We start from the raw sequence: 56,011 nt of genomic DNA on the forward strand, positions 1-56,011 counted from the left end.
CAACAGGTCTACGCCGACCGGCTCAAGACCTGGGCCGACTGGCGGGATCTCTCGCTGGAGGCTCACGGCAAGTTCGATCCAAAGGCCGGTGCATCCTCCGCCTGAACTTTCGAGATCTGAGACGCGTGGGAATATCCTGGATCGTCATGATGGGAACTAACTGAAGGAAGACCGATCATTACTGCCAAACTCAATTCCGCCGTCGTAGCGCCGGTGCTGATGAAGCTGCGGTAACACCTTCGGCAACGAAAGGCAGCGGTCGGAAGAAGAAGGAACGAGAATTGAACAGCCACGCGATTGATGCTGCGACGAAGGCTTTCGTAGCCTACCGCGATCTTCTATTCACCGTCGCATACGAAATGCTCGGATCGGCATCCGACGCTGAAGACGTCCTTCAAGAAACCTGGCTGAGGTGGGTCAAGGTTGATTTGGCACAGGTACGCGACCAGCGCGCCTATCTTTTTCGAATTACGACACGGCAGGCGCTGAACCGGCTCCGCACACTGAAGCGCCGCAAGGAGGAGTATGTCGGCCCGTGGCTACCCGAGCCGTTAATCACTGCGCCAGACATGGCCGAGGACCTTGAGCTCGCCGAGAGTGTATCGATGGCGCTCATGATCGTTCTCGAGACGCTGTCACCGATCGAGCGCGCCGTCTTCGTTCTTCGTGGGGCCTTTGATGTTAGCTATGACGAGATCGCCGCCATCGTCGACAAGAACCCCACGGCCGTCCGTCAAATAGCGCATCGCGCCCGCCAGCACGTCAACTCGCGACGTCCTCGCCAGGTAGTCTCCCCGGGAGAGACGCGGAGGGTACTGGAGTTGTTTCGCCGCGCACTCGAATCCGGGAATCCGCAGGACCTCATCGATGTGCTCGCGCCCGACATCGTCTTTGTGAGCGACGGCGGCGGCGTAAAGCAGGCTGCGCTGCGGCCGATCATCGGGGCAGAGAGGATCATCCGGGTGCTCCTCCACGGTCTCCCAAAAATCGAAGGTGCGCTCGCTGGCGAACCCACAGTAGTCAACGGCAACCCGGCACTGATCATGCGCCTTGATGGGAAGATCGACGGCATCCTCGCCGTCCGGGTCGAGGACGCGCGCATCACCGGCCTTTACTACGTCCGAAACCCGGAGAAGCTGACCCGGATCGAATCCGAAACGCTGCTGACCCTCGGATGAGCGGCGGCCCCGAACTGGCCATTGCGATCAAGGGTCGCGGCGGCCCAATGCAGTGGAACGCCGCGGAAGCTTTCGCAAGGCGGCGGACTTTCGCGCCCTCGAGCAGTCTAATCTCAGCCGCAGAGTCAGACCTCTGGAGGAGCAACTCGGGATCGCGTTGTTCGAGCGAACCAATGGCATCCTCAGCACGAAAACCGAATTGCTACCTCGGAGAGGCGTGCCCAGCAACCTATCCCAGCCGCTGGTCGCGTGCGTCCTCGGTCTCTTCGATGGCAGCCTTCTGCGCAGCCTTGTCGACCTCCTTGCGGCTGGAGATTTCCTTGGCGCGCCGGCCCGAGACCTGATGCCCCGCGTCTGACGGCATCATGAAGAAGACGATCGCCGAGGACGCAGAGATCAGCGCGACGACGATGAAGGCTGGCCCGAAGTCGGCCGCCGTCAGCTCGCCACCCTTGCGCATCAAAACTGTCAGCTCGACCGAGAATGCGCCGACGGCTACACCGGCCGAGATGGCGAGTTGCTGCGTGACGCTGACAAGCGTCGTGGCCCGGCTCATGCGCGCCATGTCCACTTCGGCATAGCCGATGGTATTGATCGCGGTGAACTGCAGCGAGCGGAAGAAACCGCCGATGATCAGCAGGACCAAGATCAGCGAAAGCGGCGTGTCCGGCGTGAACAGCGCACAGACCGCGAGAAATCCCGCGCTGACCAGCGCATCGGTCACCATGATGTTGCGAAAGCCGAAGGTGGCGATCATGCGGGCCGCCAGCCCCTTCATGAACAATGCGCCGACTGCCGAGCCGAACGTGATGAGGCCGGACTGGAATGGCGACAGGCCGAAGCCGACCTGCAGCAACAGCGGCAACAGAAACGGCAGCGCGCCGATACCGAGGCGGAACAGAAAGCCGCCCATGATGGCGGCGCGCATCGTCTTCAAGCGCAGCAGGCTGAAATCCAGCACGGGGAAGGGCACGCGCTTGTAGTGCAGGATATAGAGCGTTATCGAGATCGCGCCGCAGACGATGAAGCCGATCACGACCGGCCACGGCAGGACATTCAGACCGGCGACCGACAGTCCGAAGGCGATGCCGCCGAGGCCGATGCCGGCGAGGAAGAAGCCCTTGAAGTCGAACGGCTGAATATCGTCACTCTTGATCGGGTCGATATAGCGCTGCGCCATATAGATGCCGATGATGCCGATCGGGATGTTGATCAGGAAGATATAGTGCCAGGAGAAATATGTGGTGATGAAGCCGCCGAGCGCCGGACCGACCACGGGGCCGATCAACGCGGGCGCGGTTACCCAGGCCATCGCCGAAACGAGCTCGCGTTTTTCGATCGAACGAAGCAGCACCAGGCGCCCAACCGGCGTCATCATCGCCCCGCCGATTCCCTCGATGGTGCGCGCCAGCACGAAATGATGGATGCTCTGCGCCAGCGCACAGCCGATCGAGCCGAGCATGAAGACGACGATGGCGCTGGTGAACACCCGACGGGCGCCGAAGCGATCCGCAACCCAGCCGCTCGCCGGGATGAAGACGGCGAGGGCCAGAAGATACGAGGTGATTGCGAGCTTCAGCGTCAGCGGGCTGGTGCCGATGTCGGCGGCGATGGCAGGAAGCGACGTTGCGATGACCGTTGCGTCCATGTTCTCCATGAACAGAGCCGCGGCGACGATTAAGGGAATGATTCTTTCTTTTCGCATCGAGGTCATGAAATGATTGACCGCACCGACCTCGCTGCACGCGCGTCGGATTTCTTGGTCAAGTCAGTATGAAGCGTCGCGGGGCGAATGGCTCGGCCGGGCTGTCGTAGTTGGTCCATGCGGACCTGTCACCGGCGCGTGATGCAGGCCTGCCATCCCAGGAAAAACCCCGTCAAACATGGATAATTTCGCGCGCGATGCCCTATGCACGGCGTGACTGCCGTGCTAACCACCAGCGCCAATCCAAACGAACGGTTCTCGATTCGGTCGCGGCCCCCGCAGACCGGGTGGAGAGCTATCATCGTTTCGCAGGCAGGTGCGGAACCGGAGGATGTGGCGATGAACAGTGTTGAAGGCTGGCGTAAGGGCATTCGCGAAGCATTCACTTTCGACGATGTCTTGTTGAAGCCTGGACTTTCGGAAATCCTCCCTTCGGAGGCGGACGTCCGATCCCGCTTGACGCGCGCTGTTCCCTTAAACATCCCTGTCATCGCGTCCGCCATGGATACCGTCACCGAGGCGCGCATGGCGATCGCCATGGCCCAGGCCGGAGGCATCGGCGTCATCCATCGCAATTTCGACATCGACGGGCAGGCGGCGCAGGTCCGCCAGGTCAAGAAGTACGAATCCGGCATGGTGGTGAACCCGCTCACCATCGGGCCCGATGAAAAGCTCGTCGATGCGTTGAATTTGATGAAAGATCACGGCATCTCCGGCATTCCGGTCGTTGTCGGTGCCACAGGCGGCAAGCCGGGCAAGCTCGTCGGCATCCTGACCAACCGCGACGTGCGCTTCGCCACCGATCCCGAGCAGAAGGTCTCGGAACTGATGACGAAGGACAACCTCGTCACGGTGCGCGAGAGCGTCGGCCAGAGCGAAGCAAAACGGCTGCTTCATCACCATCGGATCGAGAAGCTGCTGGTCGTCGACGACCAGTATCGCTGCGTCGGCCTGATTACGGTGAAGGACATCGAAAAGGCCGTCGCTTATCCGAACGCCAGCAAGGACGAGCAGGGCCGCCTGCGGGTGGCTGCGGCGACCACTGTCGGCGACAACGGCTTCGAACGCACGGAAAGGCTGATCGATGCTGGCGTCGATGTCGTCGTGGTGGACACGGCGCATGGGCACTCCTCGCGCGTGCTGGAGGCGGTGAACCGCATCAAGCGGCTGTCGAACGCGGTCCAGGTGGTCGCCGGCAACGTCGCGACGACCGAAGGCACGCAGGCGCTGATCGATTCGGGGGCGGATGCGATCAAGGTCGGCATCGGCCCCGGCTCGATCTGTACGACGCGCGTCGTCGCCGGCGTCGGCGTGCCGCAACTCACAGCGATCATGGACGCGGTGGAAGCCGCCAAGAAGGGCGGCATTCCGGTGATCGCGGATGGCGGCATCAAGTATTCCGGCGACCTCGCCAAGGCGCTGGCGGCAGGTGCCGATGTGGTGATGGTCGGTTCGCTGCTTGCGGGCAGCGACGAGACGCCGGGTGAAGTCTTCCTGTGGCAGGGCCGTTCCTACAAGGCCTATCGCGGGATGGGTTCGGTCGGCGCAATGGCCCGCGGTTCGGCGGACCGCTACTTCCAGCAGGACATCAAGGACACGTTGAAGCTCGTGCCCGAAGGCATCGAAGGACAGGTGCCCTACAAAGGGCCGGTCGCCAATGTCGTGCACCAGCTTGTCGGCGGCTTGCGCGCCGCGATGGGTTATGTCGGCGCCAAGAACCTCGATGAATTTCACGAGAAGGCCGAGTTCGTCCGCATCACCGGCGCGGGATTGCGCGAGAGCCACGTGCATGACGTGACGATTACCCGCGAGGCCCCGAACTACCCGGGCGGGGCATAGAGGTCTGCGAGTGAAGTTGCGAAGCGCTGTAGCCCGCATGAGCGAAGCGATATGCGGGAACGGCTTCGCAGACCACTAATGTTGTCCCGCATGTCGCTACGCTCATGCGGGCTACAATTCCTCGCAACCGTCGTACTGGATTCGCTCCGCTCGCAATGACGCCAGACCGCTTGCCATTGCGACCGGCGCGATAGATGATCGCCGCGCAACGAGACGCGCGCGGTTTCAAGCGTGCCGGGATTTCGGGAGCGGCAGGACGGGTGGCGGCGCTAGAACAGAACGACGAGCCGGAACAGGCCGCCCCCGAGCAGGGTTATCGCAACACCATCATCTCCGGCGCCTGCCTGAGCATCGCCTGGTTCGGCGACAGCGTCATCTACATCACCTTGCCGCTCTACGCGGCCTCGTTCGGCCTCGATGCGGTGCTGGTCGGCGTTTTGCTCTCGTGCAACCGAGTCGTGCGCATTCTCGGCTACGGCTGGGTCGCGCCACTGGCGCGACGCTTCGGCGCCAATATGCTGACTGCGGCTGCATGCACCGCCGCGGCGCTGACGACGATTGGCTACGGCGTTGCGACAAGCTTTGCCGTATTCTTCGTGGTTCGCTGCATATGGGGCGGCGCGTGGGGTATCCTCAACCTGACGATGACGGCCTATGCGTATGGTGACGGGCGCGGAGCCGGCAAACGTATCGGCGTGGCGCGGGCGGCCAGCATTGTCGGGCCAATGCTGGCGCTTGTTGCGGTCGGGCCGCTCTGTGTCGCGATCGGCCCGCACCAGATGTTCGTCCTGTACGGGGTGCTGAGCCTGATCGCGATTCCGATCGCCTTCATGCTGCCGCCGATGCGGGCGGAGCCGAAGGGCGATGCCGGGCCTGAGAAACGCTGGCGGCCGACGCCGCTGAATATCCTTTTCTTCGGCCTTGCCTTTGCCGCCGACGGCGTGTTGGGCACGACGATCTCCGTGCTGCTCTCGGGATTCATGCCGACGTCGCAGGCGATCATCGGCGCCGGGCTGATCATGGCCCTTCGGCAACTGCTCGGCATCTCGCTGGCCTTCATCAGCGGCCCGATCACCGACCGGCTTGGCGCACACCGCCTGCTGCTACCCTGCACGCTGTCCGTCATCGTCGGGCTTTTGATCGTCGCGGCCGGCTTCATCTACGTCGGCGCGATCCTGATCATCTTCTCGCGCGGCCTCCTGCAGACGGTCGGCCCGGTGCTCGCGGCCGAGAAATCCTCCGATCGCATCGCGGCGCTTGCGTCCTACGCGACCTGGACCGATGTCGGTCTCGCCGGCGGAGCGTTTCTCGGCACAGTCGGTGTTGCGTCACTCGGCTCGACGCCCACATACTCGCTGATGGCGGCCGCGCTCATCCTCGCCACCGCCTGGCAATTTTTCGATTCCAGAAAAGCTTCGTCGGCAATCAAGTAGAAGAGGAAATCGCCCATGGCCACCGCACAACGCATCGTCCTTGCCTCCCGCCCGGTCGGCGAACCGAAGCCTGAGAACTTTCGCCTCGAGGACGTCCCGGTGCCGTCGCCGGGACCCGGGCAGGTGCTGCTGCGGACGATCTGGCTCTCGCTTGATCCCTATATGCGCGGGCGCATGAGCGATGCGCCATCCTACGCGCAGCCGGTGCAGATCGACCAGGTGATGGAGGGCGGGACGGTCAGCGAGGTCGCAGCCTCCAATCACCCGGATTTCAAGGCGGGCGAGGTGGTGTTGAGCCGCGCCGGCTGGCAGACGCATTTCATTTCGGACGGCAAGGGCCTGCGCAAGGTCGACGCCAAAGCCGCGCCGACGTCGACGGCGCTGGGTGTGCTGGGCATGCCCGGCATGACCGCGTACACGGGCTTGCTCGACATCGGCAAGCCGCAGCCCGGCGAGACGGTCGTGGTCGCCGCGGCATCAGGGGCTGTCGGCTCTGCCGTGGGGCAGATTGCGAAGATCAAAGGCGCTCGCGCGATCGGCATCGCTGGCGGCGCTGAGAAGTGCAAGTACGTCAAGGATGTGCTCGGCTTCGATGATTGTCTCGATCACCGCGATCCCGACATGGCCGCCAAGCTCAAGGCCGCGTGCCCGAAGGGCATCGACGTGTATTTCGAGAACGTCGGCGGCAAGGTGTTCGAGGCCGTACTGCCGCTCCTGAATCCGTTTGCACGGATTCCGGTTTGCGGCCTGATCGCGCAATACAACGCCTTCGAGGAAGAGAAGGGCGGCAAGGCCATGTCGTTCCTGATGCGCAACGTGCTGACCAAGCGGCTGGCCATCCGCGGCTTCATCGTCAGCGATTTTGCGTCACGCTATGGCGATTTCATCACCGACATGACGAAATGGTTCGGCGAGGGAAAGTTGAAGTATCGCGAAACGGTCGAGGACGGGCTCGCCAATGCGCCGCGGGCGTTCATGGGCATGCTGCGCGGCGAAAATTTCGGCAAGCAACTGGTGCGCGTCGGACCGGACAAGGGGTGAGGACGGACGTTGATCCGTAATCGGATCAAGCCAAATCGCTACCGTCATGCCCTGTCATCGGCTCCGCGCGGCGCAGCCGATGACAGGGCTCCGGCGGGCATCCAGTAAGCCGCAGCTCTTGCGATTTGAGCACTGACGCTCCGGGACCGGGTCCCCAGGACAACAAGATTTGCGAGCTGCAAATCCAGATTCCGCTTAGAGCCAGCCGGTCGGATCTTCGATCGGACGGCCGTCGATAGCGCGAACCATGCCGCGGATGACGCGGAAGATCTGCCAGACGGCGAGGACGGCGAGGATCAGAAAGCCGACCCCGACGATCGTCAAAAGCCCGCCGATGACGAGGCCGACCAGGCTGATCCAGAACGTGCGGATCGCCGATGTCATGTGCGTATCGAATCCGGTCCCGACGAGCTGGCCGCGCTTCGTGTAGGCGATAACCAGACCGACCACCATGGTGATGAAAGCCGTGAAGTAGGAGGCGATATAAAGGCCCCAGACGATCATCGCCCAGGTCCTCGGATCGGTGCCGTTTTCGGTCGGCTGCATCGACATCGCGCGCTGTCCCTCACTGCAACAGGTGAAGCCTAGCGTTGGCTGCGCGGGGTGTCCACGACGTTCTATCGAGGTCGCTGATGGATTGTCAGATGACGCGATAGCGGATCGCAAAATTGTCGTCGTGCATCGAGCGTTCGTCGCTGCTCTTGGTGTTGGCAATGACGTCGGACGGATGCCAGGGGCCAAATTCGGTCGAGCGATCGGGCTTTGCAGCGAGCTCGATCGTGAATTGCCGCTGCGGCTGGCCCGGCATGCTGAGCACGAGGACTCGTCGGCCGGTGTGGACGTTGATCGGCACGGTGCCTTTCAGGGTCGCGCGGCCGTCGGTGACCGCTGACCACGCACCCCCGCGCAGTTGCGCCATTGTCTGATTGACGTCCGTGTGCAATTCGACCTGCGCTTCGCGTTTCGACGAGCCTGCCGCGATCACGCGCGGGAGGCGGATCTCGAACTCGATCGCGCGAGCGCCGACCGCCAGTCCAAGATGCTCCATGGCGCTAAGCCGCAGGCTCGAGCCGGCGGCGGCGAGGATGAGGACGGCGAGGCTTATTCCGATCACCACGCTGTTGCGCTGGCCCTGGCGCATCGACCGGATTCGGCCGGAGACGCGCAAGGCGATGGCGATCACGAGCAGGGCGCCGGCAGAACCTGCAACAAGAGGATAGATCATGATGATCTCAAACCGGCGGCAAGTGGCCGAAGATTGGGTCGGGCGACTTCCGTTGGTCTGCCCGTCTGCGGCAAGGTTCAAGGTCGCTGCGTCACAGTTCATTTCATCTTGAAATACGGGACGGAGGGAACTTTCCACGGCGAAAACGAGTGCCGCGGCTTGCCGGCAACGGGGCCTGGTCGTCCTTTGGCCGATAGTCGTGCCCGACGGTGTGGATCTCTGTTTGCTTTCGGAATCCTTCGCGTCTACTGAGCGTGCATGACGCCTGCCGCCCGCCTTTCTGCCGCGATGGAAGTGATCGCCGCGATCGATACACAACGCATTCCGGCCACGAACGCGTTGAAGGATTGGGGTGTGGCGCATCGCTTCGCGGGGTCCGGCGATCGCGCGGCGATCTCCGGCCTTGTTTACGATGTGCTGCGGCGGCGCTCGTCATCCGCCTGGCTGATGGACGACGATTCACCCCGCGCGCGCGTGCTGGGGATGCTGAAGCTCGAGCGCGGCTTCGACGTGGAACGGATCAGCAGGCTCTGCGACGGTGCCCGCTTTGCGCCGGCGCCGCTGAGCGACGATGAGCGCGCGGCTCTTGCCTCGCGCACGCTTGATGGCGCGCCTGCTCATGTCGCGGGCGATTTTCCCGAGTGGCTCGACGACGCGTTTGCGAAAGTCTTCGGCGACAACCGCATCCCTGAGACTAGCGCAATGGCGCGCCGCGCGCCGCTCGACCTGCGCGTCAACACGTTGAAAAGCGATCGGGACAAGGTGAGGGCGTCGTTGCGTCACCTCGGCGCACAACCGACCCCCTGGTCGCCGTTCGGTTTGCGTATCGAACTGGATGCCGATGCACGCAGTCCCGGCATTCAGGCGGAGCCCGATTTCATCAAGGGGGCGGTCGAGATTCAGGACGAGGGGTCGCAGCTTGCGGCGCTCTTCACCGCCGCGAAGTCCGGCGAGCAGGTGATCGATCTATGCGCCGGAGCCGGCGGCAAGACGTTGGCGCTGGCGGCCATGATGGGCGGTCGCGGCCGCCTGATCGCGACGGACCGCGACAAGCGTCAGCTCGCGCCCATCCACGAGCGGCTATCCCGCGCCGGCGTTCACAATGCCGATGTCCGGACGCCGAAGGATGGCGACCCGCTCGCGGGCCTGGATGGCAGTTCGGATCTTGTCGTCATTGATGCGCCTTGCACCGGCACCGGAACCTGGCGGCGCAATCCGGATGCGAAATGGCGCATGCGGCCCGGCGCGCTCGAGCAGCGCGTGAAAGATCAGATCGAAGTGCTCGATCGCGCCGCCCGGCTTGTCAAGCCAGGCGGCCGCGTTGCCTACATCACCTGTTCTGTGCTGCCGCAGGAAAACGGGGAGCAGATTCGGCACTTCATTTCCCGCCATCCGGATTTCGAAATCGTGAATGCGACAGATTTCACCGCTCCGTTGGGCGAGCGCGCAATTGCATTTCGCGATGCGGCGTTGCTCTCAAGTGAGGGTGTGTTGCTTACGCCACAGCGGACGAAAACCGACGGGTTTTTTGTGTCCGTCTTGAAAAGACCGCATTAGCGGGGCGCTCCTAGACGCTAATGTTGCATGCGGCGACGTTGTGTTGTCTCCGCTATGAAAGGAATACGACGTTGAACTTGAAGACGCCGAACTTGAAGACCTTGAAAAAGGCTCTGCTTCTGACCTTCCTCGCGAGCTCGGCTGCGACAGGCGCCTTCGCGCAGACCAACACGCGCGAAGCCGGAGAACGCGCATGCGGTCGCGACGCTTCGCGGTTCTGCAAGGCGGTGATCAATGAAAGCGACATGACCGTGCTGGCTTGTCTGCAGAAGAACCGGACCAAGCTTTCGGGAGCCTGCCAGAAGGTGTTGCGCGACAACGGTGTCTGGGAGCCTGGAAAATAGGTCAGTATTATTGACATATGCCGGTTGCCGCGTCAGAATTGCGGATAGTCGGTAGTCGGGCCCGTGCAACTGTTGCCGCGGCGCACCGATGCGTTTAATTGCTGTCCATGACACCAGCCAATGCAAGCTTTGAGTCGGCGCCGCCTCCGGTGGCGGCGCATGACAAGATTCTTATCATCGATTTCGGCAGCCAGGTAACGCAGCTGATTGCGCGGCGTGTGCGCGAGGAGGGCGTTTATTCCGAGATCGTGCCGTTCCAGAAGGCTGAAACCGCCTTCCGGGAGATGAAGCCGAAGGCGGTGATCCTGTCCGGAGGTCCCGAGTCGGTGCACGAGACCGGCTCGCCCCGGGCGCCGCAACTTATTTTCGAGGCCGGCGTGCCGGTGCTCGGCATCTGCTACGGACAGATGACCATGGCCGCGCAGCTCGGCGGCATGGTCGAAGGCGGGCATCACCGCGAATTCGGCCGGGCCGATCTTGAGGTCAAGGCGAAGAGCAAGCTGTTCGAGACCGATTGGAAGGTCGGCGAGCGGCATCAGGTCTGGATGAGCCACGGCGATCGCATCACCCAGATGCCGCCGGGTTTCGAGGTGGCCGGCGTCTCGCAGAACGCGCCGTTCGCGATCATCCAGGACGAAACCCGCAAATACTACGGGCTGATGTTCCATCCGGAGGTGGTGCACACGCCCGACGGCGCGAAGCTGATCCGCAATTTCGTCCGCAAGGTTGCAGGCCTGAAAGGCGACTGGACCATGCGCGCTTTCCGCGACGAGGCGATCGAGAAGATCCGCGCGCAGGTCGGCAAGGCTAGGGTGATCTGCGGATTGTCGGGCGGGGTGGATTCTGCGGTCGCTGCGGTGCTGATCCACGAGGCGATCGGCGATCAGCTGACCTGCGTGTTTGTCGATCACGGCCTGCTGCGGCTCGCCGAAGCTGAGACGGTCGTGAACCTGTTCCGCAATCACTACAACATCCCGCTGGTTCACGTTGATGCGTCGAAGCAATTCTTGGGCGAGCTCGCCGGCGTCACCGACCCGGAGCAGAAGCGCAAGACCATCGGCAGGCTGTTCATCGACGTCTTCGAGGCGGAAGCGAAGAAGATCGGCGGCGCGGAGTTTCTCGCGCAGGGCACGCTCTATCCGGACGTGATCGAGAGCGTGTCGTTCACTGGCGGACCGTCAGTGACGATCAAGTCGCATCACAATGTCGGCGGCTTGCCGGCCCGCATGAACATGAAGCTGGTCGAGCCCTTACGCGAACTGTTCAAGGACGAGGTGCGCGTGCTGGGCCGCGAGCTCGGCCTTCCCGACGCATTCGTCGGTCGCCATCCGTTTCCTGGACCGGGCCTTGCGATCCGCTGCCCCAGCGACATCACGCCGGAAAAGCTCGACATCCTGCGCAAGGCTGACGCGATCTACATCGAGGAGATTCGTCGCGCCGGCCTCTACGACACGATCTGGCAGGCGTTCGCCGTGCTACTGCCGGTGAAGACCGTCGGCGTGATGGGTGACGGCCGCACCTACGATTACGTCGTCGGCCTGCGCGCCGTGACATCGACCGACGGCATGACCGCAGACTTCTATCCTTTCGACATGAAGTTCTTAGGGACAACCGCCACCCGCATCATCAACGAAGTGAAAGGCGTCAACCGCGTCGTCTACGACGTGACAAGCAAGCCGCCGGGCACGATCGAGTGGGAGTGACGGGGGAGTCGAAAAGGACGGGTATCGGATAGTAGAGGATAGAGGCGGCGATAGTCTTTGAAGGTCGCCGACACCCGATCAAGCAGATTGCTTGCTGCCACCTACCGTTCCGAGATCAACATCACGCCATACGCTGCAATAAATCGTAGAAGGCCGTCAGCCAAAACGCGGCCGAAGCAGCAGCTCGTCCGAGGGATCACGCATTTCGCAGAGCCTCCGCCAGGAAATCCGTGAACACACGGGCCGCGCGTTTCGGCGTTCTTCCGAGGTATAGACGGCGCTCAGTTCGCGATGTCGCGCCCAACCTACGATTACTTCAGGAAGTCGCGGATATTTTCGGCAATCTGTGTGGCATGCGTCTCTATTGCAAAGTGGCCAGTATCGAAGAAGCGGACCACGGCATGGGGAATGTCGCGCTTGAATGCCTCGGCGCCCGGCCGCAGGAAGAACGGATCGTTCTTGCCCCACACCGCTAAAAGCGGAGGTTTGTGGGTGCGGAAGTATTTCTGGAATGACGGATACAGCGCGACGTTGCTCTTATAGTCGCCCAAGAGGTCGAGTTGCACTTCATCCGCACCAGGACGGGCCAAATAAAAGTCGTCGAGGTTCGGACCATCCGGTGATACCACCGTCTTGTCAGGTACGCCGTGCGTGTATTGCCAGTGGGTCATCTCCGGCGTGAGGAAGGCGCGCAGCGCTTGTCGGTTCGCCTGTGACGGGTCCTGCCAGTAGGCCCGGATCGGAGTCCAGCCGTCACTGAGACCCTCCTCGTAGGCGTTGCCGTTCTGCGAAATGATGGCGGTTATCCGCTTGGGATGGCGGACAGCGAGCCGGAAACCCGTCGGCGCGCCGTAGTCGAAGACATACACCGCAAACCGGTCGAAGCCGATGACCTCGGTAAAGCGGTCGATCACGTCGGCGATGTTGTCGAATGTGTATTTGAACTTTTCCCGCGGCGGCATGTCGGATTGACCGAAACCAGGAAGGTCCGGAGCGACCATATGAAATCTGTCGGCGAGCAGCGCTCGGGAAGCCGTGCAGCAACAGCAGCTTCGGGCCATTGGTTGTTCCCGCTTGGCGATAAAAGACCTTGAGACCGTCAACATTGGCCCAGCGGTATCTGACGTCCGCCATGAAAACCTCCTCCGTCTATGACCTTCATTGCATCGAGACGATTGTTGTGAGAGGAGCGATGAGCCTTCGATTATGACCTGTGAGGCTCGTCTCAATTGCTGGTTACGGAGCGCATCACGTCGCGAGTAATGTCGACGATAGCCGAGGCAGCGGTGACGCTGGGTGCGTGATCGACGGCGTGCAGCGTTGTCTTCGCATTCATGCGCTCCGCCATGTAGCGCTGCGTCTCATGGACGATCATCCGGTCCTCTCCAGCAACTAGCGCCATGGACCAGCACCAAACGGCCGCCCCGCACCGCTTTCCTCAGCCCAACGTCCCCATCCACCGCGAGATGGACTGCCCAATCTCGTCCGGCGAGTCTTCCTGGACGTAATGGCGCCCCGCAACCGTCACCTCGGTCAGCGCTGGCAACCCGCGGATGAAGGCTAGATCCTCGTCGTTGGCGAGGATTGCGCCGGGCTCTGCCCTGAAGAACAGCTTGGGCACCGGGCTCGTCGACAGCCAGTCCGCAGAGGCGGACACGATCGCCGCCACGTCGGGCGGCTCACCATCGACGGGAATCTGCCGGGGCCACGTCAGCGTCGGCCGTCGTCCCTCGCCGGACTCGGCGAACGGCCGTCGGTAGTGCGCCATCTCCTCGGCGGAGAGGGTGCGCAGGATCGCCCCCGGCAAGATGCGCTCGATGAAGAAGTTGTCCCGCAGGACCATCTCCTCGCCAGCCTCCGAACGCAGCGCCTGCAAGGCTGAACGCATGTTTATCTTGTCCCAGTGGTCCCAGCCCTGCGGCCGCACGATCGCCTCCATGAACGCGATGCCCTTCACGGCCTCGCGGTGACGGTTGGCCCAGTCGAAGCCGAGGGCCGAACCCCAGTCGTGGATGACCAAGGTGACCCGCTCGCGCACATCCAGGGCCTCGAGCAGAGCGTCGAGGTAGCGACGGTGCTCGACGAAGCGATACGAGCCGGGGCCACTGTCAGGCAGCTTGTCGGAGTCGCCCATGCCGATCAGGTCGGGGGCGATGCAGCGGCCTCGCGGCTGCAGGTGCGGCAACACGTTGCGCCAGAGGTACGACGAAGTGGGATTGCCATGCAGCAGCACGACGGGGTCACCCTCTCCCACCTCCACGTATGCCATCTCGCGGTCGAGCACCTGCCGTCGCTTCTTTTTGTACGGAAATGCCGCAGAGATTTTGTTAGCGGCGCTGCCGAGCTCTGTTGAAGGCTTCATAGGGCCGACTCCTTTGCGATTGAAGGTTCGTCTCGAGATCCGCTCCAGCCATAACCAGCTTAAATTACTCTAACAGGTTACTTCGGTGAGGTATAACTTGTCAATTGTCATTTAAGCGGTTATGCGATTGGCCTGCTTCGACGGGGTCATCCGTGCAAGACAGACCGCCTGCAATGTTTCTCGCCGACTCGCTCGGCCTCGATTTTCTGAATTCCATCGCGACGCCGGCCGATGCACCTGTGGACTGGCTCGACAGTGGCGACGGTCTCTTGAAGTGGCTGGCTCAAGCCAAGCTTGTGCCAGCGGATGCATTGGATGAGCTGAAGGCTCAGGCGATGCCAGCTGCACTGGACAAGGTCGCAGGCCAGGCTCGAGATCTACGCGAGTGGTTCAGAGGCTTCGTACATAAGCATATGGGCCAGCCGCTTCCGCCCAAGGCGCTGAACGAACTGGGACCTCTGAACAAGCTCTTGGAGCGTGACGAGGCGTTCGGCCGGATATCAAGGTATCGCCATGATGGCGGTGATCGCCTCGAGCTGCAAATGGTGCGGCGCTGGCGATCTCCTGAGTCCCTGCTGCTACCGATCGGCGAAGCGTTGGCGAAGTTTGTGTGTGAAGAAAACTTCGCCGACATCAAAGTATGCGAGGGACATCGCTGCACCCTGGTGTTCGCCGACCATACGCGGAGGCGGGCGAGAAGATGGTGCAGCATGGCGATCTGCGGCAATCGCGCCAAACAGGCTGCGCACCGCAGGCGCCTGAAAAAGGAACGCTGACAGGTTGTCTAACTCTGGATAGCTAGATCAACTTCAGCTCTTCAAGCTCGCACTCCCGTCCTTGCCCATAATGATGTGATCGTGCACCAATGCCGGGCGACTTCGCCACGTCGACGATCGCCTGCGTCATCTGGATGTCGGCATGCGAGGAGGCGGGTCGCCGGAGGAGCCGTCGTGCACCTGTGCGACGAACGAGATGATGCTGGACATCGGAGGCTAGCACTCATGCTACTCTGAAGCCAGGTGCGGAGATTTCGTAGCATGGCGACGTTCGTATTTGGAATGAACCAGTCCCTGGACGGCTATGTCGACCATTCGGAGATGCGGACAGGACCCGCGCTTTTTCGGCACTGGATAGAGCACGTGCGCGATCTGACCGGTAGTGTGTACGGTCGCCGCATGTACGAGGTCATGCGTTATTGGGACGAAGACGATCCGGAGTGGAGCGACGAGCAACGCGAGTTCGCAGCCGCGTGGCGGCGGCAACCGAAATGGGTTGTCTCGCGTTCGTTGAAGTCGGTCGGCCCCAACGCCACGCTTGTCGGGGATGATGTCGGGGCGGTGGTGCGTGACCTGAAGTCTCGGCTTGATGGGGAGATCGCTGTTTCCGGACCGAGCTGGCACAAAGCCTGACTGACCTTGGACTTATTGACGAGTATCGGCTCTACTTTCATCCCGTCGTGCTTGGTCATGGCAAGCCATTCTTTGCCGGCCCTCGGCCGCCGCTCCGCCTTGTGGCCAGCGATCTGATTGATGAGGACGTGATCAGGTTGACATACGTTCCTGCATGATCGCGCGACAGGCGGCACGAACTGCGCCGACGCGAGCAGGCTCTAAATTTTTCGGCTGTCGTAAGCCCAATGCAAAAGGGCTTGGCGCTGGCGTGGCCGGCAGGTCGGGTCGCCCGGTTCACAATGCTTTCTGATCTGTGAAACGTGTCGGCTGATCGCCTTCCAGCGGCCGATCTGGCGCGCGTCCTCGTCAGGCAGGCGCCGGCCCATGTAGTAGCGGCAGTACCATTGGAACCAGCCGCGCGGATCGTCTGGGTGAATCCAGCCCTTTCGCCGCCATTCCGACAACGGTTGACTGGCATCCACGCCGAAGTAATTCAAGGAGCAGTCGCGGTCCGAAGGCGATAGTTTCGCGCGCGCGAACCAACTCGCTGGAAACTCGCTACGGCAGTCGGTCAGGTATTTGCCGCAGAACACGCCGAGTTGAAGCATCTGTTTGGGCGTCAAATCGGGCCGGAATTGCGGGTCGAAACCACGGCCCGTCGCCGCAGACAATGTGTAGCGATAACCTTTCTGCATCTTGTCGTTGACGATGACAGTGCGCCGGCGCATCCCGACCTCCTGTTAGTTCAACAGCCAACAGAACCGAAGCGAACGCCACCCAGGCGGCGTAGTCACGACGCCGAAGATAGTCAACGCGTCGATCCGAAGATTCAGCATCAATTTGATGAAGCCGGTACCGAAGAACGCAAATGAGAACATTATTGAGTTGGAACAGAAAACGGATCAACGGCACCTCGGTGCATCTCGGCCGTTGCAAATGTTGCCAGCATTCTTGCCTGGAAATAGGATACTGAGTACCCCATCCTGGAGAGGATGAGCATCATGCGACTGGTCGGAGACATTGGCGGCACCAACGCAAGGTTCGGAATTGCGGAGCCTGGTAATCAGCCGTCCAATGTACGCAAGCTGGCTATCGCGCAGTATCCCGGCCTTGTCGAGGCAGTGCAGGATTATCTGTCTGGTGTCCCAATGCTGGACGAGGCGGTGCTTGCCGTGGCGGGACCCATTGTGGGCGATGAGGTTGCGTTCAGCAACAGCGCCTGGCGATTTTCGATTGAAGATGTGCGCATCCGGCTCGGATTGCGCAGGCTGGTCATCATCAATGATCTCGTTGCGCACGCGTTATCCGTCGCGTCACTGTCGCCCGATGAGATCGGCGCGCTAAAGTCGGGAACCCGCGATCCAAGACAGCCTGTGCTCGTGATCGGTCCCGGAACCGGCTTGGGCGTTGCCTTTCTTCTGAACAATGCCGGTACACTTGTCGGCGTTCCGAGCGAGGCCGGACACGCCACGTTTGCCCCGACAGATCGTGTTCAGACGGAAATCCTAGCGCGTCTCCAGGGCCAACACGGGCATGTGCCAGTTGAGCGATTGCTGTCCGGACCAGGATTGCTGGTGATTGCGAGAACCTTGGCCGAAATAAACGGCCAGAACATCGACGTGCGCGATCCAAGAGACGTTTCGGCGCGCGCAGCAACGGGTGAATGCGCCATCTGCCGCGAGACGATGAAGATCTTTTCATCCATTCTCGGTTCGACCGCTGGGAATCTTGCTCTGACCCTTTTGACCAGGGGCGGAGTGTTCATCACCGGCGGACTCTGCCGCGGGCTACGGCCGCTGTTGGACAGAGACAAGCTCACCCACGCATTCATCGCGAAGGGGCCTCTCCGATCACATCTGGAGGACATCCCGATCGACCAGATTCTGCGTCCTCACGCAGCTCTGTCAGGCGCCGCGAAGTATGTGAAACCGAGCGGCGGCTCTTGAGCCGGAATTGGTGTTGTCGCTGGAGCGACCTCTCACGCTCAATGTGCGGAAGAGCGAAGGCGACCGCTGACGCGACGGCCCCATATCGGCCCACGTCCGAGCCGCCCGCGTGTCCTACCTGATCAAGATGCTAGACGATGCAGGCAAATATCGCCTGGCGAGGCCATGCGGTTGCGGTTCACGGGCGTTCTCTTGGAGGCGTGTGGCCATGCGGTTGAAATGGTTACGGCCAGGCACCTCGACAAAGCGATACGAGGCGGCCGAGAGCAGCAGAACGACTGCGAGGAACACGAATGGCAGCATACCCGGAGGCCACGACTGGAACATGCCGAGTTGTTGCGGCGGAGCCGACACCTCCCGGATCCCGGTGAGCCAGGCCAGGTAGACTATCATCACCAGCACGAGCTTGTGCGTGATGTAGATGGAGTACGAGTAGCGCGCGACCGTACGGAACGGCGCGAGTTTGAGGAGCCGTGAAAGGACACCCTGTTCGCGCGCAAATATCAGGATCACGACAGCGAAGACAACCGGCGCCGCAAGACTACCAGCCGAGACGGCATCCGGATTGCGGCCAGCACTGACGACGAGCAACACCACGGCCGTGAGGCTGACGATCTCGGCAATCGTCGCGAATTTGAGCTGCGCGGCGCGACAGCGTTCGTGCACGTGATAGGCAACGCCGCCGGCGAAGAAACCTGCAACGCAGCGAAGAAATCCATAATCAAAGGTCGAATTCATGTAGGTGGGTGCGCGCCACATGATGACGGCAAGGGCGAGGGCCGACAGCCCGATCGATACGATCACCAGCCGCCGCTGTCCGCACAAGACCACGCAGGCGAACAGGAGATAGGTGTAGAATTCTGCACCGATACTCCAGGCTGGTCCATTCCATGTCGCCGTGCCCTGCAGACCCATGGCATTGAGCAGAACCACTTGCAGCAGCAATCCAGGGATCGAGTATTCGCCCTGACCCGACGAGATACTGAGAGTGTTCGGATGCGGCAACGCGCCGATTGCTGCAACAACGGCCACAAATCCAGCCAGCGTAGCGAGGTGCGCGGGCCACACTCGGCCAAGGCGTCGAATCACGAAGATCCATGCCTCGGTATCGCTGTCGATGCGGTCACGATAGGCGTGGAAGATGACGAAGCCGCTCAACACAAAAAAGAAATCGACGAACAGGTACGAGTTATGAAGAAACCGGACGTCCTGGAGATCGTTCGGCAGCGAGTAGACATAATGATAGAACGCGACCAGCAGGGCGCACACGCCCCTCCACGCGTCCAAACTTTCAAAACGATCCGATTGAGTCACTAGCCGGCGGCCCCTGGTGCGCCAACGCAGATCGCACGATACCGTTCCGCGCCAGATCATGACATTGTTGCGGCATAGATCTGGCAACATTGTCTCGATGAGCTTCAAAGCCGGTGCTCACACCCGGCCGAAGAGGGAATGAAGGTGTTCAGCAAAATCATGTTCGCCGCCCTGTTTGTTTTGGATCAGGACAGAGCGCTCGACGTCTACACGGCAGCTTCAGTCCGTCACACGCAAGGCATGGCCATCCATCACGCGGCGCCAGGACAGGCGCGACAGATCGATGGAACGAAATCCGCCGTCCAGGATCAGCTCCTTGACGGCGCGTCCCACGGCCGGCGCGTGCATTAAACCGTGACCGGAAAATCCGGCGGCCAGGATGAAGTTCGACACCTTGTCGAAGCGGTCGATAATTGGGTTGTTGTCCAGCCGGTTCATATCGTAGTGGCCGACCCAGCCACCCTTCAGCTTGATTGCTTCGAATGCGTCGCATTGGTCGGCGAGCTGCGGCCACAGCACGGTTTCAAACATCTCAAGCTCCAGGTCCCAGTTGAGGCCGCTCGGTTGCTGGTGGTTCGTGAATCCCGAAAGATAGCCGTCCTGGTGCATGCGAACTCCAGGACCGTCCATGCGGCGCATCGCCGGAATTGGTTCGATGCGCTGCTGCGTCAGAAAATAGAACTGTTGGCGACGCATCGGCTCGATCGGCACCGACATGCCGACCATGGCGCATATCTCTGAGGCCCAGCAATTGGCTGCATTGACCAGCGTGTCGACGGGCAGGCTGAGGCCCGAGGCGAGGTACGCGTCGGTTACCAGCGTGCCAGACAGGTCCAGCGCGACGAGCCGGTCCTGGATATACGTGACGCCAAGTCCTTCCGCTGCCCGACGGAACCCCATCAGCGCAGCGTAGGGATCAATCTGCCCGTCGGCGAGCGACAACGCGGCGCAATCGACACCGACAAAGCGAAAGGAAGGATAACGCCGGCGGAGTTCGTCGGCATCGAGGAGCTGCACCTCCACACCGACCTCTCGCTGCATGCGGACATTGGCTTCAAGCGCCGCGATACCTTCCGTGCCGTGTACCTGATACATGTAGCCGCAACGGCGAAATTGCGGGTCGAACTCGATCTTGCCGCCACGCACGTGCTCGGCGAAAGCGGAATAGACCTGATCGCCATAGATCGACATTTCGACGTTCTCGCGCAGTCCGTGCTGCAGGCGGATTGCGCCCACCGCGCGCGGCGTGGCGGCAAATTCGTAAGCTGGGTCAGGCTCCAGCACCGTGACCGCGGATGCCGCACCGGCCAGCGCCAGATAATAGGCGATGCAGGAGCCCATGATCCCGCCGCCGGCGATCACGATCTGTGCCATTCACGAGGATCCATCAGTCGTGAGTGCAACTTGCTGTGGTGAATGAGGTCGGAGAGGAACATCGTCTGCTCCGTCGAAGACGAACTGGACGCGGCTCGCCGCCCAAATGCCTTCGGAGTGGCCAATCGGCACTCCGTGCCGATCGACGTCGACCTTGCGCACGACCAGAACCGGCTGGTCGATGTGCTGTTGGAGAAGCTCTGCTTCCTCTTCGCGGGCTCGCCGGGAATGGACGCTGGTCGAGCGGCGGAAGTATTCAATTATGCCATGCGCGCGATAGGCTTCCGTGACCGACTGACCTTCGCGACGCAGCGCCGCCCAATCGGGAAACCGGGTTGCGCACTGAAAGGTGAAACCGAGATTGATGGGCACGCCATCGGCCATGTCTCGCCGCAGCAGCCGATGCACGGGCGCGCCTTCGGCGAGTTGCAGAGCATCGGCCACCCTGCACGAAGCCGGCACGATCTCCTCGGAAATGGTCTCGCCGCTCGGCTCGAACCCCTGAGAGCGCAGGTTCTGCCGGAAGCGCGTGCGCCGGCCGACGTGATAGTTCAACTTCGGCGCATCTTCGACGAAGGTTCCACGACCTTGTTCGACGCGCAGCTTTCCCTCCATTGCGAGCGCCGCCATGGCGCGACGCACCGAGTGGCGGCCCGTATCGAAGATGCGGCGAAGCTCGGGCTCTGTCGGCAATCGGGTGCCCGGGAGGAGGACCCCCGAAGCTATCTCATCCGAGATTCGGTCTCGAATAGCTCGCCATGCATCTCGGCCCATCTGCACCCCCAATCCCGCATTGACTAACTCAAGTGGACGCCTGCCTGCTAAGCCAGTCGGCAATGTTGCTGGACGCTATGGCGGCCGCCTCGCCGACCGGCGCTCCGTCGAGCAGCGCCAGCAGCAGGGCGCCGCAGAAGCGGTCTCCTGCACCAATGCTGTTGCGAAATTTGTCCACTGGTCTCGTGTCGACCGCGAAAGGCGCGGCGCCGTCATAGACCGTGACAGGTCGCGGTCCGTCCGTGACGACGAGGGCCTTGAGCCGCACGCCGGCCAGCGCTTTCGCGCGTGTCCAGGTGTTGGCGATATCCGTTCCTGCATCGGCGCGCGATGTGACGACGTAATCCGCCGGCCGCGGCGTAGCTGGACGCAGCGGCAGTTGCGAGATGACGAGCGGCGTCCGTTGAAGAACCTGCAGCAGGGTTTGGTCGAGCTGCAGCGCGTTAAGATAGGCGGCCGCCGTGCACAGAGGCCCTTTGACACACAACGGCGCCTGGCCGGAGCGGACTGGAGCGAGGATTGTCCGTTCGCCGTTCGGATCGAGCAAGATGTCGAGCGGCTGGGTCTCACCTGCCGATAGCTCGACATGGCGCATGTCGAAACCGGCGCTTTGGAGCGTCTCGAATGCAGATAGGCCCCACGTGTCGCGCATGAGTCGGGATATCAGAGTAACTTTGGCGCCGAGCGCGATCAGTGCGCTGCCGGTATGAAAGCCGCCTCCGCCGAACACCACGCTTTTTCCGCAGGTTCTCAATCGCCCGCCCGGGACCAGAGGCGCATCGAGCTGCCATATCGTATCGGGATGGACGCCACCGATGACGAGCACGTGATGCATCTTAAGGCCCTCAGCGGTCGTCGATGCCGGGAGAGAGCGCATCGACGATGAAACGTTGCGCGATCAGGAACATGATTAGCACAGGTACGATCGACAACAGGCTGGTCGCCATCAGCGGACCCCACACGCGATCAGTGCCCTCCAGATCGGCGAAGGAGGCGATCCCCGTGGTCAGCGTTTTCTTGAAGCGGTCCTCCAGAACAAGCTGGCCCCAGAGATAGATATTCCACGCACCCATGAAAGCGATGACGGAGAGTGCGGCGATTGCGGGCAGGACATTGGGGATGCCGATCTGCAAGAACTGCCGCCAGATGCCGGCGCCATCGATCTGCGCCGCTTCGAACATCGATCCGGGCAGGTTGCGGAAGGCCTGGCGCATGTAGAAGACGTAGAAGCCGATATAGGGGATCGAGGGGATGACCATGGCGCCGTAGGTGTCGAAGGCCTGGATCTTCACAATGGCGATGTATGTCGGGATGATCGCAAGGGCGGTCGGGAACGACATCGTCGCGATGACGAACCAGAACAGCACCTGATGTCCCGGAAACGCGCCCCGCCCAAAGGCGAAGCCGGCCGGGACCGCGAGAGCGAGCTTGCCGAGCGTGATCAGCGTCGCCGTGAGGATGGAGTTCCACATCCACGTCCAGATCGGCTGGCGTTCGGCAGCGAGGACGAAGTTCGAGAGCGTCGGCGTCTCGGGCCAGAGCCGCACGGTTTTTGCCGAGATCAGCTCGTTGGGTGTGAAAGCGGAAGAGACCATCCAGATCAGCGGAAAGACCGTCGCCGCGCACGTGACGAAGAGGACAGCGTGCACCGTCAGCCGGGTCAGGTAGCGCGCACCGTTCATCCGTAGTGAACCCGCCTCTCGCCGACGCGAAACTGCAGCCACGTCACGGATAGGACGACCGCGATGATGAGGACGGCGACGGCGCTGGCCGGCCCGAACTGGAAGAACTGCAATCCCTGCTGCCAGAGGAAATAGAGCACGCTCGAGCTGCGGCCTGCCGGTCCGCCTTGCGTCAGCACGTCGATGACGCCGACGATGTCGTCAAGCACATGGAATATCGTCGTCACGGTGATGAAGAAGGCTGTCGGTGTCATCAGGGGAAGGCTGATGGTGAAGAAATGGCGCGTGGCGTTGGCGCCATCGAGTTGAGAAGCCTCGCGTAAGTCATGCGGTACGTTGGCGAGCGCTGCAAGCCAGAGCAGCATGTTGAGTCCGAAGGTCTTCCAGAACGTGACGAGACAGACGCAGAGCAGGGCGAGGTCAGGATCGGTATGCCAGCGGGATTTCGGAAAGCCGAAATAGCCGAAGAGCTCGTTGAACAGACCGTTCACCGGATTGAGCAGCCAGGACCAGGCGACGCCCGCGACGGAATAGGCGAGGATCGTCGGCAGGAACAGCGCGCCGCGATAGATGCTCTGCGCCGACGTGTCGCGGACAGCATGGATCAGCAGAGCGAGCAGCAGTGGCAGGACGATCTGCGGCGGGATCAGAACCGCGCAGTAAATCACCGTGTTCCACGCTGCGAGCCTGAAGTCGTTGTTATCGAGGATGGTCGCGTAATTGCCGAAGCCGACATAGCGCAATTCGGACGACAAGAGATTCCAGTCGAGCAGCGACAGCAGTGCCGAGGCGATGAGCGGCCCATACAGAAAGATCGCGACCGAAAGGACGGCCGGCCCCACAAAAAGATAGGGAGCGATGCTGCCAAAAGGCGACCGCATGGCAGTGCCGGTCAGGCCGAGATTAAAGTGTGGAGCTCCTGGTCGGCCGCCTTCATGCCCTCGGCGATGCCGACCTCCTTGAGCAGCATGCGCGAAACCCATTTGCGCCAGATCGCCTGGCCTTCCAGCCCGCGCTTGCCCGGCCAGATGGTCTCGGCCGTCAGCCCGTCGGCGAGCTGTTCGGCGGCCGGCTTCATGAACGCGTTGATCAGCGGAATCTCGTGCACGGAAGTGTTGAGGTAACCGACCTCCGACCAGATCGACTGCCCTTCCTTCGAAGCACAGAAGGCCAGGAAGGAGAGTGAGGCCTCGGCCTGCTCCTTCTCTCGGGCGTAGATCGCAAGGAAATTGCCGCCGCTGTTCATTCGGCGCGGATGCCCCGCGAGGCCCGGGAATTTGGTGGTGACCGCCTCGGCTGCACCGAAGGGGAAGACAGTTGCGCGCGTCGAGCTCGTGGTGCAGATGGCGAGTGCGCCGGATTCAAAGGCAGCGTCCTGCTCCTTGGCACCGATGGGGACCCAAAGTCCTTCGAAAGCGGGTGAGCAATAGGCTTTCATGCCGGCGATGGCTTCGGGGCTGTTCAGTGCGAGCTTGCCGTCGGGATCGATGATGTGGCCGCCGGCATTCTGGATGAACGACTGGCTCGTCCATTCGTTGTTGGAAAGCGCGAGCGGCGAGCGATAGCTTGGATGCCTGCCCTTGAGCTTGCCATCAAGCGTACGGGCGGCACTGTAGAGCCAGTCGATATCCGGGTTTTGCGGCAGGGCCGGGTCGAGACCTGCCTCTTGCCACAACGCCTTGTTGATGAACGTGATCGGCGTTGACATCGCCCAGGGTAGTCCGATCAGCGCGCCGTCGATCGTGACGAGCGGCAAGACGGAAGGCTGAAACTTCGCAAGGATCGCGTCCGAAGCGCCGATCTCGCGCAAATCTCGCGCACCGAGCGTGCGTCGGGCGAAATAGCCGAACTTCCAGCCGGTAATCATCATGGCAGGGGGCCGGCCCGCCGCCGTGCTCGCTACGGCTTTGGCGACCGCCGCTTCGTAGTCGCCATCGAAGCGGTTCGCCACGGTTACGCCGAGCTTTTTCCCGTTGAACGCATCGACGACCTTCTGAAAGGGCTTGTCCGCGCCCCACGTGCTTGAAATCACCACTTGGGCATCGGTCGACCAAGCCCGCCGTGCGGTGATGGTGCTTGCAACCGCGCTTGCGGCAATGCCTGCAAAGAATTGACGCCGACCAATCCCCACTGCCCATCCTCCTGGATCGAACCCGGCACAAAACATTCGGATGATTTGTGGCGCGGCCGGGTTACAGCCATGTGACGGCATGGGACGCGGACGTGCATCGTCTGCGAGGGTTTCTACTCATCGATCAGATGGCGCCAAGCGACGCACGGGCACCAGCGCCGAAAAAATTTCCCGGAAGATGTCGATTTCCGCGAACCCCGTTCGTCGTTCGAATGTCAGGCCGGTAAAATCGGCGCGAAGAAGGAGACAGACGATGCGTGTGATGGTGCTCGTGAAGGCGACCGACGACAGTGAAAAGGGCTTTGTCCCCACGCCCGAGAACATGGAAGCGATGGAGGAGATGGGCAAATTCAACGAGGAACTGCGCAAGGCCGGCATCCTGCGCGCCGCCGACGGCCTCACGCCTTCCTCGCAGGGCAAACGCATTGCGTTCGATGGTTCCAACCGCACGGTTACTGATGGGCCTTTCGCCGAGACTCGCGAGCTGGTCGCCGGCTTCTGGCTCTGGGACGTCAAGGACATGGATGAGGCCGTCGCCTGGGTGAAGCGTTGCCCCAATCCCATGCCGGGACCGAGCGAGATCGAAATCCGGCCGCTGTATGAGATGGCTGATTTGCTGCCGGAACCCGATGCCGGGCGTCGCGGAAATCGATGACCGGACGCGGGAGAACCTCAGCGGCGACCGAGACTGTCGGTTGTAGCCTGCTTGCCTCCTTGTGGCTTTGGTCGACAAGGAGGCAGGCAGTCGCCTTTAATCCGGCAGCAGGGCCAGTTCGAGCCGTGCGAGGCGTTCTGGATTCGCGATTGCCCAAATCTCGGCGATCCTTCCATTTCTGAACGTGAGATGGAGCACCACGTGACGGTGCTCGTCGGGAGCGATCACGAGGCCAAAGCCGCCGTCCACAAGCGCCGGCAGTGCACTGCGCGCGCGCCCCTTGAAAGCTGCTGCCACCGCTGCGGCGCCACGGATCTCAGGAACTGAACCCTGACGAATAGCCTCGTCATCGGCCCGAAAGACCGCGTCCGGATCGAGCACAGAAAGAAGCGCATCGAAATCACCGCCCTGGGCTGCCTTAAGAAAGGCTTCGACCAGCTTCCAATGCCGGTTCCGCTTCGCATCGCCGGCGATGGGTGAAGCTTGCACGCGGCTTCGGGCACGGCTTGCGAGCTGACGTGTGGCGCCCTCGGACCGGCGGACAATGGGAGCGATCTCACTGAACGGAACGGCGAACACGTCGTGCAGAACGAATGCCAGACGCTCAGCGGGCGCAAGCCTTTCGAGAACCACAAACAGAGCGAGGCCAATCGAATCGGCGGCCGCGATTTGATCCTCCGGCGTCTTGCCGGGTTCGCGAGTGACGGGCCTGTCTTCGACCTTGTCGAGAGATTCCTCGCGTCGCGTCTTGCGTGAGCGAAGCATGTCAAGGCAGATCCGGGCAGTGGTGGTGGTCAACCAGCCGCCCACGTTGGTGATGTCGCGGGCCTCAACCTGAGAGAGGCGCAGCCAGGTTTCCTGCACCGCGTCCTCCGCCTCAGTCAGCGAACCGAGCAGGCGGCAGGCGACAGCGCGCAGGTGAGGGCGATTGGCCTCGAACTGCTCCAGCGGGATTTTTTTTGCTTCCATCGGTCACATTTCCTCCACTCGTTCCGTCATGTGCATGACGAACGAAACCTGGCGGATGTGACAAAGGTCGATTCCAGCGGTGGCGTCGTCTCGGTCAAAGCCGGTGCTGGCACCGGATCGAAGAGGAAATGAAGATGTTCAGCAAAATCATGTTCGCCACCTTGTACGTATCAGATCAAGACAAGGCTCTCGACTTCTACACCGGCAACTTCGGTTTCGAGAAGATGGCCGATAATCCCGGGCCAGAGGGCCGTTTCCTGTTGATGAGCTACAAAGGTCAGGGATGGCCGGTGCTGCTATGGCCCGGTACAGGAGGACGTCCGGCGTCCGAGGCGGACAGGATGGGCACGATCTTTCTTCAATCGGACGATCTTCGCAAAGACTTCGCCGAGCTCAAGGCGCGCGGTGTCACGTTCGTGGAGCCGGAGCCTGAAGACTATACCTGGGGGGTGCGCGTCACGGCTTTGGATCCCGACGGCAACTGGATTGCGTTGCGGCAGCAGGGAAGCTCGCGACAGCGGGAAAAATAGCCAGCGGCAGCGGCGCGGTATCGGCAAGGAGGACGATCTTGCCGGCCGCGCCTGCAACCGACGCAAAAGGGCGCTCTCAAAAGAACTCGTCGAGCAGGCGATAGAAGGCCAGCCGCTCGGGATCGGCGCTCCCGCCATAATGGCGCAGGAAGGGCCCGACCCATTCCTCGCCGAGATTGTACCGGATGCTCCAGCTCGCCAGCGCGAGATCCTGGTGCCGATCGGCGACGCCTAGTCTGCTACAATCGACAAAGCCTGTGAACTGGCCATCTGCCGCAAGCAGGTTGGGCAAGCAGGCGTCGCCGTGTGTCACAACGAGGTCCTCATGCTGTGGTCTTCGGGCCAGAAGCTCTTCGAATAGATCGGCAGCCGTTCGGCCGATGCGTTCCTCGTCGAAATCATCCTCATCAACAAGCCTCGCGTCCATGCGCGCTTGTGCCAGAGCGATGCGGTTGTTGGCCCGATGGTCAAAGGGGCAGGCGCGGGCGTCGCACGCGTGCAGGTCGCGCAGCGCGTCGGCAACGACGCGCCCGGGCGCGAGATCGGACGAGGCGAGATCACGGCCGGGCACTGCGCTCATGAGGAGCCAACACCGCTGCGCCTCTTGCGCTTCGGCGATGACCTGCGGACACGCGATGTGCTGCCCCGCGAGCCAGCGGAGCCGCGCGATCTCGTCAGGCAATTCGCAGAACGGGCCGGCTGGCGCCGTTTTCGTAAACAAGTTCGGTCTGCCCTCTGCCTCAAGCCGGAAGACTGCTGCATCCGAACGGCCGATCGTCTGCGCCCGCCACGCATAGCCGGCAAGATCCCCCGCCCAGGTCTTCGGCAGCTCGGGGAGCATTGCAGCAACCTCAAGGGCGGCGGGAAGTGATGTGGCTGGGCCGCGTGCTTGCGGCCGGTTCGTCCGTTCGTCGTGGACGCCGGAAAGGAGTGCGCGTCTCCCACTATAATATGTGGTGCGCAACGGGCTTGCTTCAAGATCCCGGTCATCCCGTAGAAGTGGCGATCGAAGTCAACCTGCGGGGCGCGAAATGATTGCATTGTTGGCGAGGCGCTGGTCGTACGCGGCCGAGCTGGTCGTCGCTGGAACGATCGGAGTGCGGCGATGACCGAGCATGCGGTGCTGATCGCCGGAGGAGGCCCGACCGGGCTGGTGTTGGCGGGTGAGTTGGCGTTGGCAGGGATCGACGTGGCCATCGTCGAGCGTCGTGCCAACCAGGATCTGGTCGGCTCGCGTGCAGGCGGACTGCATTCGCGCACGATCGAGGTTCTCGATCAGCGCGGGATTGCTGATCGGTTCCTCTCGCAGGGGCAGGTGGCCCAGGTCGCGGGGTTCGCCTGGATACGCTTGGACATCAGCGATTTTCCCACCCGGCACAATTACGGACTCGCACTGTGGCAGAACCATATCGAGCGCCTGCTCGCCGGCTGGGTCGACGAGCTGGAAGTACCCATCTATCGCGGACGTGAGGTGACCGGGTTCGCGCAGGACGACAGCGGCGTAGGCGTCCAGCTATCGGACGGCTCATCGCTGCGGGCGGCCTATCTCGTCGGCTGCGATGGCGGGCGCAGTCTGATCCGCAAGACAGCGGGCATCACGTTCGCAGGCTGGGACGCCACAACCAGCAATCTGATCGCCGAAACCAAGATAGCCAAGGAGCCGGAATGGGGTTTGCGCCACGATGCGCGCGGCATCCATTCCTTCAGCAAATCGGATGACGGAGCAACTGTGCGGATCTTGGTGACCGAACAGCAGCTCGGTCGGGTCGGCAAACCGTCTTTGGCCGATCTCAGCGAGGCGCTGATCGCGGTTTACGGCACCGATTATGGGATTCACAGTCCCGTCTGGATCTCCAGATTTACCGACATGGCGCGACAGGCGGCAACTTATCGGAAGGGGCGGGTGCTGCTCGCCGGCGACGCGGCGCATGTGCACTACCCCACAGGCGGGCAGGGCCTCAACATCGGCGTTCAGGATGCGGTGAATCTCGGGTGGAAGCTCGCCCAGGTCGTGAAAGCGACGTCGCCGGAAGGTTTGCTGGATACCTATCATGCCGAGCGTCATCCGGTCGCGGCGCGCGTGTTGCACAACACGATGGCGCAGGTCGCACTGCTGCGCCCTGTCGATGATCACGGCAGGGCGCTGCGCCAAACCATGTCCGAACTCCTCGGCCTGGACGAGCCGCGCAGACGACTCGCTGCCGAGATGTCTGGTCTCGGCGTTCATTACGATCTCGGCGAGGGCCATCCGTTGCTTGGGCGTCGCATGCCTGATCTCGACCTGATCACCGCCAGCGGAACGGTGCGGCTCTTTACTCTGCTGCACGGTGCCCGTCCGCTGCTCCTCAATCTCGGTGAAGCCGAAAGCTTCGACATTGCGCCATGGGCAGATCGTGTTCAGCAGGTCGACGCTCGATATGCGGGCGCGTGGGAACTGCCGGTGTTCGGCGCCGTCGCCGCACCCGCAGCCGTGTTGATCCGGCCCGACGGATATGTAGCCTGGGTGGATGATCTGACGCAGCGGGGACTCGTTGATGCGCTCACCACGTGGTTCGGAGAGCCTCTGCGGGGCAGCGCATAGCGCAAACCTTTGACGGACTGGACGGCGGATGTTCAGCTCCGCATCGGAAAAAAGTAGGCCGGGGTTCAGCGGCGGAAAGCAATCGCCTGGGAGGAGGGGCAATGAACGCTGTGTTCAATGATCTGTGCTGGCTTTCCGCCCGCGAGATGATGCGACGCTTTGCCAAACGGGAGCTGTCGCCGGTCGACGTCTTGGAAGCCACTCTGGCGCGACTGCAGGCGGTCGATCCACTTCTGAACGCTGTCTGTCTGCTGGACGAGGCGCAGGGGCGGCGCCTGGCGGCCGAGTCGGCGGAGCGCTGGCGTCGCGGTACGCCGCTCGGGTCACTCGATGGTGTGCCTGTCGCGATCAAGGACTCGGCGCATGTTGCCGGTTGGCCATTGCGCTTCGGCTCCCGCGCGACCGCGGAGACACCTAGTCCGGAGGATACGCCCGGCGTTGCCCGTCTGCGCGAGGCGGGGGCGGTGTTCTTCTGCAAGACGACGAGCCCGGAATTCGGCTGGAAAGGCGTTACGCACGGTCCGCTGACCGGCATCACGCGCAATCCCTGGGACCTCTCCCGCACGCCCGGCGGTTCCAGTGGCGGATCGGCCGCATTGGTGGCGGCTGGAGTCGTACCCATAGCGACCGGCGGCGACGGTGGCGGCTCCATCCGCATCCCCGCAGCGTTCAGCGGCGTGTTCGGACTGAAGCCGAGCTACGGCCTCGTCCCGAATCTCCTGGGGCCCATGGGTACCCTTGCGGTCTATGGCGGCCTGTCGCGCGACGTCACTGACAGCGCGTTGCTGCTGAACGTGCTGACGCGGCCGGACGATCGCGATTCCTTCGCCATTCCGTATCGTAGCATTGACTATCTCGACGGCCTCGACAGTGGAGTGGCGGGAATGCGGATCGCCTGGTCGCCGGATCTCGGTTTTCGGGTCAGCGACCCGGCTGTTGTTGCCGGCATGCAGCCGGCGATCGATGCACTCGTGAAGGCTGGCGCCGAGGTGAAGAGTGTTTCGCTGGATCTTTCCGCCGCGCAGCATGCGGTTGACGTGATCTGGGGCGCATCGCATGCGGCCATCGTGCGCAACTTCGACGGTGCGCAATTGGCGTCACTGGATCCAGGTCTGCTCCGACTGATCGTCGCGGCGCAGGATATTTCGGCAAGCGAGCTGCAGGCGGCGTATGCGGAGATGCGCGCGCTTGGCCAGACGATGCAACTGTTCCACCGGGACCATGACCTGCTGCTGACACCGACTGTTCCCATCACCGCCTTTGCTGCCGGCATCGACAGCCCCGACACGAGACGGTTCCCGCGATGGCTTGACTGGACGCCGCTGACCTGGCCGTTCAACCTGACCCGTCAACCGGCCGCTTCGGTGCCTTGCGGATTTGTCGACGGTTTGCCGATCGGGCTGCAGATCGTGGGGCCGATGTTCAGCGAAGAGAAGATCCTTCGCGCCAGTCGCTGCGTGGAGCGGGCCTGCGGCAGCGCCGCGCGGCCGAGCCTTGTGGATCGGACCGTGCCGGCATGATGGGTCAGTCCGCTGGTTGCGGACGCCCACACTTGTGAACATTTGAGTGGGACCAGGCGCCACTTATTGTGGCCGTCCGCTGTCCGGATCGGAAGGACGTACGCATGGCCGGTCCTCGCTATGCAATCATTGAGGCTCCGTCTGTGCTGGGGCTATTCCCCGGGGGCGTGGAAATCTTGTCTGAGACGCTGCTCGCCGCCGGCTTGGCGGAACGCATTGGCGCGAGCCGAGCCGGTCGCGCCCAGCCGCCGCCGTATGATCCGCAGCGCGACCAGGCAACCGGGTTGCTGAATCCTCATGGGATCGTGGATTATTCGCGCGCGCTGGCGGATACGATCATGCCGTTGCGGGATCGCGGCGACGTCCCGCTTGTCCTCGGCGGAGACTGCTCGATCTTGCTCGGTTGCCTCCTTGCGACGCGGCGACGTGGACGCGCGGGGCTTCTGTTCCTCGATGGCCATGCCGACTTTTATCAGCCCGAAGCGGAGCCCAATGGTGAGGCGGCATCGATGGAGCTCGCGCTCGCCACCGGGCGTGGCCCCGATATGGTGACGAGCATCGAAGGACTGCGCCCGCTCGTCCGGGATCAGGATGTCGTCGTGCTCGGCCGCCGCGATGCGGACATTGCGGATGAGTACGGCAGCCAGCGTGTCGAGGACACGGACATCGCGATGATCGATCTTGCTGCGTTCCGGCAGCTTGGCGCGCCCGCTGCCGCCGAACAGGCCCTTGATCGTCTCCGCGGCCGGGAGCTCGATGGCTTCTGGATCCACCTCGACGCTGATGTGCTTGACGATGCAGTGATGCCGGCGGTCGATTACCGCATGCCCGGCGGTCTTCGCTGGGACGAACTGTCAACCGTTCTGCGGCAGGCGATCGGTTCGGACCGGGTGCTGGGCATCGACATCACCGTCTTCAATCCCAGGCTGGACGCGACCGGCACCATCGCCCGCAGCTTTGTCGATGCTCTCGCAAAGGGGCTCGCCGGCGAGGGCGGTTGAATGACCTATGCTTCCACTGTCTCGGCGGGAAGCGAAGAGACGACGTCCAGGCCCATTTTCCTCAACATGGCGAAATCCCGATCGCGCACGGGATTCTTTGTCGTGAGCAGGCGATCGCCAATGAAGATCGAATTTGCACCGGCGGTGAAACACAGCGCCTGCAGTTCTTCGCTCATCGCCGTGCGCCCTGCCGACAAACGAACCACACTGCGCGGCATGACGATCCGCGCCACTGCGATGAGGCGGACGAAACCGACCGGGTCCAGCTTTTCGGCGGTCCCTGCGACGGGAACCCCGCGCACCTCGTTCCACTGATTGATCGGGACGCTCTCAGGATGCGGGTCGAGAGAGGCCAGCAGATGCAGCATGCCGAGCCGGTCCGAAAGCACCTCGCCCATTCCGACAATGCCGCCGCAGCAGAGCTTGATGCCTGCGTTGCGAACGCGCTCAATCGTTTCCAGCCGATCCTGAAGCGTCCGCGTTGTGATGATACGGCCATAATATTCAGGAGACGTATCGACATTGTGGCTGTAGAAGTCGAGTCCGGCATCGCGAAGCCTGACGGCCTGCTCAGCGGTCAGCATTCCGAGTGTCACGCAGGTCTGCATGCCGAGCGCGCGGACGCGCTCGATCATCTCGCAAACTTCGCTCATGTCGCGGTCTTTGGGACTCCGCCACGCGGCGCCCATGCAGAACCTCGACGCGCCGGCATCGCGCGCGGCACGTGCGGCCTCGACCACGACCTCGACATCCATCAAGCGCGTAGCTTTCACACCGGTTTCGTAGTGGGCGCTCTGGGAGCAGTAGCCGCAATCTTCCGGGCAGCCGCCGGTCTTTACGCTGAGCAGGCTCGCGGCTTCGATCTGTGTTGGATTGAAGAACAGGCGGTGCACGGTCTGCGCACGGTGAACGAGCTCAGGCAGTGGCAGATCGTGAATCGCCTGGATTTCCTCTCGGCTCCAGTCGGTCCGGATCAGTTCGCTGGTCCCGGGCCGCGTTTCCAGGTGAGGGGGCAGAGCGTCGGACATCGGCTCTCCAAAACTATCTATGATTCTGTTGACGGAGACTACGATATCGATGAATGGTTTATCCCGCACGAGGAATCTTAATAGATAATCTATGATGGGCATCGAGCCTAAACGATCGCCGCCTGTAGCTCAGCGCATCGCCGCCGCCTTGATTGAGCGAATTGTTGCGGGCGAAATATCGCCTGGCACCCCGCTCCGGCAGGACCATGTGGCGGCGGAATTCGGTGCGAGCCACGTGCCTGCGCGGGAAGCTCTTCAGCTCGTACGGGCACAGGGCCTGGCTGTGAGCGAAGCGCGGCGTGGCATTCGCGTTGCGCCGATGGACTCGGCGCATCAGCAGGAGGTCATCGAGATGCGTGCCGCACTGGAGCTGCTCGCGTTTCGCCATGCGTGTCGACGCTTCAACAGCAAGCATACGTCGCCGATCGAGGCAGCGGTGGAAGCCGGCGAGCGCGCGCAATCGATTGCCGAGTGGGAGCGGGCCAATCGCGAGTTTCACGCAGCGCTGGTTGCGCCATGTCAGATGCGGTGGCTGCTCGCGCTGCTCGACCAGCTGCGCCTCGCCCATTCACGCATCGTCATCGCCATGGACCGGTCGGAGATCTGGCAGCCGCGCTCCAATCATGAGCATCGGCAGATCCTCGCTGCCGTTGCCGGACGCAACCACCAGCGCGCCACGATGTTGCTGGATCGGCATCTGCACGGGATCGAAAGACCCGGCGCCGATCCATCGGGTCCGGGCACGTTCGACCAGCATCGCGTCACTGGATCTGCCGAATAGCCTCGGCAATCGTCGTGAACAGGCGATCGATTTCGGCGTCGGCAATGATGAGAGGCGGCGACAACACCAGGGCGTCGCCGGCCGAGCGCACGAGGACGCCTTTCTCGAAGCAGCGATTGGCCGCATCAATCGCGCGCATGCCGGGAGCATCGGGGCGTGGCTCCATCTCGATCGCCCCGAGCACGCCGATGTTGCGGATATCGATGACCTGCGGCAGGTCCCTTAACGCATGCGCCGCCGATTCCCAACGCGACGCAGCAGTCGCGGCACGCTCGAAGATGTTCTGATCACGGTAGACGTCGAGCGTGGCGATGCCGGCAGCGCATGCCAGCGGATGGCCCGAATAGGTGTAGCCGTGGAACAGCTCGATCATGTTTTCTGGCCCGCGCATGAACGTGTCCCACACTTTGTCGTGTGCGAACACGCCGCCCATCGGAACAGCTCCGTTGGTCATGCCCTTGGCGCAGGTCATGATGTCGGGCGTTACGCCGAAGACGCTCGAAGCGAAGGCGCCGCCCAGCCGGCCAAAGCCGGTGATGACCTCGTCGAAGATCAGCAGGATGCCGTGCCTGTCGCAAATCTCGCGCAGTCGCTCGAGGTAGCCCTGCGGCGGCGGCAGCACGCCGCCAGAGCCGGTGACCGGCTCGACGATCACCGCTGCGATGGTCGACGGGTCGTGCAGGGCGGCAATCGACTCGAGCTCATCGGCAAGGTGCGCCCCCCAGGCAGGCTGACCTTTCGAGAAGGCATTGTGCGCGAGGTCCAGCGTGTGATTGAGATGGTCGGTCTCCGGAAGAAATGGTCCGAAATCCTTACGGTGCCGACCGATGCCTGAGACCGAAAGACCGCCCCATCCCATGCCGTGATAGCCTTTGGCCCGGCCGATGAAGCGCGTTCGGCCGGCTTCGCCGCGCGCGCGGTAATAGGCACGCGCGATCTTCAGAGCCGTGTCGACGGCTTCGGATCCCGAGTTCACGAAGAACACATGGTCCATGCCGGCGGGAGCGATCTCCGTCAGGCGCGCTGCGAACTCGAACGCCAGCGGATGGCTCATCTGAAAGGACGACACATAGTCGAGCTGTTCGGCAGCCGTCTTGATCGCCTGCACGATTGGTCGCTGGTTGTGTCCGGCATTGACGCACCACAGGCCGGCCATGCCGTCCAGCACCTGCCGCCCGTCCGTGGTTGTGTAATACATGCCGTCAGCACCTGCGAACAGCTTGGGCGTGGCCTTGAAGGCACGGTTTGCGGTGAAGGGGAGCCAGTAGGATTCCATGCGGCTGCGGTTCGGCGGTGTCATGACGTTCATGTCGGACTCCTCATGCAAGCGGATCAGGGATGGAAACGGTCGCGGGACAACAGCCAGGTCTTTCCGATCGCGACGCAGGCCCTTCGCGGCGGTCGGACGCTGCCGCCACGATGCGGGAAGGATCGGAGCCGGCTTGGAATCGTAGTGTGTATCATGCCTACAAAATGCACTTTTCAAGACGGGAGGGAAAGGACGATGTCTGCGGGTGTACGGAAGAAAGAAGCGAGGGGTGGCGCTGATGGTCGAACCGCGTCGGCTGCAAATGAGCGAAACCCGCTGCTGCCGGAGGGGCGCTGATGACTGATCTTTGGAAGCTCGACGGTGTGGAAACCGCCGCACTGATCCGTGGGCGGAAGGTTTCGGCGCGCGAGGTGATCACTGCGACGTTGGCGCGACTGGATGCGGTCAACCCTACAATCAACGGCGTCGTGCTGGCCTTGCATGAGGAAGCGCTTGCCGCCGCCGACGAGGCCGATCGGGCGCTCGCGCGGGGCGATGCGGTCGGTTCGCTGCACGGCGTGCCTGCTACCACCAAGATCAACCTCGACCAGAAAGGCTGTCCGACCGATGGCGGTGTCGTTGCGTTCAAGGATGCAGTTGCGGACCGCGACAATCCTGTGATCGCCAATATGCGCGCGGCGGGCATGATCATCGTCGGCCGCACGAATACACCGGCGTTCTCGATGCGCTGGTTCACCGACAATGAGCTGCATGGCGCCACCCTCAATCCGTGGAATCGCAATCACACGGCAGGAGGGTCGAGTGGCGGCGCAGCGGCGGCGACTGCGGCCGGCATCGGCGCCATCGCCCAGGGCAACGACATCGCCGGCTCGGTCCGGTTTCCCGCCTATTGTTGCGGCCTCGTCGGCCTGCGGCCGACCTTTGGACGCATCCCGGCTTTCAACTTTACCGCCACCGGCAACCGGGCAATCTCGTCGACGCTGATGGCCGTGCAGGGACCGCTGACGCGCACCGTGCGTGACGCTCGTGCGGCACTGGCGGCCATGTCGGTAGGCAGCCCCTATGACAATCGTTGGGTCGACGTGCCGCTCGAGGGGCCGCCTGTGAGCCGGCCCATTCGCGTCGCCATGGTCGTCGATCCCGCCGAGCGCGGCGGTGTGGCGCCTGAAGTCGCCGCGGCGATCCGCCAGGCCGCCGGCTGGTTGACCGAAGCAGGCTATGCCGTCGAGGAGGTTTCACCGCCGGAGTTCGGCGCGGTCATCGACCTGTGGAGCCGGATGGCCATGGACGACGTGATCGCCGGCCTCGAGCCGTCGGTCGCCAAGCTGGGCGATCAGGCGATCAAAACGTCGCTCGGGTTGTGGCGTGCCGTCTTTCCCGCCCGAGAAGCACGCGAGGTGCTTGTTGCGCTTGCCGATCGCGACCGGCTGTTGCGCCTGTGGCAGCTCTTCCTCGAGGAGCGGCCGCTGATCCTGACGCACAGTTGCGCGGAACTGCCGTTCAAGGTCGGGCTTGACCTGGTCGACGCGCCGACCACCAGGCGCATGATGACGGCGCAGTCGACCGAACTCGCCGTGCCCGCCCTCGGTTTGCCGGCGATCTCCGTGCCGACGGGAATCGCCAGGGGCCTGCCGGTGGGCGTGCAATTGATCGCGGGACGCTACCGCGAGGATCTTTGCCTTGCGGCCGCGGCGGCGATCGAGGCGCGGGCCGGCTTGCGGACACCGGTCGACCCGTTCTTTTCCTGATCGGTCTCGCTTGAGGGGGCTCCGCCCGCACCGCCATAGACGCGCGCCGTCAGCTCGAGGTGGCGGTGGAGGAGCATCGCCGCCCATTCTAGATCGCCCGATGCGATCGCGTCGAGGATCGCCAGGTGTTCCCTTGACGATTGGGCGACACGTTCGGGCGCGAGGCGCGGGAAGGTGCTGTATTCGCCGAACCGGCGCAGCGCGTTCTGCCGGGCTACCGCCTGCAGAAGGTAGCGGTTGCCCGACCAGGCCGCGAGCGTTTCGTGGAAAACGCTATTGGTCTCGATCCACATGCGTGGGTCGACGGCCCGGTCCCTGCGCAGCAGCGCCTGATGGGCGTCGCGCAGTCGCTGGAGCTCGCCCGGGTCAACGGCGAAGGTGGGTTCGCGCAGGCCCGCACATTCGACGATCATCCGGAAGCGGTAACTCTCGCCGACGGCCTCACGCGATTCCAGCGCTTCGGCGAACCGCCAGCCGTGGCCGGGCTGCCGCCGGATCAGCCCGTCGTCGGCCAGTTTCATGAGCACGCGCCGCAACGCGCCGCGCGACACACCATAGCGCGGCATCAACTCGGTTTCGGAGACCTCTGCAGGGATACGCCCGCGGCCACGGTCGGCGAGCAACGCGGCGCCGATCTCATCGAAAGGCGAGGGAGGCAGTTGCGCGGCGACCGTCTTGGTGCCGTCGACCTTGCGCGACAGGACGAAGCCGCGGCCGGGCATCAGCCGCACGTAACCAAGACTCTCGAGCACACCCAGGGCCGCACGCACCGGCGTGCGCGAAACGCCGAAGGCGCGCGCCAGAACCAGCTCGCGCACCGGCGCGCCGGCGGGCAACGCTTCCTTGCCGATGTGGGCGAGAATCTGCCGAGCCAGTTCGTTCTGCAGCGGCGTGGCGCCGCCGGCTGCGCTCTGCGTCTTCGCCAAATCGTCCTCCTTGTATGGAACCGTACTGCTGTCGTCTGACCAAAAAAGGTGCTTTTCGTCGCTACAAAAATATGGCTGACTTCAGGCCCGAAGGAAAGCCTCAGGGGAGACGCGGCACGATGGCGGACGGCGGCAATGTCGCGCTGGGCTATTATGATCGCAGGCGCACGACAATCTGGGCGTGCCGAGCCGACCCGCGCTTCAGCTGGTGTGCTTACGTGCCGGAATCCTTCGAGCCGGCGACGGCCCATCATTACCACCTGCTGGTCGCCGTGCATGGCACCGGCCGGCTGATGACGCTCTATCGCGACGTCTTTGCCGCCTTTGCGGACCAGCATCGTTTCATCGTTCTGGCACCGCTTTTCCCCGGCGGCATCACCTCCACCGACGATCTGTCGAGCTACAAGCTGCTGCGCACCGGCGCGCTGCACTACGATGCCATCCTGCTGTCCATGGTTGACGAGATCGCCGCGAAATATCGGATCGATGTCGGCCGCTTCGCCTTGTTTGGATTCTCCGGCGGCGGGCATTTCGCTCATCGCTTTTTCTATCTTCATCCCGAACGCCTGTCGGCGGTCTCGATCGGCGCGCCGGGAGTCGTGACCTTGCTCGATCGCGATCACGATTTCTGGGTCGGCGTGCGCAACTTCGAGGCCGTGTTCGGCAAGAAGCTCGACATCGACACCATGCGCACGGTGCCGGTTCACATGGTGGTCGGCGACAACGATACCGAGACATGGGAAATCACGCTGCGGCCGGGCGGCGGCTGGTGGATGGACGGCGCCGACCTTGCTGCAGGCGACCGCCGGAACCGGCTGCGACTGCTCAAGGCGAGCTTCGAGGCGGCCGGCATCGCGGTGCGCCATGACGTCGTGCCAGGGGCCGCGCACTGGGTCGAGCCGATGATTCCCGCAGTCACGGATTTTCTTGCGGATGTATTCGTGGAGGCCGGCCGCTGAACCGCAGAACACAGGGAGCAGGGCAATGAAGACAATCGTGTTGGCGGCCGTCTTGGCCTTGTCGATCGTCTCGTCAGCTGCAGCGCAGAAGAGTGGCGGTACGCTCACCTTCGCGCTCAATTCGGACATCCGCAGCCTCGAGCTGGGCATCAATCGCGACGCCAATACTGACACGGTGATTCAGATCCTGTTCGAAGGCCTGGTCGCCCATCGCGCCGATCTCAGCGTCGGTCCAGCGCTGGCGCAATCGTGGGCGGTGTCGGACGATGGCAAGACGTATACGTTCAAGCTGCGCGACGGTGCCCGCTTCCACAATGGTGCGCCGGTGACGTCGGCCGAAGTCAAATGGACCTGGGATCGGCTGATGTCTCAGACCGGCTGGGCGTGCAAGCGCAATTTCGACGGCGGTGCCGGGCTTAAGGTATTGGGCGTCGAGGCGCCTGATCCCGCCACCGTCGTGTACACACTGGAAGCGCCGCAGGCGATCTTCCTCAAACAGCTCGCGAACGTGCAATGTCACGTGTTGGTCGCCCACCCATCCAGCGCCGGGCCTGACGGCAAGTGGGTCTCTCCGGTGGGATCCGGACCGTACAAGCTGAAGGAATGGAAGCGAGGCGAGCTGATCACGTTGGAGCGCCATGACGGCTACAAGCCGTCGGCCGAGAAGCGGGACGGCTATGCCGGTGGCCGCATGGCCTACGCCGATCTCGTCGTCTTTCGCGTCATTCCCGACGCCAGCGCGGCCGAGGCGGCGCTGCTGACCGGCGCCATCGACATCCTGCCGGCGGTCGAACCGGCGCGGGTCGACGATCTCAAGACCCGCGGCATGACCGTCCAGAGCACACCTGGCTTGAACTGGGGGCCGCTCTTGATCCAGACGCAGGATCCGCTGATGTCGAACGTCAAGATCCGCCGCGCGATGGCCCATGCGATCGACCTTGACCAGATCGCAGCGGCGCGCACCGACGGACTGGCGACGGGAAATCCTTCGGTCGTGAGCGAGTCGAGCATTTACTTCGACAAGCAATTTCTCGCGTGGCCGAAATTCGATCCGGCACGTGCGGCGGCGCTTCTCAAGGAGGCGGGATACGCAGGTCAGGTGATCAAGCTCCAGACCAACAAGCGCTATACCGGCATGTACGAGCGGTCGGTGATCGCGCAGGCCATGCTGACGGCGGCCGGGTTCAAGGTCGAACTCGAGATGCTCGACTGGGCGACGCAACTCGACAACTACATCAAGGGAAATTTCCAGGTGCAGTCGTTCGGATACTCCTCGCGTCTCGATCCCGCCTTGATGTATGCCGCTGTCATCGGCGACAAGTCGAGGCTGAAATCAGCGCAGTGGGACGACCCCGCCGCGATCGAAATGCTCGCCGAGAGCTTGCGGACGGGCGACGAAGGCAAACGCAAGGAGATCTTCCTCAAGCTCCACAAGATGATGGCGGAGCAGGTGCCGATCATCGGCTGCTATTTCGATCCCAATATCGACGCGACGCGGCCCAACGTGCACGGCTATGCGACCTGGGCCGCCGACCGTCCCATTCCTTGGGGCGTATGGAAGGAGTGACGATCGCTGCGTCGAGCAGCGCCGCGCCGTGAGACGCCCGGCGTCAGACGCGCGGCGCTTCCATGAAATCCGGGACGATCGCTGACGGAAGTGGTTGCTGTCCGGTGATGAGGTCGGAAGCCTTGTCCGCGATCATCATCGTCGATGCATTGAGATTTGCGGAAATCATCCTCGGCATGATCGACGCGTCCACCACCCGCAAGGCCTCGAGGCCGTGCACTTTCAGCTGATCGTCGACGACAGTTGTCGGATCGCTAGGCGGACCCATGCGGCACGTACATCCCGGATGAAAGGTCGTCTGTGCGCGCTTGGACGCTGCGGCCAGGAGTTCGTCAGGCGTTTGCGCCTGAGGTCCGGGGAAATCCTCGTAAGCATAATAGGGAGCAAGCGGTGCCGAAGCCAGCAGGCGTCGCGCCAGCCGCATGCCGGCGACCAGCACGCGCCGGTCGATCTCTTCAGCCAGGTAGTTGGTCTGGATGCTCGGCGGTTCGAACGGGTCGCTCGACCGGCAACGAACGTAGCCTCGGCTTTCGGGGCGTTGCTGCCAGCAGGCCACCGTCATTCCCGGATCGTCTTCGAGCTTGCCTTGCTCGCCTTCCTTGTAGCTCGCCGGCGTGAACGTCAGTTGCAGGTCGGACGACTCCGCAGTTTCCCCGGAGTGCCAGAAGCAATAGACCAGAGTCGGCGAAAGGCTGAGAATGCCGCGGCGGGCAAAACCCCATTTGATCGCCTCCAGCGCTAGCTCAAGCCCGCGCACCCGCTCGTTGATTGTCTTGATGTTCTTGACGCGCGCGACCGTGCGCGGCGCGTAGTGGTCCTGAAGACCTTCGCCGACGCCGGCCAAGGCGTGGTGGACGGGAATGCCGAGCGATTGCAGCAGCGATGGTGAACCCACGCCGGAGAGCTGTAACAGCTGCGGTGAGTTATAGGCTCCGGCGGCCAGGATGACTTCCCGCCGCGCACGGACCTCGACAGTCGCGCCGCCACGGCCGCCTTTGGCGTAGCGTACCCCGATGGCCTTGCGGCCATCGAACACGATGGAAGTGGTGTGCGCGTGTGTCCGAACCTCGACATTCGGCCGCTTCATCGCAGGGCGAAGAAATGCGGTGGCAGCGCTGACGCGACGTCCCTTGTGGATGGTCGTCTGCGCGTAAGCGACGCCTTCCTGAACTGTCCCATTGTAATCAGCGTTGCGAGGAATGCCGAGCTCCATGGCTCCGGCGATGAAGGCCTCGCATAACGGATGGCGCCAGCTGATATCCGTCACGACCAGGCTACCATCGCGACCACGGTAGACTTCGTCACCATCACCGATGCGTCGCTCGAGCCGCTTGAAATACGGCAGGACGTCCGCGTAACCCCAGCCGCGATTTCCGAATTGCGCCCACGTGTCGAAATCCTGGCGCTGACCGCGGTTGTAGATGTGGCCGTTGATCGAGCTCGATCCGCCAAGTGTCTTGCCGCGAGGCGCATAGATGCGCCTCCCGCCGGTCCACGCGCCGGGGTCCTGAGAATAGCACCAGTTGACGGTGGGCTCGTAGAACGTCTTGATGAAGCCTGCGGGCAGGTGGATGTAGGGATACCAGTCGGACGGACCGGCCTCGAGCACGCAGATCGTCGTGCTGCTGTTCTGGCTGAGCCGATGGGTCAGGACACTCCCGGCAGAGCCGGCGCCGACGATGACATAATCGAAGATTTCCATTCCGACACGCCAGTGCGAGATTTCAGTTCGCTTTTTTTGATCGTTTGAGGCGTACTATGCTCGAACGATCCTCCCTGCCGATCATCATAGCACGGCTGATGATGCCGAGACAAAAGCGCTCTGTTCGCCAATAACCGGGCGGGCGGAGGCATTCGAGGAATTGACTCGACACGCCCGAGTAGTGGCTTCGTTTGTGCGAGACGTTCAGCATGTACCATGCGCGCCATGCTCCGACGCGTGCCGAGATCAAGAGCCGATCGGCATGGCGTGTTGACCGCATAAGCTCGGCGGCGCCACCACCTGCGGATGCATGGTCGCTGTCGGGGACTGAGGCAGTCCATCCTTCGCCTTTTCCGGTGTTTACTTTACACGCTCCCAGACGATCCGGATTTCGGTGCCTTCGGGACGTCGGAAGTATTCCGTCATCTGATCGCCGTCGACGATCATCCGCAATTGCTCGCGCGTGCGCGCGTGTCCGACCCAGTTCGGAAAGGTGGAGCCTTCGACACGGTTGCCACTGAACTCGCCGTCCGCGTCGACGGTGTATCGGCCGAAGAAGCCAATGCTTCCTGCCACCGCCGCGCGGTTCTCCTCATCCGTGCCGCGTCCCCGCACGTCGGAGGCGAATTTCGGCACGCGAGGATCGGTGAGGACCTCGATAAAAGTCAGTTCCTCCGTGAACACGAGCCAGCCGTGCGGATTGGGCCCATAGGCCGGCCGATTTTCGCCTTGCGGATCGATCTGGGCGGAAACCATTCGCCACGTTCCGATAATCTTGTTCGGACTCTGTGCCGGAGCCGCGCCTGCCGTGAAGAGCGCAACTGCGCCGCTGATGAGAAACGCGGTGAGGCATCTTTTCATGCTGTGACCCTTCGACATGGAGCTGGCCCTGACGCGGAGCACATGGTGACTGTACCTTTGTGCGAAAATGCACAACAATTCGTATGACCTGGTGAAGGAAAAGCACCAATGCATCGGCCGTCCCTCTCGGATCTCACCGCATTCTCGGCCGTTGCAGACCACCGAAGTTTTCGCGCCGCAGCCGATGTTCTGGGGGTGTCGCGATCGTCGCTCAGCCACACGATCCTGGCGCTTGAGCGCAATCTTGGAGTCCGTCTGCTTCATCGGACGACCCGTAGCGTCGCGCTAACCGAGGCGGGAGAGCGGCTGCTGAGGCGGCTGAAGCCGGTCCTGCAGGACCTGGACGATGCCATCGATACGGTCGTCGACCATGGAGGGCATCCCAGAGGGATGATCCGGATCAACGGCGGCGAGGGGGCAGTACGACTCCTGTTGAAGACTGTCGTGCCTCGGTTTCTCGGTCGCTATCCGCAAGTGTCTCTCGACATCGTTTCAGAGGGGCGCCTCGTCGATATCGTTGAGGAGGGCTTTGACGCCGGCATCAGGCTTGCCGAGGCGGTGCCTCAGGATATGGTTGCCGTTCCGATCGGCAAAGAGCTCCGGTTTCTTGCCGTCGCAGCGCCGGACTATCTGGCTGCACATGCGCGACCGGTCGTTCCTGACGACCTGCGCAGCCATCGTTGCATCCGCCAGCGCCTCCCGAGCGGCAAGATATATCGCTGGGAATTCGAGAAACACGGACAGGAAGTCTCGATCGATGTGCCGGGAGTGCTGACGCTCAACCACACCTTGGTGATGGTGGAGGCGGCGGCAGATGGACTAGGAATTGCGTATGTTCCGGAGACGGCGGCGCGATCGTCGATCGACAATGGGAAATTGACCGCGTTGCTCGAGGATTGGTCTCCGCCGGTCCCGGGGCTGCGTCTTTATTATCCGGGGCATCGTCGCGTGCCGGCCGCGCCTCGGGCGCTCATCGACGTGATCAAGGAGATCACCTGACTGGCTGCCTTGCTTCGCGGAGCCTGCGACCGGCGCAACGCCGTGTGCCGATGCTCTGGAATGGGTTTGCTGACTGTTCTCGCTTGAACGCCGCTGTTATGACCGCTGTTGACGGCTTGCGCCGTCTTGACGACGGCGCGGTGTGGCTGCAGTTGGATCGGCTCGCGCAGGCAGGTTATAACGCCGTGGTGAGGATCCTGATGAAGTCCTGGAAGATCGGTAAGAGTTATGGCGTCGCCTTCTCGGGCGATGGCCGGCTGCTCGCAACGCTCGGGCGCGACGTATGGATCTGGACGGTCGCGAAGCGATCGAAGTCGGTGCGCACCCATCCCGTCTCGCATCCTTGCGATGCCGCGTTTTCCCCGGATGCCGGCCGGCTTGCCGTCAAGAGCACGTCGGGACACATTGCCATCATCGATGTGGAATCCGGTCAAACGGCCGTCGACTTCGACAACAGCGGTGAAGGAGAAGGGGCGAACCTCCAGTACTCGCCGTGTGGCGACTACATCATTGATGGTGCCTGGAACGGCCGTCTGATCGTGAGGTGCGCGGAGTCGGCATCGCGCGAGTTCGTTCAGGAGTTTCCGGGCGACATGATCCGCGGGATTCGCAGCTTTCAGAACGGACAGCGCTGGATCGTGGCGCACAGCCCGATAGCGAAGACATATGACCGGCCGCCGCCACCAGACTATTTCTCCATGTGGGAGTGGCCTTTTCGGCGCGGCACGCACCAGGTCCTGCCGCTGAGAATCCCTTTCTCTCTCGCCCGATCGCTGGCGATCAGCATCGATGGACAATATCTGGCCGTCGTTCATGGCGCGCCTCCAGATAGCCTGTCGGTGTTTCAGCTCAGAAATGGTGCTCGTGCAGCAACGATCCCCGTCGCGGTTGGGGGGACAAGCGCCGCGGTCCGTTGGTCTTCCGACGGCCGGCTGCTCGTCTCGGTCCAAGACGAAGCGGTCGTCGTATACGCTTGGCCGGGTCTGCAGGAACTCCACAGGCTGGCTCTTCCGTTCCCAAGCGACGCAGCATTCTCTCCGCCGGGAGATGCTCTGGCGCTAGGGTCCTGGAAAGTCGGGTGGGTTCTTCCTTTCGATGCGCTTTCCGGAATGAGCGTTCCGCCAGCCGCCGCGCCGTAGCATCGAGCGCTTGCCTTTCGGCGGCCTTACTTGGGATCAGTGTCACTTGGGATCAGTGTCGCCTTGAAGCGTCCGCCAGGTTTGGCGAACCTCGCGTGCAAGAAGATTACTTGCGTTTTGACGTGCCGCGCTTCTCCGAACTGCTGCGGGTCGGTGCACCTCGATTGGGCCGACGGACGGCTCTGACCTTGCCGCTGTTCGCACCACCGCAAAAGAACTGATCGCCGCCGTCGGACTCGAGGCCGGACACGTCCGCCCCGGGCGGCATCTCGAGCCGCTCCAGCACCTCTCCTGTGCGCGGATCTATCCGCCTCAACTCGCTTTCGTCGCCCTCCCAGGTGGCGTGCCAGAGTTCGCCATCGACCCAGGTGACTCCGGTCACAAAGCGATTGGACTCGATGGTGCGAAGAACGGCTCCACTTTGCGGGTCGACTTGATGGATCTTCCGATCCCGGTATTGCCCCACCCACAGCGTCCCTTCGGCCCACGCGAGTCCCGAGTCCGCGCCGGCCCCGGGTGCCGGGATCGAGGCAAGCACCTGGCCGGTGCCCGGATCGATCTTCTGGATGCGATCCTCGGCGATCTGAAACAGGTGCTGACCATCGAAAGCCGTTCCTGCATGCGCGGCAACATCGATCGAGCGCACCAATTTGCCGCTTGCCGGATCGAAAGCGTTCAGCTTGTCGCCGGACGCAAACCAGACGTGCTGACCATCGTATGTGACGCCATGCACGTTGTCGTTACCCCGAAATGGGCCATACTCACGGAGGATTTCGGCTGCTGTTCGTTTCATGACGCCATCCTAGCCGCCCGGAAGCGGTGCCGGGAGTAACAAGGTCGTCGCGAATCCGGGCAGGGGTGGTGTCATCCAACGGCGCGCACGCCCGCGGCCAAACGATTGTATTTTGCCTGCTGCGGCGAGCTCGTCGAGGGAGCGCTGCACCGTACGCTGGCTGGCTCCGAGCGCGAGTGCCAGCGCCGAGCTCGACCACGATTCACCGTCGCCAAGCAACGCCAGCACCGCTGCATGAGCCTCGTCGATGGGCCGCGCCAGTACGACGATCTCTTGCGCCCGGCGCGGCAACAGTGCGAACCCTTGCGTCGTCGCGCTGACGCTCGCGAGCGTTCGAAGCGTCGCCCGAAGCCGCCCGATTTCGACCCGCAAGCGCGCACGATTCGATTCATCCGCATGCTTTGCCCGGAATGCTCGCGCGATAAGCGTGCCTCTTGGCACATCTTGCGGTGACGTTTCGGCCAGTGCACGTGCGAGTGCGAACAGCACTGGACGCCTTGCGAGCGAAACCACCGTGCCTGCCTCGTGCACCACGTGTCGGCATGCGTCGACGACCAGAGCCTTCGACGCCAGCAGCGCTTCAACTTCCTCGAGCAAAAGTGGTCGTTCTTCGCCGCGCGCAATCAGGCGTGCGGCAGGGGTGTTCAGGACGAGGGATGCGTTCTCGACCTCTGCCATCAATGCAGGGATGGCAGCCTCGCGCGCGGCATGTCCGGCGTCAGCGAGCGCCGCGCGTGCAGTCTTTGTCCGCAGGCGTCGCATGGCGATTCCGGCAACCACCAGCCCGTGGGCAGCTTTCAACGCGGCGGGAAGGGGCGCGGGATCGAGCTCGGCGAGCTTTTGCTCGGCCTCGTCGAGACGCCCGATCAGCAGCAGCCGGCGGACGTCGAGATAGCGTGCATGCGCGGCGTTCAGCTTGTCGCCGTGCTGTTCGAGCGTCGCCCGCGCTGCGTCGAGGGCCTTTGCGGGCCAGCCCAGGTCGCGTGAGACGAGCGCGATCTCGGCCTCGGCGACAATGCACCTTGCACGCGCGACCGCTTCTTTGGATCCGAAAGCGCGCGCGGCGCGTCGCAGGAGATCTTTCGCCTTTACGAGATCGCCGAGCTGCGCCATCGCGATGCCTCGCAACGCCAGTGCGGCGGCGTCGTCACGCAAGGCGACCCGGTTCAGGGCGCCGAGAGGGTCGCCCGCGGCGAGCGCACGCGCCGCGGCTGTGATCAGCGAATCCATTTGAATCCCGCCACACTTGTCACTCCCACCGTTCGATGCCCCGGCCTTAGTCTACCTCATGCTCACAACGAGTTCGTCGCGGCGAAGTGGTGCCGACGACGAAATCCCTGACGTGCAGAAACTTACACCGGAAGGAGAAACCGCAAATGCCGGATATTTTACACAGGACCGGAATCAAATCACCGTCGCCAAACGAGGCCTACAAGGCGTTGGCCACAATTGAGGGACTCTCCGGCTGGTGGACCGACGATACGCAGGGCGACAGCAAAGTCGGTGGTGTGATCACGTTCCGCTTCGGTTCTCAGAGTTCTTTCGACATGAAGGTGCTTGAGCTCGAGCCCGGCAAGCGTGTGCTATGGCAGGTCCTGGACGGTCCGGCCGAATGGATCGGCACGAAAGTGGGTTTCGATCTCGAACAGGACGGGGACTGGACCATCGTCCTTTTCAAGCACCAAGGCTGGAAGGCGCCGACGGAGTCCATGCACCATTGCAGCACCAAGTGGGCCGTCTTTATGCTGAGCCTGAAGGCGCTGGTCGAAACGGGGACGGGTCGGCCCTATCCCAACGATGTCAGGATCGACAATTGGAGGTGAGGGCGGCCTCAGGCTGCCTTCTGCAGCGCTGCTTTCAGCTTCTCTTCGTTGGCGTTCGACAGTGAAGTTCTGAGCACGCGAGGTTTGAAGGGTTCGATTTCGGCGAGAACCTTGTCTTCGGTCATGTCCTTGACCTGAACGAAGAGGGCCGATGACTCGGGCGGGATGGTTTCACCAAGCTTCTTGATGAACTCGTCGTTGATCCCGTAATCCGTCAGCGCACCTGACAGCGCGCCGGTGCCGGCGCCGGCGAGGGCACCGAGCGCTAATCCTGCGAGGGGATTCAGAAGGAGGAGCCCGACCAGCGTTCCCCACAACGCGCCGAGCGATCCGCCGCTCGCCGCGCCGATGGCGGCGAGGTTCACGGCCTGCTTGATGTGAACCTTGCCGTCCTTGGTCCGCTCGACCACGCAGGCGTCCTCGAGGTCGATCAACTTCTCCTTCTGCATCGAGCGCGCCTTGTTCAGGACCTCGTCCGCAGTGTGGATGCCATCGAAGCCAAGTACGATCAGGGTGCTCATGACTTTGTCCTCAAAGATTGCTGCGGCAGTGTCTCACGAGGCTAATCGCGGCGAGTGAGGCTCCAGTCCTGCGACGACTGGGCCGACCAGGAACTCCGCACTCTTACAGGCCGGGTCAGGTTGGAATTGAAGGCGGCATTTGCGCCGAACACGCCCCCGGACGAGCGGGCACGGCGCGCACTCTGCGTTGGCATGAGGATTGCCGCGGCAAGGCCGAGAACGGCGAGGAGCGTCATTGTGCTCAGCAGTGTGTTGGCCAGCATTATTGTCTCCGTTTGCAGGTCCCAGCGACCATTCCTCTCGAACGTCGCCATTACACAGGCGCGGCGGCCGTTCGACTATTGGGGAATAACCTGAGTGCCGGTCTGCAAGACCCTAAGCATCGATTGAGAGTCAATTTGAGAGCTTATCGGCGGAGATGGGGCACCGCGCTGAATGGTCTAATGCGCTTAAAATGCTGGAACGATTATTTCGAGTCTCGCAATCACGTCAGGGAAGAGGTGCGACATGGTGGGTTGTCGAATGAAGAAGGAGGAGAATGGGGCCATTCTCCTCCTTGGTCGCTGCAATGTCGTTGATATGATCGCGCACTCCGCCGGAGTGCTTTACCCGCCGTGGATTGCCGTCCAATCCGGTGCGCGAAGTCCCGTCCCCCATTCCCGCGGCGTCAGAACCGGACGCGGTACGACGGGGCCCATGGCGGCATACGAGTCGATGTTCGGGACAGCGGCAGAGTAGGCGCTTTCCGGGATGCCGCTGGCGCCGGAGCGGCCAGGGCCAGTCGTCGTCTGATAGTAGTCAGTGTAGGGTTCGGGATAATAGGGAGCCGCAGCCCTCCAATTGTTCTGGAGGACCTGGGCAGAAGCAGGCTCTGCTGGCACCAGCATTGCCCCGGCCAGAACCAGCGCGGCCGCAAATTTCGTCGCGTTCATGTTATCTCCATTCGAGATTGGCAAGGCACGACATGCAGCGGCCGTGTCCTTGCACAGTTGCATCGATCGGGCCGGCCGCATCTTGCCGCCTCTCGCGAATCGTGCGCACCGATCAGATGCGCCGGCGACCCGCAGAGCGTCGGCTTCGAATTGGGCCAGACCCCAGCGACTGTTCCTTCTGAACGTCGTGATTACATAGGCAGGGGGTGTCGCGAACCATCGGGGATCGACCTGAATATGCCCCCGTAAGACCCTAAAGCCGTGCACGAACGCAGTTAGCCCACCAGAAACGGTTGGATTGTAGGCTGAAAATCAGGTTGAGACCTCGCCTTCGACTGTCACGCGTTCCCACGACAGCAGGCAAATCTTGTGATCATCGCTCACGCCCAGCGTGTGGATGTAGAAGAAACTATCCTCTTCGTCGGTCGCCTCCATGACCGGTGATGGCGCCGAGACGATCGGAATATTTTCGCATTCGCCGAGCCAATCGGTGTGGCGATGACCATGCATCAACACCACGCGGCCGGAGACTTTGCGGAGTCGACGCACGAACCAGCTTCCATTGACCAGCGCCGTGCCGATCCGTTCCGACAGCACCTTGGCCGGTCTCGGATACTCGACGACATGGTGATGGAGGGCCAGAACCCAGCATGCCTTCGGGTACTGGGCCGCCGCGATTTCAATCCCTCGCATCTGTTCGGACGTCATCATTCCGAGGGCATTGGTGAACGAAAAATGAGTATCTGCATTCGAATTCAAAAGAACGATGCCGAGGCCGTCACTGCTGTCGGGCGGCACGATCATCGGAAAGGCAGTTGCCCAAAGGTCGTCGAGACGCCTGGCCAGGAGCGGTTTCGCGATGTCGGAGAATCTGGCGATTCCCACGCGATTTGGTTCCAATGCGGCCGAGAGGCTTGCCCCGACATGTCCGTGAGCTTGGTCGATCACACGAACACGCTGGCCTTGGATGAAATCAGCCGCCGACAGAAACCGCAACCGTCGCAACCGTCTATTCGGGCTTGTAGGCAGATCGAGACGGGCAGGGTTGGCGCGATCGACGATATTGAGATCGTGGTTGCCGGGCAGGATCAGGATGCGTTCCAGAAGCCGGGGAAACTTCTGCAGTTCATCGAGCAGTTCCGACCACTCAGCGGAGCGGCCCGCGTCGGTCAGGTCTCCTGTAATCAGAACGACATCGACAGGAGTCCGCGAATGAATCACGTCGAGCTTCGCAAGTATCTGACGCAGGCGGATATTGCCGCGTGGTCCTGACCGTCCGCTTTCAATACGAAAGCCGTATCGCTCGCCAACCGCATGAAGATCGGAAAGATGGACAAGGCGCCATTTGCGCCTGACATTCTGATCTCCAGAACACGCGTTGAAGTCGCGCGGCTGCGGCATGATTGCGTCCGCGTATGCCCAGATGAGCGAGGCGATCGCCAGATACGTCGTCACAAGGACAACACTGTTGGCGAGTGCGATTGAAACGAGTGAACGGGGCGAGGCGAGGTCCGAGACAGTGCCCAGCCAGCGCGACGCCGGCCATGCGAGCCATGCGATGCCCGCTGCAGCGCAGAACATGATCGCACCTGCCGCCATCGATGTGAAGATGCTGAAGGCGAAGCTTCGAGTTTGACCGGTTCGCAACGTGAACAATTTGCCGGTCAAATGCCGCATGGTCTCGCGGCAGATTGCATATACGGGCTCGACAACGATTGCGTTCAGCGCCCAGAAGCTGCTTTCCGCCAGTCTGAGAACTGACCTGGCGCCCCATAGCCCTAGCACCGCCAAAAAGGCAAGCAGCAGGATAGGCCAGATCCCTATCAGAGGCGACGCGATCCTGTCCTTGATGAGGACGATCCATGCCGAGACAATCAGTGGTGTGAGACCTAGCAGGAGACCTGGGAGGACGAAAAGCATCGTCCATGACAGAACCAGTTTGGCCGGGCTGATTTCTGCAAACAGGCTGCCAGCCAGTGACAGCATGGATCGGCGCTTGGTGCTGGAGGCGTCGTCTTCGATGTCGCCGCGGCGGGGATCGACCAGAGGGTTCATATCCGGCGCTCGCCGGGCAATTGGAAGGAGATGGCGGCGCAGCGGATCAAGATCGCCCCGGTATGGTTACGGGTTGGGCTGGATCGATTTCTTTCGTTGCCGGCGCAGCTCCGTCACCAAGGCAATCCTCCACATAGAATCGCAAGACGGCGATGCGGCCGATCGCGACGAGCGGCACCGCAAGCGCTATTCCCATCACGCCGAACAGCGAACCGAACAGAACGATCGCGACCAGTATCCAGGCCGGCGGAATCTCGACGGCTTGGCGCAGAATGAGCGGGCCGATCACGTAGCCTTCGATCGATTGCACGATCGTGTAGACGCCGACCGACCAGATCAACATCGACAGGCCAAGCGGCATCGCTACCAGTCCGATCGGGATGGCCGCCGCAATCGGACCTAAATACGGGATGAAGTTCGACAAACCGGCCTGTACACCGAGCAGGAAAGCACCAGGAAGGCCCATGAGATAGAGAACGATCCAGACGCATATCGTCATCAGGACGATGCGAGCGACCTGTCCCACGAGCCATAGCTGCAGCACGCCGCCCATTTCGTTCAGGACATCGCGCACGCGTGCGCGGTACGAGGGCCGCACGAGCAGGACAATGCTTTCACGATAAAGATGCGGACTGAAGGCGAAGAGCATCCCCAGAAACAGCATGATGGCGGTATTCGCCAGAAAACTCGATGCCGTTCCGACCGCCGTCTGCGCATGCCCGAACAGTTTGCTGTGATCGGGAAACCAGCTTGAGAAATCGCGACCGCCTTCCGGACCGAACAATTCGATCCCGAAGTTCAGCAGGTAGTTTTGTAGAATGTCGAGTTGTGCATCTATTACTCGAACGAGATAGCGAAGCTGTTCTGGAAGGTGTCCCGCTCCCCAAATGATGCTCAGCGCCGCAAGTGCGCCCAGGATCACCAGCACAAGGGCAAGCCGCCATCCGCGGCTGAGGGGAATGACCGGCTTGATTGCGCGTGCGCATGCGTCAAAGAAAGCTGCAAACAGAACACCCGCGAAAATCAGAAGCAGGCTCGCCGCCATCTGCCAGATGAAGAACAAGCCTGCCGCCGTCGCGAGCAAGACGAAACCAGTCGAAAGAGCGCCGCGCCAGCGGTCAGATGTCGCGTCGGAAATCGAAGGCTCGCGAGAGGGAGGTCTGTTCGGATGGGCTGGAGTGGTCATCGACAGCTCACGAGTGCCTGGAGAGGCGGACGGTATCTGGCAGGCATCTGCTCGTGTCCTCGATCACCTACCGAGCATGACTGTTCGTCTGTCGGCCTTCCAGTCAAAATTTAACGATCATTTTCGGCGGAAACGAAGGCGCCGCCAACCCGTCGTCTCAAAACTTCAGCGCGAAGAACCAGTGTTTTCCCGGATCGTCACCGTGTCCAAACTCCGATGTAATCTCTGATCCAGTCGCACATGGGAGGACTATCATGGTGCGTTCATATCGATCCTTCGCGGCCGTCTTCGCTTTTCCGTTGCTGATTGTTGCGTCGGCCGCCGACGCGCAAAGCATGCGCGGCAAGAACCAGGCCAGCGATGCGGCCCTTGCAGCACGGCAAGAATGCTTCCGGGAGGCCCAGGCGAGGTTCCCGGGGCCGGGCGGGGAAATCAGCGTGCAGAAGCAGCGGGAAACCGCCTACAGGGGCTGCGCCCAGCGCAAAGGTGTGCGCCCCTGATCGGGTCGGTTGCTTTGGATTTCGGTGGGTGGTCGCCTCGACGAATGTTCCGTGAGGTCGCCAGCCCACCGCCTCGGTCCTGATCTTCAGACCGGCAAACCTCTGACAACAAAAGGGACGAACGACATCGTCGTTCGTCCCTTTTGTATTGCAGCGGTCGTTCTTCGTTCCCGACCGGGCCGATCGTTCGAAGTCAGAAGGCCGAACCGTGGATCGCGACCCAATCCGGCGCCTGAAGCCCGGTCGACCAATTCGGCGTCGTCACAAATCGACGTTGCCTGACGACCGGACCCACAGCCGCATAAGCATCAGTCGCGGCGGCGTAGGGACCAGTGTAGGTATAGCGGGAGCCAGAAAAGCGCGGGGCAGGACCGGTGGTGGTACCGTAGTAATCCGTGTAGCCGCCGTCGGCGTAGCGCGGCGACAGACTCTGGGCATGGGAAGGCGCCGTCAGCACCAGCGTTGCTCCGGCCAGAACGAGCGCTGCCGCACATCTTGCTGCGTTCAACATTGTGGTCTCCATTCGGGATGGCAAGGCACAACGCGCAGTCCCGCTACGTTCCTTGCGCAGTTACATCGAGTGGGTCGACTCGCACCTCGCCGTCTCCGCAAATCGACCGCATTGATTTCCAATGCGCGGAAGATCGACAGACGTTGGCGTTGAATTGGGCCAAACCCAGCGACTGTTCTCTTGAACAACGGATTACGTAAGCGGAGAAATGGCGCGAGCTATCGGGGAACGACCTGAATATGCTGGCCGCAACACCCGGACGCAGGAGAAGCGATCTATCGGTGTCCCGGCCGAAGCGAAACCGTTGGCGCCGATCTCCTACTCCCCCGATGACCACAGTACGGGGCGAGATTGGCGATACAAATCAATGCATTCGCGTGATCGGTGGAAGCGGGCTCGAAAGATTCTGCGCAGGCGAAAGCGCGCGTAACCCCTCGCGGACTGATAGACGATTCATTCTCGGCGCCGTCCGGTGGTAGGTCGCCAGGCGAGCTTAATCGCGAGCCATTGACAAAAAAAGTTGTCAATGCGACACCACAGACATGTTGGAGCTCGATGTCATTGATGATCCGGCGCAGGCTGCGCTCGCGCTTGATCCGATCAAGCGGCGACTGCTGGCAGAGCTTGCGGCGCCTGCTTCTGCAGCCACGCTGGCCGGACGAGTCGGGCTCACCCGGCAGAAGGTGAACTATCATCTGCGCGCGCTCGAAGATCATCAACTCGTCGAACCGGTCGAGGAGCGTCAGTGGGGAGGCCTGACCGAGCGCCTCATGGTCGCGACCGCGACCTCCTACGTCGTCTCACCGGCAGCGCTGGGGCCGATTGGCGCGGATCCGGCGCGCAGCCGCGATCAGCTCTCCGCAAGCTACCTTATTGCGCTGGCGGCACGTATCGTGCGCGAGGTCGGCGAGCTTTGGCGCGCGGCGCGCAGAAACGAGAAGCCTCTTGCGACGCTCTCGTTCGATACGATCGTTTGCTTCAGGTCTCCTGCCGAACGCGCCGCGTTCACCGCCGATCTTACGAACGCGATCACCAGCCTTGCGGCACGCTATCACGACGAGACCGCGCCACACGGGCGCCCGCATCGGCTCGTGGTGGCGTCCTATCCCGCACCTGGCCGGGCGAAATCCTGAAACCGGAAAGGACATGACATGCCGATCAAGAAGGACGGCACCGGCAAACGCTGGGTCGAGATGGAATTCATCGCGCCGGGGACGCCCGAGCAGGTGTGGGAAGCGATGGCGACCGGCGCCGGCAACACGGCCTGGTTCACCAAGGCGGTCATCGAAGAGCAGGTCGGCGGCGCTGTCCGTTTCGATTTTGGCGAGGGTACAAGCACGTCAGGCGAAGTGACTGCATGGGAGCCGCCGCATCGGTTTGGCTATGTGGAACGCGAGTGGAGTGAAGGCGCGCCGCCGGTGGCTACCGAAATCACCATCACGAGCCGGTCCGGCGATCGCTGCGTCGTGCGCATGGTTCATTCGCTGTTTTCATCCTCCGACGATTGGGATGATCAGATGGAAGGCTTCGAGGGCGGTTGGCCGGGCTTCTTCGAAGTGTTGCGTATCTATCTTTCGCACTTTGCCGGACGGAAGGCTGCATCCTTCCAGGCCATGGTCAGTGTCGAAGGCAATGAACTTGCGATCTGGAAGCGGTTGACGAAGGAGCTCAATCTGGTCGATGCCAATGTCGGCGAAGTTCGGACCGCATCGCACGCCACTGAATCATTGTCCGGCGTGATCGAGCGTGTTCAACAAGATGGCAAGGTACGCGTCATTACGATGCGGCTCGACGCGCCAGCGCCTGGCGTAGTGATGATCGGCACGTACGGCACGGGTGATCGCGTCAATGTCAGCATGTTCATCTTCTTTTACGGCGATGACGCCCAGGCCCTTGTTACAGCAAGCGACCACAAGTGGCGCAGCTGGCTTACCGAAACCCTTTCAAGCGCCACCTGATCGTCGACGCCGCATATGGCCGCAACCGATCAAGTCATGCGATGGATCGCTTTTGGCTCACGTTGCGATCGAGTGATCTTATTGTGTCGAGAAAGCCTGTGACGACCGAAGACGGCTCGCCGCGACGCCACATCACGGCGAGATCGACGTGCAGCGGCGCGGAGGCCGTTTTCAGGTTGTGATAGCTCACCCCGACCTGGCGCAAATTGCGCATCGAGGCGGGGACCAGCGCGATGCCAAGCCCGGCGACGACAAGGCTGATGATGGCGTGCATCTGGATCGCTTCTTGGGCCACGCGCATCGAGAAGCCGGCTTCCTCGCACACCGTGACGAGACGAGCATGAAAGCTCGGGCCATCATGGGCCGGAAACATTATGAAGCTCTCTCCGGCGAGATCCCTCAACTCGATCGTTTGCCGGGCAGACAGCGGGTGATCGTCCGGCAGCGCGACGACAATGCTCTCGGACAGAACAGTCTCGCAGCGCAGATCGTCGGCA

The 56,011-nt window shown here is 62.4% G+C and carries 54 protein-coding genes and 3 pseudogenes (2 of these 57 only partly in view); 27 read left to right on the forward strand and 30 right to left on the reverse strand.

What is annotated here, in order from left to right; genetic code table 11:
* From RCO31_RS25430 to RCO31_RS25440, 3 genes and pseudogenes are all read left to right on the forward strand, one after another.
* Positions 1–105: the 3' end of an SDR family NAD(P)-dependent oxidoreductase gene (locus RCO31_RS25430; protein ID WP_308971375.1), read on the forward strand. 759 nt of this gene lie to the left of the window's left edge; only the last 105 of its 864 coding nucleotides appear in the window; the start codon falls outside the window, past its left edge; its stop codon occupies positions 103–105.
* Between the two features lie 176 nt (positions 106–281).
* Positions 282–1,178, forward strand: coding sequence for an RNA polymerase sigma-70 factor (locus tag RCO31_RS25435; RefSeq protein ID WP_308971376.1), 897 nt, complete (start codon positions 282–284; stop codon positions 1,176–1,178).
* Positions 1,179–1,230: 52 nt separating this feature from the next.
* A pseudogene (locus RCO31_RS25440) lies at positions 1,231–1,344 on the forward strand (LysR family transcriptional regulator); the annotation flags it as partial.
* A gap of 63 nt (positions 1,345–1,407) precedes the next feature.
* Here RCO31_RS25440 and RCO31_RS25445 read toward each other — a convergent pair.
* Positions 1,408–2,883, reverse strand: coding sequence for a DHA2 family efflux MFS transporter permease subunit (locus tag RCO31_RS25445; RefSeq protein ID WP_308971377.1), 1,476 nt, complete (start codon positions 2,881–2,883; stop codon positions 1,408–1,410).
* Between the two features lie 339 nt (positions 2,884–3,222).
* On the opposite strand from RCO31_RS25445, the gene guaB reads away from it, so the two are divergent.
* From guaB to RCO31_RS25460, 3 genes are all read left to right on the forward strand, one after another.
* Positions 3,223–4,722: an IMP dehydrogenase gene (gene guaB / locus RCO31_RS25450; RefSeq protein ID WP_308971378.1), complete on the forward strand. Its 1,500-nt coding sequence runs from the start codon at positions 3,223–3,225 to the stop codon at positions 4,720–4,722.
* 194 nt (positions 4,723–4,916) lie between these two features.
* A complete protein-coding gene (locus RCO31_RS25455) occupies positions 4,917–6,155 on the forward strand; it encodes an MFS transporter (protein ID WP_308971379.1) in 1,239 nt (412 codons plus the stop codon).
* A gap of 15 nt (positions 6,156–6,170) precedes the next feature.
* Positions 6,171–7,196 (forward strand): NADP-dependent oxidoreductase, encoded by a 1,026-nt coding sequence (locus RCO31_RS25460; protein WP_308971380.1) that lies wholly within the window; start codon positions 6,171–6,173, stop codon positions 7,194–7,196.
* A 195-nt stretch (positions 7,197–7,391) separates the two neighbouring features.
* Here RCO31_RS25460 and RCO31_RS25465 read toward each other — a convergent pair whose 3' ends face one another.
* Complete coding sequence (locus tag RCO31_RS25465; protein WP_308971381.1) at positions 7,392–7,748, reverse strand: DUF4870 domain-containing protein; 357 nt, start codon at positions 7,746–7,748, stop codon at positions 7,392–7,394.
* Positions 7,749–7,836: 88 nt separating this feature from the next.
* Positions 7,837–8,421: a hypothetical protein gene (locus RCO31_RS25470; RefSeq protein WP_308971382.1), complete on the reverse strand. Its 585-nt coding sequence runs from the start codon at positions 8,419–8,421 to the stop codon at positions 7,837–7,839.
* A gap of 258 nt (positions 8,422–8,679) precedes the next feature.
* On the opposite strand from RCO31_RS25470, the gene RCO31_RS25475 reads away from it, so the two are divergent.
* The 3 genes from RCO31_RS25475 to guaA all read left to right on the forward strand — a co-directional run bounded on the left by RCO31_RS25475 (position 8,680) and on the right by guaA (position 12,025).
* The gene (locus RCO31_RS25475) at positions 8,680–9,978 is read left to right on the forward strand and encodes an RsmB/NOP family class I SAM-dependent RNA methyltransferase (RefSeq protein WP_308971383.1); all 1,299 of its coding nucleotides are present in this window, start codon (positions 8,680–8,682) and stop codon (positions 9,976–9,978) included.
* A gap of 71 nt (positions 9,979–10,049) precedes the next feature.
* Complete coding sequence (locus RCO31_RS25480) at positions 10,050–10,322, forward strand: hypothetical protein (RefSeq protein ID WP_308971384.1); 273 nt, start codon at positions 10,050–10,052, stop codon at positions 10,320–10,322.
* Between the two features lie 107 nt (positions 10,323–10,429).
* A complete protein-coding gene (gene guaA, locus RCO31_RS25485; RefSeq protein ID WP_308971385.1) occupies positions 10,430–12,025 on the forward strand; it encodes a glutamine-hydrolyzing GMP synthase in 1,596 nt (531 codons plus the stop codon).
* 311 nt (positions 12,026–12,336) lie between these two features.
* Here the strand turns inward: guaA and RCO31_RS25490 are convergent.
* The 3 genes and pseudogenes from RCO31_RS25490 to RCO31_RS25500 form a co-directional block, all read right to left on the reverse strand.
* Positions 12,337–13,159, reverse strand: a pseudogene (locus RCO31_RS25490) (alpha/beta fold hydrolase).
* A 91-nt stretch (positions 13,160–13,250) separates the two neighbouring features.
* Entirely contained in the window at positions 13,251–13,427 is a 177-nt protein-coding gene (locus tag RCO31_RS25495; protein WP_308971386.1) for a hypothetical protein, read from the reverse strand.
* 36 nt (positions 13,428–13,463) lie between these two features.
* Positions 13,464–14,387: a haloalkane dehalogenase gene (locus RCO31_RS25500; protein ID WP_308971387.1), complete on the reverse strand. Its 924-nt coding sequence runs from the start codon at positions 14,385–14,387 to the stop codon at positions 13,464–13,466.
* A gap of 173 nt (positions 14,388–14,560) precedes the next feature.
* Here RCO31_RS25500 and RCO31_RS25505 point away from each other — a divergent pair, with 173 nt between their 5' ends.
* Together RCO31_RS25505 and RCO31_RS25510 are read left to right on the forward strand one after the other, a co-directional pair.
* Positions 14,561–15,163, forward strand: a complete 603-nt coding sequence (locus RCO31_RS25505; RefSeq protein ID WP_308971388.1) for an ABATE domain-containing protein — start codon at positions 14,561–14,563, stop codon at positions 15,161–15,163.
* 261 nt (positions 15,164–15,424) lie between these two features.
* A pseudogene (locus tag RCO31_RS25510) lies at positions 15,425–15,954 on the forward strand (dihydrofolate reductase family protein).
* Between the two features lie 42 nt (positions 15,955–15,996).
* On the opposite strand, the gene RCO31_RS25515 reads toward RCO31_RS25510, so the two are convergent.
* Positions 15,997–16,506, reverse strand: coding sequence for a hypothetical protein (locus RCO31_RS25515; RefSeq protein ID WP_308971389.1), 510 nt, complete (start codon positions 16,504–16,506; stop codon positions 15,997–15,999).
* A gap of 273 nt (positions 16,507–16,779) precedes the next feature.
* Between RCO31_RS25515 and glk the strand changes: the two genes are divergently transcribed.
* Positions 16,780–17,724 carry a glucokinase gene (glk, locus tag RCO31_RS25520; RefSeq protein ID WP_308971390.1) on the forward strand — a complete coding sequence of 315 codons (945 nt, stop codon included), beginning with the start codon at positions 16,780–16,782 and terminating at the stop codon, positions 17,722–17,724.
* A 114-nt stretch (positions 17,725–17,838) separates the two neighbouring features.
* Here glk and RCO31_RS25525 read toward each other — a convergent pair whose 3' ends face one another.
* From RCO31_RS25525 to RCO31_RS25555, 7 genes are all read right to left on the reverse strand, one after another.
* Complete coding sequence (locus RCO31_RS25525) at positions 17,839–19,128, reverse strand: acyltransferase (protein ID WP_308971391.1); 1,290 nt, start codon at positions 19,126–19,128, stop codon at positions 17,839–17,841.
* 129 nt (positions 19,129–19,257) lie between these two features.
* Positions 19,258–20,412: an FAD-binding oxidoreductase gene (locus tag RCO31_RS25530; protein WP_308971392.1), complete on the reverse strand. Its 1,155-nt coding sequence runs from the start codon at positions 20,410–20,412 to the stop codon at positions 19,258–19,260.
* Positions 20,413–21,186 carry a phosphonate metabolism transcriptional regulator PhnF gene (gene phnF / locus RCO31_RS25535; RefSeq protein ID WP_308971393.1) on the reverse strand — a complete coding sequence of 258 codons (774 nt, stop codon included), beginning with the start codon at positions 21,184–21,186 and terminating at the stop codon, positions 20,413–20,415.
* A 28-nt stretch (positions 21,187–21,214) separates the two neighbouring features.
* Positions 21,215–22,021 carry a PfkB family carbohydrate kinase gene (locus RCO31_RS25540; protein ID WP_308971394.1) on the reverse strand — a complete coding sequence of 269 codons (807 nt, stop codon included), beginning with the start codon at positions 22,019–22,021 and terminating at the stop codon, positions 21,215–21,217.
* Between the two features lie 10 nt (positions 22,022–22,031).
* Entirely contained in the window at positions 22,032–22,868 is an 837-nt protein-coding gene (locus RCO31_RS25545) for a carbohydrate ABC transporter permease (protein ID WP_308971395.1), read from the reverse strand.
* The gene (locus tag RCO31_RS25550; RefSeq protein WP_308971396.1) at positions 22,865–23,749 is read right to left on the reverse strand and encodes a sugar ABC transporter permease; all 885 of its coding nucleotides are present in this window, start codon (positions 23,747–23,749) and stop codon (positions 22,865–22,867) included. The genes RCO31_RS25545 and RCO31_RS25550 overlap by 4 nt, the downstream gene beginning before the upstream one ends.
* 11 nt (positions 23,750–23,760) lie before the next feature.
* Positions 23,761–24,999: an extracellular solute-binding protein gene (locus RCO31_RS25555; protein ID WP_308971397.1), complete on the reverse strand. Its 1,239-nt coding sequence runs from the start codon at positions 24,997–24,999 to the stop codon at positions 23,761–23,763.
* Between the two features lie 253 nt (positions 25,000–25,252).
* Here RCO31_RS25555 and RCO31_RS25560 point away from each other — a divergent pair, with 253 nt between their 5' ends.
* The gene (locus RCO31_RS25560; RefSeq protein WP_308971398.1) at positions 25,253–25,654 is read left to right on the forward strand and encodes a YciI family protein; all 402 of its coding nucleotides are present in this window, start codon (positions 25,253–25,255) and stop codon (positions 25,652–25,654) included.
* 96 nt (positions 25,655–25,750) lie between these two features.
* Here the strand turns inward: RCO31_RS25560 and RCO31_RS25565 are convergent, their stop codons facing one another.
* Positions 25,751–26,623 carry a sigma-70 family RNA polymerase sigma factor gene (locus tag RCO31_RS25565; RefSeq protein ID WP_308971399.1) on the reverse strand — a complete coding sequence of 291 codons (873 nt, stop codon included), beginning with the start codon at positions 26,621–26,623 and terminating at the stop codon, positions 25,751–25,753.
* A 134-nt stretch (positions 26,624–26,757) separates the two neighbouring features.
* On the opposite strand from RCO31_RS25565, the gene RCO31_RS25570 reads away from it, so the two are divergent.
* Positions 26,758–27,153, forward strand: coding sequence for a VOC family protein (locus RCO31_RS25570; RefSeq protein WP_308971400.1), 396 nt, complete (start codon positions 26,758–26,760; stop codon positions 27,151–27,153).
* A 76-nt stretch (positions 27,154–27,229) separates the two neighbouring features.
* Here the strand turns inward: RCO31_RS25570 and RCO31_RS25575 are convergent, their stop codons facing one another.
* Entirely contained in the window at positions 27,230–27,994 is a 765-nt protein-coding gene (locus RCO31_RS25575) for an APH(3')-II family aminoglycoside O-phosphotransferase (protein ID WP_308971401.1), read from the reverse strand.
* A gap of 264 nt (positions 27,995–28,258) precedes the next feature.
* Here RCO31_RS25575 and RCO31_RS25580 point away from each other — a divergent pair, with 264 nt between their 5' ends.
* The 3 genes from RCO31_RS25580 to RCO31_RS25590 all read left to right on the forward strand — a co-directional run bounded on the left by RCO31_RS25580 (position 28,259) and on the right by RCO31_RS25590 (position 32,255).
* Entirely contained in the window at positions 28,259–29,734 is a 1,476-nt protein-coding gene (locus tag RCO31_RS25580; protein WP_308971402.1) for an FAD-dependent monooxygenase, read from the forward strand.
* A gap of 101 nt (positions 29,735–29,835) precedes the next feature.
* Positions 29,836–31,254: an amidase gene (locus RCO31_RS25585; protein ID WP_308971403.1), complete on the forward strand. Its 1,419-nt coding sequence runs from the start codon at positions 29,836–29,838 to the stop codon at positions 31,252–31,254.
* A gap of 104 nt (positions 31,255–31,358) precedes the next feature.
* Positions 31,359–32,255, forward strand: a complete 897-nt coding sequence (locus tag RCO31_RS25590) for an arginase family protein (protein WP_308971404.1) — start codon at positions 31,359–31,361, stop codon at positions 32,253–32,255.
* Positions 32,256–32,260: 5 nt separating this feature from the next.
* On the opposite strand, the gene bioB is transcribed toward RCO31_RS25590, so the two are convergent.
* A complete protein-coding gene (gene bioB, locus RCO31_RS25595) occupies positions 32,261–33,283 on the reverse strand; it encodes a biotin synthase BioB (protein WP_308971405.1) in 1,023 nt (340 codons plus the stop codon).
* Between the two features lie 94 nt (positions 33,284–33,377).
* Between bioB and RCO31_RS25600 the strand changes: the two genes are divergently transcribed.
* Positions 33,378–34,064, forward strand: a complete 687-nt coding sequence (locus RCO31_RS25600) for a GntR family transcriptional regulator (protein WP_308971406.1) — start codon at positions 33,378–33,380, stop codon at positions 34,062–34,064.
* On the opposite strand, the gene RCO31_RS25605 is transcribed toward RCO31_RS25600, so the two are convergent.
* On the reverse strand, positions 34,045–35,373 hold the full coding sequence (locus RCO31_RS25605) for an aspartate aminotransferase family protein (protein WP_308971407.1): 1,329 nt from the start codon (positions 35,371–35,373) through the stop codon (positions 34,045–34,047). The two genes, RCO31_RS25600 and RCO31_RS25605, sit on opposite strands and share 20 nt — an antisense overlap.
* A 296-nt stretch (positions 35,374–35,669) precedes the next feature.
* Here RCO31_RS25605 and RCO31_RS25610 point away from each other — a divergent pair, with 296 nt between their 5' ends.
* On the forward strand, positions 35,670–37,082 hold the full coding sequence (locus RCO31_RS25610; protein WP_308971408.1) for an amidase: 1,413 nt from the start codon (positions 35,670–35,672) through the stop codon (positions 37,080–37,082).
* Here the strand turns inward: RCO31_RS25610 and RCO31_RS25615 are convergent.
* Positions 36,995–38,008, reverse strand: coding sequence for a GntR family transcriptional regulator (locus RCO31_RS25615; RefSeq protein ID WP_308971409.1), 1,014 nt, complete (start codon positions 38,006–38,008; stop codon positions 36,995–36,997). The two genes, RCO31_RS25610 and RCO31_RS25615, sit on opposite strands and share 88 nt — an antisense overlap.
* 119 nt (positions 38,009–38,127) lie before the next feature.
* Here RCO31_RS25615 and RCO31_RS25620 point away from each other — a divergent pair, with 119 nt between their 5' ends.
* Entirely contained in the window at positions 38,128–38,967 is an 840-nt protein-coding gene (locus RCO31_RS25620; protein ID WP_308971410.1) for an alpha/beta hydrolase, read from the forward strand.
* 25 nt (positions 38,968–38,992) lie between these two features.
* On the forward strand, positions 38,993–40,534 hold the full coding sequence (locus tag RCO31_RS25625) for an ABC transporter substrate-binding protein (protein WP_308971411.1): 1,542 nt from the start codon (positions 38,993–38,995) through the stop codon (positions 40,532–40,534).
* Positions 40,535–40,577: 43 nt separating this feature from the next.
* On the opposite strand, the gene RCO31_RS25630 is transcribed toward RCO31_RS25625, so the two are convergent.
* Entirely contained in the window at positions 40,578–42,236 is a 1,659-nt protein-coding gene (locus tag RCO31_RS25630) for a GMC family oxidoreductase N-terminal domain-containing protein (RefSeq protein WP_308971412.1), read from the reverse strand.
* 360 nt (positions 42,237–42,596) lie between these two features.
* Positions 42,597–43,115: a lipocalin-like domain-containing protein gene (locus RCO31_RS25635; protein WP_308971413.1), complete on the reverse strand. Its 519-nt coding sequence runs from the start codon at positions 43,113–43,115 to the stop codon at positions 42,597–42,599.
* 90 nt (positions 43,116–43,205) lie between these two features.
* Here RCO31_RS25635 and RCO31_RS25640 point away from each other — a divergent pair, with 90 nt between their 5' ends.
* Positions 43,206–44,096, forward strand: coding sequence for a LysR family transcriptional regulator (locus RCO31_RS25640; protein ID WP_308971414.1), 891 nt, complete (start codon positions 43,206–43,208; stop codon positions 44,094–44,096).
* A gap of 98 nt (positions 44,097–44,194) precedes the next feature.
* Positions 44,195–45,235 (forward strand): WD40 repeat domain-containing protein, encoded by a 1,041-nt coding sequence (locus tag RCO31_RS25645; protein ID WP_308971415.1) that lies wholly within the window; start codon positions 44,195–44,197, stop codon positions 45,233–45,235.
* A 106-nt stretch (positions 45,236–45,341) separates the two neighbouring features.
* Here RCO31_RS25645 and RCO31_RS25650 read toward each other — a convergent pair whose 3' ends face one another.
* The gene (locus RCO31_RS25650; RefSeq protein WP_308971416.1) at positions 45,342–46,028 is read right to left on the reverse strand and encodes a DUF6923 family protein; all 687 of its coding nucleotides are present in this window, start codon (positions 46,026–46,028) and stop codon (positions 45,342–45,344) included.
* A gap of 9 nt (positions 46,029–46,037) precedes the next feature.
* A complete protein-coding gene (locus RCO31_RS25655; protein WP_308971417.1) occupies positions 46,038–47,258 on the reverse strand; it encodes a helix-turn-helix domain-containing protein in 1,221 nt (406 codons plus the stop codon).
* Positions 47,259–47,404: 146 nt separating this feature from the next.
* On the opposite strand from RCO31_RS25655, the gene RCO31_RS25660 reads away from it, so the two are divergent.
* Positions 47,405–47,851 carry an SRPBCC domain-containing protein gene (locus tag RCO31_RS25660; RefSeq protein WP_308971418.1) on the forward strand — a complete coding sequence of 149 codons (447 nt, stop codon included), beginning with the start codon at positions 47,405–47,407 and terminating at the stop codon, positions 47,849–47,851.
* A gap of 8 nt (positions 47,852–47,859) precedes the next feature.
* Here RCO31_RS25660 and RCO31_RS25665 read toward each other — a convergent pair whose 3' ends face one another.
* The 5 genes from RCO31_RS25665 to RCO31_RS25685 all read right to left on the reverse strand — a co-directional run bounded on the left by RCO31_RS25665 (position 47,860) and on the right by RCO31_RS25685 (position 52,545).
* Positions 47,860–48,372: a DUF1269 domain-containing protein gene (locus tag RCO31_RS25665; protein WP_308971419.1), complete on the reverse strand. Its 513-nt coding sequence runs from the start codon at positions 48,370–48,372 to the stop codon at positions 47,860–47,862.
* 41 nt (positions 48,373–48,413) lie between these two features.
* Positions 48,414–48,635: a hypothetical protein gene (locus RCO31_RS25670; RefSeq protein ID WP_308971420.1), complete on the reverse strand. Its 222-nt coding sequence runs from the start codon at positions 48,633–48,635 to the stop codon at positions 48,414–48,416.
* Positions 48,636–48,977: 342 nt separating this feature from the next.
* Positions 48,978–49,304: a hypothetical protein gene (locus RCO31_RS25675; protein WP_308971421.1), complete on the reverse strand. Its 327-nt coding sequence runs from the start codon at positions 49,302–49,304 to the stop codon at positions 48,978–48,980.
* 312 nt (positions 49,305–49,616) lie between these two features.
* Positions 49,617–51,359 carry a metallophosphoesterase gene (locus RCO31_RS25680; RefSeq protein ID WP_308971422.1) on the reverse strand — a complete coding sequence of 581 codons (1,743 nt, stop codon included), beginning with the start codon at positions 51,357–51,359 and terminating at the stop codon, positions 49,617–49,619.
* A gap of 46 nt (positions 51,360–51,405) precedes the next feature.
* Entirely contained in the window at positions 51,406–52,545 is a 1,140-nt protein-coding gene (locus RCO31_RS25685) for an AI-2E family transporter (protein WP_308971423.1), read from the reverse strand.
* A gap of 254 nt (positions 52,546–52,799) precedes the next feature.
* Here RCO31_RS25685 and RCO31_RS25690 point away from each other — a divergent pair, with 254 nt between their 5' ends.
* Entirely contained in the window at positions 52,800–53,045 is a 246-nt protein-coding gene (locus tag RCO31_RS25690) for a hypothetical protein (RefSeq protein ID WP_308971424.1), read from the forward strand.
* Between the two features lie 193 nt (positions 53,046–53,238).
* Here RCO31_RS25690 and RCO31_RS25695 read toward each other — a convergent pair whose 3' ends face one another.
* Positions 53,239–53,556 carry a hypothetical protein gene (locus tag RCO31_RS25695; protein WP_308971425.1) on the reverse strand — a complete coding sequence of 106 codons (318 nt, stop codon included), beginning with the start codon at positions 53,554–53,556 and terminating at the stop codon, positions 53,239–53,241.
* Between the two features lie 542 nt (positions 53,557–54,098).
* Between RCO31_RS25695 and RCO31_RS25700 the strand changes: the two genes are divergently transcribed.
* Positions 54,099–54,689 carry a helix-turn-helix domain-containing protein gene (locus RCO31_RS25700; protein ID WP_308971426.1) on the forward strand — a complete coding sequence of 197 codons (591 nt, stop codon included), beginning with the start codon at positions 54,099–54,101 and terminating at the stop codon, positions 54,687–54,689.
* An 18-nt stretch (positions 54,690–54,707) separates the two neighbouring features.
* Positions 54,708–55,514: an SRPBCC domain-containing protein gene (locus RCO31_RS25705; RefSeq protein ID WP_308971427.1), complete on the forward strand. Its 807-nt coding sequence runs from the start codon at positions 54,708–54,710 to the stop codon at positions 55,512–55,514.
* Between the two features lie 34 nt (positions 55,515–55,548).
* Here RCO31_RS25705 and RCO31_RS25710 read toward each other — a convergent pair whose 3' ends face one another.
* Positions 55,549–56,011: the final stretch of a LysR family transcriptional regulator gene (locus RCO31_RS25710; protein WP_308971428.1), read on the reverse strand. The gene runs 473 nt beyond the window's last position; the window shows 463 of its 936 coding nt (coding positions 474–936); the start codon falls outside the window, past its right edge — the gene reads right to left on this strand; it ends in the stop codon at positions 55,549–55,551.

Source organism: Bradyrhizobium sp. LHD-71 (assembly GCF_031157255.1).
Taxonomy (GTDB): domain Bacteria; phylum Pseudomonadota; class Alphaproteobacteria; order Rhizobiales; family Xanthobacteraceae; genus P52-10.

Bases quoted from the DNA above. Each gene is read 5' to 3' on its own strand.
- RCO31_RS25515 (WP_308971389.1), bottom strand. From the start codon at position 16,506: ATGCGCCGGCGCACTGTCATCGTCAACGACAAGATGCAGAAAGGTTAT.
- RCO31_RS25550 (WP_308971396.1), bottom strand. From the start codon at position 23,749: ATGCGGTCGCCTTTTGGCAGCATCGCTCCCTATCTTTTTGTGGGGCCG.
- RCO31_RS25575 (WP_308971401.1), bottom strand. From the start codon at position 27,994: ATGCTCCCCGAGCTGCCGAAGACCTGGGCGGGGGATCTTGCCGGCTAT.
- RCO31_RS25545 (WP_308971395.1), bottom strand. From the start codon at position 22,868: ATGAACGGTGCGCGCTACCTGACCCGGCTGACGGTGCACGCTGTCCTC.
- guaA (WP_308971385.1), top strand. From the start codon at position 10,430: ATGACACCAGCCAATGCAAGCTTTGAGTCGGCGCCGCCTCCGGTGGCG.
- RCO31_RS25455 (WP_308971379.1), top strand. From the start codon at position 4,917: ATGATCGCCGCGCAACGAGACGCGCGCGGTTTCAAGCGTGCCGGGATT.
- RCO31_RS25695 (WP_308971425.1), bottom strand. From the start codon at position 53,556: ATGTTGAACGCAGCAAGATGTGCGGCAGCGCTCGTTCTGGCCGGAGCA.
- RCO31_RS25600 (WP_308971406.1), top strand. From the start codon at position 33,378: ATGGGCATCGAGCCTAAACGATCGCCGCCTGTAGCTCAGCGCATCGCC.
- RCO31_RS25580 (WP_308971402.1), top strand. From the start codon at position 28,259: ATGACCGAGCATGCGGTGCTGATCGCCGGAGGAGGCCCGACCGGGCTG.
- RCO31_RS25680 (WP_308971422.1), bottom strand. From the start codon at position 51,359: ATGAACCCTCTGGTCGATCCCCGCCGCGGCGACATCGAAGACGACGCC.
- RCO31_RS25605 (WP_308971407.1), bottom strand. From the start codon at position 35,373: ATGAACGTCATGACACCGCCGAACCGCAGCCGCATGGAATCCTACTGG.
- RCO31_RS25470 (WP_308971382.1), bottom strand. From the start codon at position 8,421: ATGATCTATCCTCTTGTTGCAGGTTCTGCCGGCGCCCTGCTCGTGATC.
- RCO31_RS25500 (WP_308971387.1), bottom strand. From the start codon at position 14,387: ATGAAGCCTTCAACAGAGCTCGGCAGCGCCGCTAACAAAATCTCTGCG.
- RCO31_RS25660 (WP_308971418.1), top strand. From the start codon at position 47,405: ATGCCGGATATTTTACACAGGACCGGAATCAAATCACCGTCGCCAAAC.
- RCO31_RS25630 (WP_308971412.1), bottom strand. From the start codon at position 42,236: ATGGAAATCTTCGATTATGTCATCGTCGGCGCCGGCTCTGCCGGGAGT.
- RCO31_RS25560 (WP_308971398.1), top strand. From the start codon at position 25,253: ATGCGTGTGATGGTGCTCGTGAAGGCGACCGACGACAGTGAAAAGGGC.
- RCO31_RS25475 (WP_308971383.1), top strand. From the start codon at position 8,680: ATGACGCCTGCCGCCCGCCTTTCTGCCGCGATGGAAGTGATCGCCGCG.
- RCO31_RS25505 (WP_308971388.1), top strand. From the start codon at position 14,561: ATGTTTCTCGCCGACTCGCTCGGCCTCGATTTTCTGAATTCCATCGCG.
- RCO31_RS25700 (WP_308971426.1), top strand. From the start codon at position 54,099: ATGTTGGAGCTCGATGTCATTGATGATCCGGCGCAGGCTGCGCTCGCG.
- bioB (WP_308971405.1), bottom strand. From the start codon at position 33,283: ATGTCCGACGCTCTGCCCCCTCACCTGGAAACGCGGCCCGGGACCAGC.
- RCO31_RS25495 (WP_308971386.1), bottom strand. From the start codon at position 13,427: ATGGCGCTAGTTGCTGGAGAGGACCGGATGATCGTCCATGAGACGCAG.
- RCO31_RS25585 (WP_308971403.1), top strand. From the start codon at position 29,836: ATGAACGCTGTGTTCAATGATCTGTGCTGGCTTTCCGCCCGCGAGATG.
- RCO31_RS25635 (WP_308971413.1), bottom strand. From the start codon at position 43,115: ATGTCGAAGGGTCACAGCATGAAAAGATGCCTCACCGCGTTTCTCATC.
- RCO31_RS25625 (WP_308971411.1), top strand. From the start codon at position 38,993: ATGAAGACAATCGTGTTGGCGGCCGTCTTGGCCTTGTCGATCGTCTCG.
- RCO31_RS25525 (WP_308971391.1), bottom strand. From the start codon at position 19,128: ATGTTGCCAGATCTATGCCGCAACAATGTCATGATCTGGCGCGGAACG.
- RCO31_RS25610 (WP_308971408.1), top strand. From the start codon at position 35,670: ATGACTGATCTTTGGAAGCTCGACGGTGTGGAAACCGCCGCACTGATC.
- RCO31_RS25445 (WP_308971377.1), bottom strand. From the start codon at position 2,883: ATGCGAAAAGAAAGAATCATTCCCTTAATCGTCGCCGCGGCTCTGTTC.
- glk (WP_308971390.1), top strand. From the start codon at position 16,780: ATGCGACTGGTCGGAGACATTGGCGGCACCAACGCAAGGTTCGGAATT.
- RCO31_RS25645 (WP_308971415.1), top strand. From the start codon at position 44,195: ATGACCGCTGTTGACGGCTTGCGCCGTCTTGACGACGGCGCGGTGTGG.
- guaB (WP_308971378.1), top strand. From the start codon at position 3,223: ATGAACAGTGTTGAAGGCTGGCGTAAGGGCATTCGCGAAGCATTCACT.
- RCO31_RS25655 (WP_308971417.1), bottom strand. From the start codon at position 47,258: ATGGATTCGCTGATCACAGCCGCGGCGCGTGCGCTCGCCGCGGGCGAC.
- RCO31_RS25665 (WP_308971419.1), bottom strand. From the start codon at position 48,372: ATGAGCACCCTGATCGTACTTGGCTTCGATGGCATCCACACTGCGGAC.
- RCO31_RS25685 (WP_308971423.1), bottom strand. From the start codon at position 52,545: ATGACCACTCCAGCCCATCCGAACAGACCTCCCTCTCGCGAGCCTTCG.
- RCO31_RS25690 (WP_308971424.1), top strand. From the start codon at position 52,800: ATGGTGCGTTCATATCGATCCTTCGCGGCCGTCTTCGCTTTTCCGTTG.
- RCO31_RS25590 (WP_308971404.1), top strand. From the start codon at position 31,359: ATGGCCGGTCCTCGCTATGCAATCATTGAGGCTCCGTCTGTGCTGGGG.
- RCO31_RS25565 (WP_308971399.1), bottom strand. From the start codon at position 26,623: ATGGAAGCAAAAAAAATCCCGCTGGAGCAGTTCGAGGCCAATCGCCCT.
- RCO31_RS25540 (WP_308971394.1), bottom strand. From the start codon at position 22,021: ATGCATCACGTGCTCGTCATCGGTGGCGTCCATCCCGATACGATATGG.
- RCO31_RS25460 (WP_308971380.1), top strand. From the start codon at position 6,171: ATGGCCACCGCACAACGCATCGTCCTTGCCTCCCGCCCGGTCGGCGAA.
- RCO31_RS25620 (WP_308971410.1), top strand. From the start codon at position 38,128: ATGGCGGACGGCGGCAATGTCGCGCTGGGCTATTATGATCGCAGGCGC.
- RCO31_RS25465 (WP_308971381.1), bottom strand. From the start codon at position 7,748: ATGTCGATGCAGCCGACCGAAAACGGCACCGATCCGAGGACCTGGGCG.
- RCO31_RS25530 (WP_308971392.1), bottom strand. From the start codon at position 20,412: ATGGCACAGATCGTGATCGCCGGCGGCGGGATCATGGGCTCCTGCATC.
- phnF (WP_308971393.1), bottom strand. From the start codon at position 21,186: ATGGGCCGAGATGCATGGCGAGCTATTCGAGACCGAATCTCGGATGAG.
- RCO31_RS25675 (WP_308971421.1), bottom strand. From the start codon at position 49,304: ATGAACGCGACGAAATTTGCGGCCGCGCTGGTTCTGGCCGGGGCAATG.
- RCO31_RS25570 (WP_308971400.1), top strand. From the start codon at position 26,758: ATGTTCAGCAAAATCATGTTCGCCACCTTGTACGTATCAGATCAAGAC.
- RCO31_RS25640 (WP_308971414.1), top strand. From the start codon at position 43,206: ATGCATCGGCCGTCCCTCTCGGATCTCACCGCATTCTCGGCCGTTGCA.
- RCO31_RS25705 (WP_308971427.1), top strand. From the start codon at position 54,708: ATGCCGATCAAGAAGGACGGCACCGGCAAACGCTGGGTCGAGATGGAA.
- RCO31_RS25650 (WP_308971416.1), bottom strand. From the start codon at position 46,028: ATGAAACGAACAGCAGCCGAAATCCTCCGTGAGTATGGCCCATTTCGG.
- RCO31_RS25670 (WP_308971420.1), bottom strand. From the start codon at position 48,635: ATGCTGGCCAACACACTGCTGAGCACAATGACGCTCCTCGCCGTTCTC.